At 68.3% G+C, this 57,671-nt stretch carries 46 protein-coding genes and 1 pseudogene (1 of these 47 only partly in view); 23 read left to right on the top strand and 24 right to left on the bottom strand.

The features are described 5' to 3' along the window. Positions 1–143: 143 nt before the first annotated feature. From IEJ02_RS06955 to IEJ02_RS06945, 3 genes are all read right to left on the bottom strand, one after another. Positions 144–725 (bottom strand): amidohydrolase family protein, encoded by a 582-nt coding sequence (locus IEJ02_RS06955; RefSeq protein WP_223863495.1) that lies wholly within the window; start codon positions 723–725, stop codon positions 144–146. Between the two features lie 128 nt (positions 726–853). Next, positions 854–1,630: an SDR family NAD(P)-dependent oxidoreductase gene (locus IEJ02_RS06950; RefSeq protein WP_191063906.1), complete on the bottom strand. Its 777-nt coding sequence runs from the start codon at positions 1,628–1,630 to the stop codon at positions 854–856. Between the two features lies 1 nt (position 1,631). After that, positions 1,632–2,477: an SDR family oxidoreductase gene (locus IEJ02_RS06945; protein WP_191063905.1), complete on the bottom strand. Its 846-nt coding sequence runs from the start codon at positions 2,475–2,477 to the stop codon at positions 1,632–1,634. A gap of 105 nt (positions 2,478–2,582) precedes the next feature. On the opposite strand from IEJ02_RS06945, the gene IEJ02_RS06940 reads away from it, so the two are divergent. Then, the gene (locus tag IEJ02_RS06940; protein ID WP_191063904.1) at positions 2,583–3,176 is read left to right on the top strand and encodes a TetR/AcrR family transcriptional regulator; all 594 of its coding nucleotides are present in this window, start codon (positions 2,583–2,585) and stop codon (positions 3,174–3,176) included. Positions 3,177–3,684: 508 nt separating this feature from the next. Here IEJ02_RS06940 and IEJ02_RS06935 read toward each other — a convergent pair. The 8 genes from IEJ02_RS06935 to IEJ02_RS06900 all read right to left on the bottom strand — a co-directional run bounded on the left by IEJ02_RS06935 (position 3,685) and on the right by IEJ02_RS06900 (position 12,536). After that, complete coding sequence (locus IEJ02_RS06935) at positions 3,685–4,401, bottom strand: transposase family protein (RefSeq protein WP_317985744.1); 717 nt, start codon at positions 4,399–4,401, stop codon at positions 3,685–3,687. Positions 4,402–4,586: 185 nt separating this feature from the next. After that, complete coding sequence (locus tag IEJ02_RS06930; protein WP_191063903.1) at positions 4,587–4,742, bottom strand: hypothetical protein; 156 nt, start codon at positions 4,740–4,742, stop codon at positions 4,587–4,589. A gap of 297 nt (positions 4,743–5,039) precedes the next feature. After that, on the bottom strand, positions 5,040–7,037 hold the full coding sequence (locus IEJ02_RS06925) for an acetoacetate--CoA ligase (RefSeq protein ID WP_191063902.1): 1,998 nt from the start codon (positions 7,035–7,037) through the stop codon (positions 5,040–5,042). After that, the gene (locus tag IEJ02_RS06920; protein WP_191063901.1) at positions 7,034–7,876 is read right to left on the bottom strand and encodes an SMP-30/gluconolactonase/LRE family protein; all 843 of its coding nucleotides are present in this window, start codon (positions 7,874–7,876) and stop codon (positions 7,034–7,036) included. Before IEJ02_RS06920 ends, IEJ02_RS06925 begins: the two co-directional genes overlap by 4 nt. Continuing rightward, positions 7,873–9,360, bottom strand: a complete 1,488-nt coding sequence (locus tag IEJ02_RS06915; protein WP_191063900.1) for a bifunctional 3-(3-hydroxy-phenyl)propionate/3-hydroxycinnamic acid hydroxylase — start codon at positions 9,358–9,360, stop codon at positions 7,873–7,875. Before IEJ02_RS06915 ends, IEJ02_RS06920 begins: the two co-directional genes overlap by 4 nt. Positions 9,361–9,371: 11 nt before the next feature. Next, entirely contained in the window at positions 9,372–10,457 is a 1,086-nt protein-coding gene (locus tag IEJ02_RS06910; protein ID WP_223863494.1) for an MFS transporter, read from the bottom strand. 301 nt (positions 10,458–10,758) lie between these two features. Further along, the gene (locus tag IEJ02_RS06905; RefSeq protein WP_191063899.1) at positions 10,759–11,685 is read right to left on the bottom strand and encodes a VOC family protein; all 927 of its coding nucleotides are present in this window, start codon (positions 11,683–11,685) and stop codon (positions 10,759–10,761) included. A gap of 14 nt (positions 11,686–11,699) precedes the next feature. Beyond that, positions 11,700–12,536, bottom strand: coding sequence for a fumarylacetoacetate hydrolase family protein (locus IEJ02_RS06900; RefSeq protein ID WP_191063898.1), 837 nt, complete (start codon positions 12,534–12,536; stop codon positions 11,700–11,702). A 119-nt stretch (positions 12,537–12,655) separates the two neighbouring features. Here IEJ02_RS06900 and IEJ02_RS06895 point away from each other — a divergent pair, with 119 nt between their 5' ends. From IEJ02_RS06895 to IEJ02_RS06885, 3 genes are all read left to right on the top strand, one after another. Continuing rightward, positions 12,656–13,363 (top strand): GntR family transcriptional regulator, encoded by a 708-nt coding sequence (locus tag IEJ02_RS06895; RefSeq protein WP_191063897.1) that lies wholly within the window; start codon positions 12,656–12,658, stop codon positions 13,361–13,363. Between the two features lie 695 nt (positions 13,364–14,058). Next, positions 14,059–14,985 (top strand): helix-turn-helix domain-containing protein, encoded by a 927-nt coding sequence (locus IEJ02_RS06890; protein ID WP_498067025.1) that lies wholly within the window; start codon positions 14,059–14,061, stop codon positions 14,983–14,985. Between the two features lie 434 nt (positions 14,986–15,419). Next, complete coding sequence (locus tag IEJ02_RS06885) at positions 15,420–15,992, top strand: hypothetical protein (RefSeq protein ID WP_191063895.1); 573 nt, start codon at positions 15,420–15,422, stop codon at positions 15,990–15,992. Positions 15,993–16,316: 324 nt separating this feature from the next. Here IEJ02_RS06885 and IEJ02_RS06880 read toward each other — a convergent pair whose 3' ends face one another. The 3 genes from IEJ02_RS06880 to IEJ02_RS06870 form a co-directional block, all read right to left on the bottom strand. Further along, on the bottom strand, positions 16,317–17,216 hold the full coding sequence (locus tag IEJ02_RS06880) for a dihydrodipicolinate synthase family protein (RefSeq protein WP_191063894.1): 900 nt from the start codon (positions 17,214–17,216) through the stop codon (positions 16,317–16,319). Positions 17,217–17,314: 98 nt separating this feature from the next. Continuing rightward, entirely contained in the window at positions 17,315–18,022 is a 708-nt protein-coding gene (locus IEJ02_RS06875) for a B3/B4 domain-containing protein (protein WP_191063893.1), read from the bottom strand. A 38-nt stretch (positions 18,023–18,060) separates the two neighbouring features. Then, positions 18,061–18,897 (bottom strand): EamA family transporter, encoded by an 837-nt coding sequence (locus IEJ02_RS06870; protein ID WP_191063892.1) that lies wholly within the window; start codon positions 18,895–18,897, stop codon positions 18,061–18,063. Positions 18,898–19,014: 117 nt separating this feature from the next. Between IEJ02_RS06870 and IEJ02_RS06865 the strand changes: the two genes are divergently transcribed. Then, positions 19,015–19,590 (top strand): helix-turn-helix domain-containing protein, encoded by a 576-nt coding sequence (locus tag IEJ02_RS06865; RefSeq protein ID WP_191063891.1) that lies wholly within the window; start codon positions 19,015–19,017, stop codon positions 19,588–19,590. A gap of 925 nt (positions 19,591–20,515) precedes the next feature. Continuing rightward, entirely contained in the window at positions 20,516–21,001 is a 486-nt protein-coding gene (locus IEJ02_RS06860; RefSeq protein ID WP_191063890.1) for a GVDTG sorting domain-containing protein, read from the top strand. A gap of 130 nt (positions 21,002–21,131) precedes the next feature. Here the strand turns inward: IEJ02_RS06860 and IEJ02_RS06855 are convergent, their stop codons facing one another. Further along, positions 21,132–22,382 (bottom strand): FAD-dependent monooxygenase, encoded by a 1,251-nt coding sequence (locus IEJ02_RS06855; protein WP_191063889.1) that lies wholly within the window; start codon positions 22,380–22,382, stop codon positions 21,132–21,134. Between the two features lie 80 nt (positions 22,383–22,462). Between IEJ02_RS06855 and IEJ02_RS06850 the strand changes: the two genes are divergently transcribed. Further along, the gene (locus IEJ02_RS06850) at positions 22,463–23,047 is read left to right on the top strand and encodes a TetR/AcrR family transcriptional regulator C-terminal domain-containing protein (RefSeq protein WP_223863493.1); all 585 of its coding nucleotides are present in this window, start codon (positions 22,463–22,465) and stop codon (positions 23,045–23,047) included. Continuing rightward, positions 22,966–23,271, top strand: a pseudogene (locus IEJ02_RS50310) (response regulator); the annotation flags it as partial. The gene IEJ02_RS06850 and the pseudogene IEJ02_RS50310, both read left to right, overlap by 82 nt. A gap of 41 nt (positions 23,272–23,312) precedes the next feature. Here the strand turns inward: IEJ02_RS50310 and IEJ02_RS48335 are convergent. The 5 genes from IEJ02_RS48335 to IEJ02_RS06815 form a co-directional block, all read right to left on the bottom strand. Beyond that, positions 23,313–23,906 carry an HAD family hydrolase gene (locus IEJ02_RS48335; RefSeq protein WP_223863492.1) on the bottom strand — a complete coding sequence of 198 codons (594 nt, stop codon included), beginning with the start codon at positions 23,904–23,906 and terminating at the stop codon, positions 23,313–23,315. A 261-nt stretch (positions 23,907–24,167) separates the two neighbouring features. After that, positions 24,168–24,875, bottom strand: coding sequence for a hypothetical protein (locus IEJ02_RS06830; protein ID WP_191063887.1), 708 nt, complete (start codon positions 24,873–24,875; stop codon positions 24,168–24,170). Positions 24,876–25,514: 639 nt separating this feature from the next. Beyond that, a complete protein-coding gene (locus IEJ02_RS06825; RefSeq protein ID WP_191063886.1) occupies positions 25,515–26,156 on the bottom strand; it encodes a Rid family hydrolase in 642 nt (213 codons plus the stop codon). Further along, positions 26,153–27,763: a flavin monoamine oxidase family protein gene (locus IEJ02_RS06820; protein ID WP_191063885.1), complete on the bottom strand. Its 1,611-nt coding sequence runs from the start codon at positions 27,761–27,763 to the stop codon at positions 26,153–26,155. The genes IEJ02_RS06825 and IEJ02_RS06820 overlap by 4 nt, the downstream gene beginning before the upstream one ends. Positions 27,764–28,060: 297 nt before the next feature. After that, a complete protein-coding gene (locus IEJ02_RS06815; RefSeq protein ID WP_191063884.1) occupies positions 28,061–30,100 on the bottom strand; it encodes a penicillin acylase family protein in 2,040 nt (679 codons plus the stop codon). A gap of 623 nt (positions 30,101–30,723) precedes the next feature. On the opposite strand from IEJ02_RS06815, the gene IEJ02_RS06810 reads away from it, so the two are divergent. The 3 genes from IEJ02_RS06810 to IEJ02_RS06800 are packed head-to-tail and all read left to right on the top strand — an operon-like array spanning position 30,724 to position 34,402. Then, a complete protein-coding gene (locus IEJ02_RS06810; protein WP_191064040.1) occupies positions 30,724–32,052 on the top strand; it encodes a lysine N(6)-hydroxylase/L-ornithine N(5)-oxygenase family protein in 1,329 nt (442 codons plus the stop codon). After that, complete coding sequence (locus tag IEJ02_RS06805) at positions 32,049–32,630, top strand: GNAT family N-acetyltransferase (RefSeq protein ID WP_191063883.1); 582 nt, start codon at positions 32,049–32,051, stop codon at positions 32,628–32,630. The genes IEJ02_RS06810 and IEJ02_RS06805 overlap by 4 nt, the downstream gene beginning before the upstream one ends. Further along, on the top strand, positions 32,627–34,402 hold the full coding sequence (locus IEJ02_RS06800; RefSeq protein ID WP_191063882.1) for an IucA/IucC family protein: 1,776 nt from the start codon (positions 32,627–32,629) through the stop codon (positions 34,400–34,402). Before IEJ02_RS06805 ends, IEJ02_RS06800 begins: the two co-directional genes overlap by 4 nt. Positions 34,403–34,442: 40 nt before the next feature. Here IEJ02_RS06800 and IEJ02_RS06795 read toward each other — a convergent pair whose 3' ends face one another. Then, positions 34,443–35,834 carry a lysine N(6)-hydroxylase/L-ornithine N(5)-oxygenase family protein gene (locus IEJ02_RS06795; RefSeq protein WP_191063881.1) on the bottom strand — a complete coding sequence of 464 codons (1,392 nt, stop codon included), beginning with the start codon at positions 35,832–35,834 and terminating at the stop codon, positions 34,443–34,445. Between the two features lie 332 nt (positions 35,835–36,166). On the opposite strand from IEJ02_RS06795, the gene IEJ02_RS06790 reads away from it, so the two are divergent. The 8 genes from IEJ02_RS06790 to IEJ02_RS06755 all read left to right on the top strand — a co-directional run bounded on the left by IEJ02_RS06790 (position 36,167) and on the right by IEJ02_RS06755 (position 47,986). After that, positions 36,167–37,537, top strand: coding sequence for a condensation domain-containing protein (locus tag IEJ02_RS06790; RefSeq protein WP_191063880.1), 1,371 nt, complete (start codon positions 36,167–36,169; stop codon positions 37,535–37,537). 203 nt (positions 37,538–37,740) lie between these two features. After that, positions 37,741–38,310 carry a GTP cyclohydrolase I FolE gene (gene folE / locus IEJ02_RS06785; protein WP_275560093.1) on the top strand — a complete coding sequence of 190 codons (570 nt, stop codon included), beginning with the start codon at positions 37,741–37,743 and terminating at the stop codon, positions 38,308–38,310. Next, on the top strand, positions 38,310–40,148 hold the full coding sequence (locus tag IEJ02_RS06780; protein WP_223863533.1) for a non-ribosomal peptide synthetase: 1,839 nt from the start codon (positions 38,310–38,312) through the stop codon (positions 40,146–40,148). Before folE ends, IEJ02_RS06780 begins: the two co-directional genes overlap by 1 nt. Continuing rightward, a complete protein-coding gene (locus IEJ02_RS06775) occupies positions 40,145–44,608 on the top strand; it encodes a type I polyketide synthase (RefSeq protein ID WP_191063877.1) in 4,464 nt (1,487 codons plus the stop codon). The genes IEJ02_RS06780 and IEJ02_RS06775 overlap by 4 nt, the downstream gene beginning before the upstream one ends. Next, the gene (locus IEJ02_RS06770; RefSeq protein ID WP_191063876.1) at positions 44,605–45,147 is read left to right on the top strand and encodes a 6-pyruvoyl trahydropterin synthase family protein; all 543 of its coding nucleotides are present in this window, start codon (positions 44,605–44,607) and stop codon (positions 45,145–45,147) included. The genes IEJ02_RS06775 and IEJ02_RS06770 overlap by 4 nt, the downstream gene beginning before the upstream one ends. Before the next feature lie 50 nt (positions 45,148–45,197). Continuing rightward, entirely contained in the window at positions 45,198–45,992 is a 795-nt protein-coding gene (locus IEJ02_RS06765) for an alpha/beta fold hydrolase (RefSeq protein ID WP_317985743.1), read from the top strand. Then, on the top strand, positions 45,947–47,269 hold the full coding sequence (locus tag IEJ02_RS06760) for an MFS transporter (protein WP_317985742.1): 1,323 nt from the start codon (positions 45,947–45,949) through the stop codon (positions 47,267–47,269). Before IEJ02_RS06765 ends, IEJ02_RS06760 begins: the two co-directional genes overlap by 46 nt. A gap of 63 nt (positions 47,270–47,332) precedes the next feature. After that, positions 47,333–47,986 (top strand): NADPH-dependent F420 reductase, encoded by a 654-nt coding sequence (locus IEJ02_RS06755; protein WP_191063873.1) that lies wholly within the window; start codon positions 47,333–47,335, stop codon positions 47,984–47,986. Positions 47,987–48,002: 16 nt separating this feature from the next. Here IEJ02_RS06755 and IEJ02_RS06750 read toward each other — a convergent pair whose 3' ends face one another. Together IEJ02_RS06750 and IEJ02_RS06745 are read right to left on the bottom strand one after the other, a co-directional pair. Beyond that, positions 48,003–49,523: a pyridoxal phosphate-dependent decarboxylase family protein gene (locus IEJ02_RS06750; RefSeq protein ID WP_191063872.1), complete on the bottom strand. Its 1,521-nt coding sequence runs from the start codon at positions 49,521–49,523 to the stop codon at positions 48,003–48,005. Positions 49,524–49,591: 68 nt separating this feature from the next. Then, complete coding sequence (locus IEJ02_RS06745; protein WP_317985741.1) at positions 49,592–51,550, bottom strand: primary-amine oxidase; 1,959 nt, start codon at positions 51,548–51,550, stop codon at positions 49,592–49,594. A 164-nt stretch (positions 51,551–51,714) separates the two neighbouring features. On the opposite strand from IEJ02_RS06745, the gene solA reads away from it, so the two are divergent. Beyond that, positions 51,715–53,031, top strand: coding sequence for an N-methyl-L-tryptophan oxidase (gene solA / locus IEJ02_RS06740; RefSeq protein WP_223863491.1), 1,317 nt, complete (start codon positions 51,715–51,717; stop codon positions 53,029–53,031). A gap of 106 nt (positions 53,032–53,137) precedes the next feature. Next, positions 53,138–54,418: an MFS transporter gene (locus IEJ02_RS06735; protein ID WP_191063870.1), complete on the top strand. Its 1,281-nt coding sequence runs from the start codon at positions 53,138–53,140 to the stop codon at positions 54,416–54,418. On the opposite strand, the gene IEJ02_RS06730 is transcribed toward IEJ02_RS06735, so the two are convergent. Continuing rightward, positions 54,374–55,009, bottom strand: coding sequence for a TetR/AcrR family transcriptional regulator (locus IEJ02_RS06730; RefSeq protein ID WP_191063869.1), 636 nt, complete (start codon positions 55,007–55,009; stop codon positions 54,374–54,376). The genes IEJ02_RS06735 and IEJ02_RS06730 overlap by 45 nt on opposite strands. 203 nt (positions 55,010–55,212) lie before the next feature. Here IEJ02_RS06730 and IEJ02_RS06725 point away from each other — a divergent pair, with 203 nt between their 5' ends. Together IEJ02_RS06725 and IEJ02_RS06720 are read left to right on the top strand one after the other, a co-directional pair. Next, entirely contained in the window at positions 55,213–56,607 is a 1,395-nt protein-coding gene (locus IEJ02_RS06725) for an MFS transporter (RefSeq protein WP_191063868.1), read from the top strand. A gap of 366 nt (positions 56,608–56,973) precedes the next feature. Beyond that, positions 56,974–57,671, top strand: the beginning of a protein-coding gene (locus IEJ02_RS06720; protein ID WP_191063867.1) for a non-ribosomal peptide synthetase. It continues 3,973 nt past the right edge of the window; only the first 698 of its 4,671 coding nucleotides appear in the window; it begins with the start codon at positions 56,974–56,976; the stop codon falls past the right edge of the window.

Genomic DNA, 57,671 nt, shown 5'->3' with positions numbered 1-57,671 from the left:
GCCCCAGGGCGAGGGGGCGTCCAGGCCTGCCGGTCTCCGAGGCACGTAAGGGCCGTGGCATCGGCGTGGGCGGTCTGCTTCTGCCTCCTGTGAGCGGACGGGGCACCGCGCCGTGACCGGTGGGGCGACCATGTGCCGCCCCGTCAGATGCCCCGCACGCGCCGGGCGTTCAGATGGGCGATCTTCTCCTTCACCTCGGGTGAGACGTCGCACTTCTCGATCGAGTCCACCGCTTCGGCGGTGGACTCGTACGGGTAGTCGATCGCGAACATGACCGCTTCGGCCCCGATGCTCAGCACGGCGGCCTGCACGGCCTCCGGGGCCAATACCCCGCTTGTGGTGATCAGGATGTTGCTCCCGAAGTACTGCGACGGCATCCGCTCGAGCGGCGCGTCGAGCTGGAGCGAGCGGTAGCGCTGGAACGGCAGGAACTCGCCGAGGTGCCCGAGGATCAGGGTCGCACCGGGGTGCCGGTCGAACACTCCGGCATATATCAGCCGCATGGCGTGGCCGCCTGTCTCGGCCTGCCAACTCCAGCTGGCCCCGTACATCTCCGGGCGTCCGCGCATCACGTGCCAGTCATCGCGGGGCAGTGAGCCGGGGTGGAGGTACAACGGCACCCGGAGCTCTTCTCCCCGGTACACCTTCGGGCAGAACCCGACGTCACCGCGCGCGGTCGACCGCAGCGGTCTGACGCAGGTGGCAAGGGTCAAGTGGTGGGCCATGCGCTGGAAGGCTCCACTGAACGCGTTCCAGGTCGCCTTCGGGGATCGCCTGACCCCGAGCAACAACTGAACACTCAACAAATAAGACCGGCCGTCAGATTGACGCAGCCTCAGGGACCTTGCAGAAGTCAGCGGATGGTGAGGCCGCCGTCGACGGCGAGGATGGTGCCGGTGGTCCACTGGGCCGAGGCCAGGTAGGCGGCCGCGGTGGCGACGTCATCGGCAGTGCCCAGACGTCCCAGGGGGTAGGAGTGCTCGATCTGCTCGTCGTGTGCGGTGCGTTCCTCTGCGGTCATGGGGGCGAGATAGGAGCGTTCGTACTTGGGAGTGCGGACGGCGCCGGGAGCGATGGCATTGACACGGACTCCTTGGGGGCCGAGTTCACTGGCCAGCGCCCGGGTCATGGAGTTGAGCGCTCCGCGGGTGGCGGAGTAGGCGGCCGAATGACGGCCGGCGACCATTTTGCGGGCCCAGTAGCTGCTGATGTTGATGATGCTTCCCCGAGCGTTCACGAGGGCGGGCAGGAGTTGCTGGCTCAGCAGCAGCGGCACCTGGACGTTGAGGTGCCACATGGTGTTCATCTCGTCGACCGTGGTGTCGGCAAGGGAGGCGAAGTGTGCGGTGCCGACGTTGTTGACGAGGGTGTCGACCCGGTCGGTCAGGTTTCCGACGTGCCCGGCGATCAGGGCGGGGGCATCGGGCGCGGAGAGATCCGCGGGCACGGTGTGCACGACGGTGCCGTGCCGGCCGAGTTCCTTCGCGGCGGTCTCGAGTTTGTCGCGGTTGCGGGCGACAAGAATAAGGTCCGCTCCGTCGCGGGCGAGGGCACCGGCGATGGCCAGGCCCAGGCCCTCGCTGCCGCCTGTGACGACGGCGAAACGGCTGGTGGTGCGGTGCTCGGACATGTCAGATTGCCTTTGTGTGGTCGGTGGAAGCACTCAGCGTCGCGAATCGGCGTAGCTCTTCGAGTTGGTCACTGCGGGCGTTCTCGATGCCGGCGAGGGCGTCGCTGCCGAGAGGAAGGCGCAGCGGGGGGCTCGGCATATCGGCGAGGGTGACGAGGGCCTGGGCCATACGGGCGGGGTCTCCGACCTGCCTTCCCGCGGCGCCGGCGGAGCGCGCCAGCGCTTCGTGAACGGGGAGGTAGTCGGGGAGGGCGGCGCTGCCGGGCAGCCGGCTCGCCCAGTTGGCGCGGAAGTCGGTGCGGGCGGCTCCGGGCTCCACGATCGTCGTCCGGATGCCCAGCGGGGTGAGCTCGGCGGCCAGTGAGACGCTCAGACCTTCGAGGGCGTGCTTGCTGGCCGTGTAGGCGCTCATCCCCGGGGCGCCGATCTGCCCTGCCAGCGAGCTGATCTGCAGCACACGGCCCGCTTTCGCCGCACGCAGGTAGGGCAGAGCGGCGCGCAGGACATTGGCGGCGGCGAAGAAATTCACTTCGAACTGGGCGCGCAGCTCCAAGTCGTCCAGTTCCTCGAAGGGGCCCGCCAGCGCGTAGCCGGCATTGTTGACGACGACGTCGAGGCAGCCGAACCCGGTGATCGCGTCATCCAGTACCGGACGCAGCGCACCGGCGTCGGTGGTGTCCACGCTCACGGTGCGCAGACGCCCGGGAAAGGCGGCGGTCAGCGGTCGCAGCGGCTCGTCGTCGCGCGTGACCGCGATCACTCGCTCACCTGAACTCAGAACCTCACTGACCAGGGCCTGGCCCAACCCGCCGGACGCGCCGGTGACCAGCCACACGCGGGACCCCATGCTTCGCACCTCTCGCACGAGCCAAACAAACGGACCGATCTTGTCCGTTTCCGCGAGAGTAGAGGAGGCGGACAGAGGCTGTCCACTTATGGATAAGATGGGGTGATGAACACGGAGCGGCCTGCGGCGACCCAGGGGACGGCGATGCCCGTGCGCGCCGACGCCCAGCACAATGCCGCGCGGGTTCTCGCGGCCGCGCGTCGTGCCGTCGCCTCTACCGGGCTGGACGTGAGCTACCACGAGATCGCTCGGGAGGCCGGCGTCGGCGTGGGCACCGTCTACCGGCGCTACCCCGAACGCGACCAGCTCATGGCGGCGGTGCTGAGCGACATCCTCACCGAACTGATCGACACCGCACACCAGGCTCTGGACTGCGATGACGCCTGGGAGGGCTTCTCGTTGCTGTTCACCGGCCTGGCCCTGCGCACCGCTCAGAACGCGGGACTGTCCGGCTCCCTGGACCAGCACGGCGGGCCCGCTGTCGCCCAGCAGCGCCACGAGCTCCTCGACCTCACCCGGAGGGTCATCGAACGCGCTCAGGACCAGGGACGTCTTCGCCGGGATCTGGCCTGGCAGGAAGTGCTGCGGCTGACCGGCGCCCCAGCGGTACAGGGATGCGTGCTGGGACTCGAGCCTGACCCTGCACACGGTCACCACTTGGTGCTGACCGTTCTTCTCGACGGTCTGCAAACCGGCTGACACCGGCGACGTGCCGAAGCTCCCAGGAGCGGATGACATCGTCCGGGAGTGGACGACACCACCGGGACGATGCCGTGCAACGTCGTCGCGGTCGTCAGCGAAGGTGTCTGGGAGGCCAGCGAGTAGTTCGAAGTCTTGCTTGCCGGTCGCCGCGTCGGCCACGACGCTGAGGGGCAGGGTCTCGAACTCTGAAGCGGACAAGGAAGCGTCCACCGCGACAGCGTGAGCGGCCAAGGACGCGAAGACCTCCATGAGCCGTTCCCCCACCGCCACGTCAATGCCCCGGGAGTGCAGCCGCTCTCGGCGGCGATTCTGACGCCATGGCTCCTGGTCCAGCAGTGGCAGCAGGACGCGGCCCAGGTACACGCAGCGACTCCACAGCATGTCGTGGTCCGAGGTCCTGATCAATCCTTTCTGCAGCAGTTGGAGGGCTTGCCGCCCGAGCGGCGCAGGCCCTCCAACCTCCCAATACACGCAGGCTGGGTACAGGACGGGGCCGGACGTTGTCTCAGCGGTTGACTTCGAGGTTCGTCAGGACGAGCAGGGCGCGCAGGAGGTGGGTAGCGCGGGCGGGGTCGGTGCGGAGCTTGGTCAGGATCCGCCAGTTCTTGAGGTGGGCGAAGCCGTGCTCGACCGGTGCGCGTCCGACGGCGAGGACGTGGTTGGCGGTCTTCTGGCCGACGGTGAGCTTGTGCGTGCGGGTGGCGTGGAAGCCGGTGACGATCACAGGGTCGAGTACGTCGTTGTCCAGGCCGCGAAAGCCCAGGTCCGCCAGGGCCCCGAGGCCGGCGGCGCGCAGGTGGGCCAGGATGTGATCGTGGCGGGCGGCGGTGTTGTCGTGGGTGCGGCCGGCCCGGGCGGCGGATATCCAGATCAGCCGGCCCCGCTCGTCGGTCAGGGCGAGGAAGTGCAGGCCGTGCCGGTGGTGTTTGCCTGAGTAGTTGCGCCGGTTGGCCTTCCCGGTGCGGCGCTGGGTGGCAATGAGGGTGCCGTCGATCAAGACCACCTCCCCGCCCTGCCTGGCGATCTTCTTCAGAGCGCGGTCCAGGCGCGGGGCCTGCGCGGCGAGCAAGGTGATCAGCTCGTCGCGCCAGCGGCGGACGGTGGACTCGGACACGTTGTTGCCGCCGGCCATGTCGGCCAGGCGCTGGTCGTGGCGCAGCACGGCGAGGACGATCACCGCGATCTTGCCGGGCGGCAGGATCCGCCACCTGGACCGGATCACTTTCAGGTGGCGTCGCAGCAGATCGGCGAGGTGGTTGACGGTGCGCGTGGACAGCGGCAGGCGGACTGGTAGACAAGCGGACAGGTGTCCTCGGCGTGCTTTTTGGTTTTCGTCACACAATTCCACCTGCCGCCGGGGGCACCGTGGTTATGCCCGCGCCGCGCGGTCGCAGGCGGCGGGGCAGGTCACAAGCGGGTGGTGAAGCGGCCGTCGGGCAGTTTGCGCAGCCAGCCGCGGTCGACGAGTCTGACCAGCTTCCCGCGCAGCGGCTCCAGCTTGGACCGCACGCGGTCCAACTCCGCACGCCGCGCGGTGATCCGTTTCAGCAGCTCGGGATCCATGCCTCGGAGGGTAGAAGGACGCCTGACCCCAGCGAGTAGGAATCAGCGAACCGTCCAGCTCTGGCAAACGATCTACTGCGCAGACTGCCGCCGACGACCAGCACGAGCACCCCGAGAGCCGGTCACACCAGCCCTTTGACTTGTGATTTCAAGTTGGCGGAGGCTCATGGCAGGACTCCTTCGTCACATGTCCTTGTGGTGGTGTGCCGGCGGATTCCGGACGGCCCGGCCCGCTGCCGGGGGCGATGCCGCCGGCCGCGCCGCCGCACGGCCGGGGCGGCGGTCGACGCCGCGCGGTCAGCCGTTCGGTGACCGGGACGCGACGGAGCCGGCAGCGGTGCCGTTGCGCGTACGGTGGGCGGCGCCGATGTGGGCGTACCAGTCGATGAGTTCGGGTCTGTCGACGCTGCCGGGGTCGACCACGGAGCGCTGGGCGTCTCCGCGCAGCAGACGTTTCACGGGGACTTCGAGTTTCTTGCCGGTGCGGGTGTGCGGTATGCCGGGGGCTTGGATGATCTCGTCGGGGACGTGGCGGGGGGAGGCGCCATGGCGTATGGCGTCGCGGATCTTCTCGCTCAGCACGTCATCGACGTCGATGCCGTCGGTGGTGGTGACGAACAGCGGCATCCAGTAGCCGCCGCCGTCCTGCTCGACCCCGACGACGAGGGCTTCCGCGATCTCCTCGAGTTGCTCCACCGGACCGTAGATGTCGCTGCTTCCCATGCGTATGCCGTGGCGGTTCAGCGTCGCGTCGGACCGGCCGTGCAGGATCACCGAGCCGTGGTCGGTGATGGTGATCCAGTCGCCGTGCCGCCATACCCCCGGGTAGACGTCGAAGTAGGCACCGCGGTAGCGCGAGCCGTCCGGGTCGTCCCAGAAGTACAGCGGCATCGACGGCATCGGCCGGAGCACCACCAGCTCCCCCACCTCGCCCCGCACCGGCCCGCCGTCCGGGCCGAAGGCTTCCACGGCCACGCCCAGGCAGGGGGCGGACAGCTCACCGGCCCAGACCGGCGTGGTGGGTGCGGCGCCGAGGAACGCGGTGACCACGTCGGTGCCACCACTGGTGCACACCACCTGTGTCCGGGGCCCGAGCTCGCCGGCGACCCAGTGTTGCAGGTCGGCGGGGAACGCCGAGCCGGTGACCCCCAGGCGCTCGAGCGAGGCCGGACGGTGGTCGGCGAGCCGCACACCGGCCTTGCGGCACGCCGCCAGGTAGCCGGGGCTGGTGCCCAGGACGTTCACCTCCAGTCGGGCCGCGAGCCGCCAGAACGCATCGGTGCCGGGATGGGTCGGGCTGCCCTCGTAACAGATGGCCGTGGCTCCCAGTAGCAGGCCGGCCACCAGAACGTTCCACATCATCCAGCTCGGTGTGGTGTGCCAGAGGAAACGGTCCCCGGGGCGCAGGCCCAGGTGCAGGCCCAGGTTCTTGAGCTGCTCGAGCACGACCCCGCCGTGCCCGTGCACGATGCCCTTCGGCCGACCCGTCGTGCCCGAGGAGAACACGACCCACAGCGGGTGGTCGAACGGGACTGGTACGGGGGCCAGTTCGGCGTCGCGCTCGGTGAGCGCGGACCACGGGAGGGCACCGGGCACCACCCCTGCCGCGTCCCCCACGGCGATGGTCGCCGTGAGGGTCGGCAGCGCGTCGCGCAGGGCTTGCACATCGGCGCGGCGGTCGATGTGCTTTCCGCCGTGGAGACAGCCGGTCGCGGCGATCAGCACGGTCGGCCGGAGCTGTGCGAACCGCGCTTCGGCCGCGGCGGCGGTGTAGTCCTGCCCGCACACCGCCCAGGTCGCGCCCAGGCCGGCGGTGGCGAGGAAGGCCACGACGGCCTGCACGCCGTTGGGGAGGTACCCCACCACCCGGTCGCCCGTGCGCACGCCGAGTTCGGTGAGTGCCTGCGCGAGTGAGGCGACCTGACGGCGCAGTTCGTGCCAGGTGATGGCCACCGGGCCGGTGTCCTCGGTCACCGCGATGACGGCGGTGTCGGTGCCGGTCCGGTCGCGGAAGACTTCGGCCGTGTAGTTCAGCGTGCTGCCGGGAAACCACACGCTTCCCGGCAGCGCCTCGGTCGCCAGCGCGGGGCCCGCCGGGCGCTCGGGCAGACCGAAGTAGTCCCACACCGCCGCCCAGAAGCCGTTCACGTCGTCGACCGACCATGCCCACAGCGCGTGGTAGTCACCGCCCAGGTCACGTCCGGCGCGCCGCGAGGCGAACCGCGCGAAGTCGGTGATCCGGGAGTGCTGGACGGCCTGTGGCGTCGGGGTCCAGTCCGGCTGCTTCGTGCTCATCCGGCGTCCCCCTCCTTCGTGGCCTCGAGCAGTGCGACCGACGTGTGCACGGCTTTCGCGGCCATGGCCTCGCCCAGGGGGAGGCCATGGGTGTCGGCGAGGGTGACGAACAGCCGGTTCCCGCCGTCGCTGCAGCACGCGATCGGCAGCAGCGTCCCGGTGTCCACCGAGGTGACCAGTTCGTTCTCCCGGACCAGGGCGACGGCGTGTCCGGTGGTGGTGGCCACCCAGACGCCGTCTTGTGTCGGCCAGATAACGTCCGGCCGGGCGTGGGTGCCGACCAGATGGGCGAGGTCGGCGTAGGTGCGCCGGTCCGTGAGCGCCCCGTCGTCCGCGACGGTGAAGGCGGTCAGCCGTTGCCGGGTGGTCTCGGCGACGAGCAGGGTGCGACCGCCGTCGACGAGGGCCAGGCCGTTGGGGAACTCGACGTCTTCGGTGGCCACGCATACCGACCCGTCCGCCGCGACGCGCACCAACCGGCCAGGCCGTGGCGGCTCACCGGCGTGCGCGGCGAAGCCGACATCGTCCACGTAGAGGTTGCCGTGCGGGTCGCCGACCATGTCGCCGAGCGGACCGGTGGCCACCGCGCTCAGGTCCGCGTAGGTGGCGAACCGCTCACCGGTCCACACTCCGATGCTCCGCTCATGCATCATGGCGCCGGCCAGCCGCCCGTCCGGCAGGAACCACAGGCCATTGGGTACCGCGTCCAGCGGGATGCCCCGCCAGGGACCGTCGTGGTCGGTCCACAGCTTCCCGCCCTGTGTGTCGGACAGCCATAGCGCACCGCCCTGCCAGCGGGGGCCCTCCCCCCACCTCATCCCGGCCGCGTATTCCTTCACGCCCCCGCCTCCTGTATCGATACCATCCGCGCCAGGTCGCGGGTGGCCTGCTCCAGTTCCGCCGTGTCGGTGGCCAGCGCGAAGGTGTAGCGGTCCGGACGGATGATCGCCGCGGCCGCCGAATAAGCGGCCAGCCAGCAGTCGACGGCCGGTCCGGTCTCCGGGACGACCACGGCGTCCAGCCGGTGCCACATCTGCCGCACCTCCGCGGACACGGCGGAGGTCACCCCCGGGTTCCCGACAACGGTGAAGCCGTATCCGCTCGTATCGTCCAGCCTCTCCCCCCTCGCGCCACGCGGCTGCGGGCTCAGCTGCCCGACGGCGCCGCCGGGCCGGGTGACCAGGCCCGGTCCAAGCAGCGGCCGGAACCTCTCGATCGTCTGCGTTCCGTTCGGCTCGGGAACCGCGCCCGTACCGAGCGCTTCGATCAGGTTGGACTGCCGGGCGGATTCCTCGATGTAGGGGCGCACATGCGGGGCGCGCTCACTTTCGTAGGTATCGAGCAGCGCCGAGGGGCTCTCGCCCTTCACGACGGCGGCGAGCTTCCATGCCAGGTTCGCGGCATCGCGCAGCCCGGAGCACATGCCCTGGCCGAGCATGGGCGGCATCTGGTGTGCGGCGTCCCCGGCGAGCAACAGGCGGTCGGACCGCCAGCCGCGCACGAGCCGGGCGTGCCACTGGTAGGTGTCGGTGCGCATGATCCGGTAGCTGCCCGGTTCCAGCCAGCGGCTCAGCAGGTCGTACACCGACTGCGGTCGTTCGAGTTCCGCGGCGTCGTCCTCGTCGAGCAGCATGAACTCGAAGCGGAGCATCGGCGGGAAGATCGGCAGATAGGTCACGGGCCGCTTCCCCCGGCACAGGATGAATCCGCTGTCCGCCGGGAGCTGTGCGGGGTGTTCGAAGGGGTGGATGTCGATGATGAGGGAGCGCTGAGTGCCGTGGAGGTCCTCGACTTCAGCGTTCATCGCCTGCCGGACGAAGGAGTTGGCGCCGTCCGAGCCGACGGCGTAGCCGGCCGTGAGCGTGGTTTCGGCTCCGGTCGACCGGTCGAGCAGCGTCAGCCGCACCGCTGTGTCATCTTGCTCCATCGCGCTGACCGTCCAGCCGAACCGGAGGTCCACGTTCGCGTCGGCCGCGAGCAGCCCCCGCAGCCGCGACTCGAAGTCCGGCTGGTGGAACTGGTAGTCGGTGCGCCAGCTCTGGTCCGACTCCTCCTCGGGCAGCATCTGCTGAAGGAAGGCCCGCCCGTCCTCCCGGTGCAGTGTCCAGGCGGTCTGGCGCAGGAACCGGTGTTCCATGTCCTGCGCGCCGAGGGTCTGCAGAAGGCGCATGGTCTCGTCGTCGAGATGGGTGGCGCGCGGGTGATAGCAGACGAGCCGGTTGGTGTCGATGGCGGCGACCCGCAGCCCCTTCATCGCCAGCAGCCGTGCGAGGGTCAGCCCCACCGGGCCGCAGCCGACGACGGCGACGTCGTAGGTGTCCATGGTGTGCTCTCTCATTGTGTGTGTCCGGCCGTCGGCTCCTCGGCGCGCGGCGAGGGAGCGGCACGGCTCTGATTCCGCGCTGTTCGTCCGCCGGCAGCCAGGGTGAGGGCCGCGCCGAGGACGGCGGGGACGGCGAAGAGGACGAAGTTCCCATGGGGTTGGAGGCCGGCCGCGAGAATCCAGCCGCCGAGCGTGGGGCCGGCGATGGCGCCGATGCGGCCCACTCCGAGCACGACGCCCACCGCACTGGCTCTCGCGGTCACCGGGTAGGAACGCGAGATGTACACGTTGATCAGCCCCTGGACCCCGACCGCGCCGCAGCCGCCGACGATGACGATGGCGTAGAGCACCGGCAGCGGGAGCCGGGTGCTCATGGCGACGATCGCCGCGGCTCCGAGGACGAAGCAGGCCGTGATCGGCCCCCGTGATCCGGCACGGTCGGCCAGGAGCGACATGGCGAGCCCGCCGACGGTGGCGCCGAGGTTCAGCAGGATGAGGAAGGTCTGGGAGTCCTGCAACGGATAGTCCGCCGTCTGCATCAGCTGCGGCAACCAGGTGTTCACCCCGAAGATGAGCAGGAACGACAGGGCCGCCATGGCGCAGAACACCGCCGTGGTGCCGAGGGAGGGCGGCTTCAGCACGAGCCACACACCTCGGCGGTCGGGGGCCGGGGCCGACGCGCTGACCGCCCGGTGGTACTCCGTGGACTCGGGCAGCCAGGCGAAGGCCATGGGCAGACGAAGCAGACCGGCCATGCCGCCGACCAGGTACTCCAGATGAAAGCTGTGCCCGGTCAGCAGGGTGTTGGCGACAAGGGCCGCGAAGGAACCGCCGACGGCGGTCCCGCACTGCACGATCCCGGAGAACAGGTTCTTCCGTCCGGCCGGGGCGAGTTCGAAGATCAGTGGGCCCATCGCCGGATAGATCGCGCCGACATCGAGCCCGACGACGCATCGGCCCGCGCCGAACAGCGGCGGAACGGGGGCCACCGCGCAGGCGAACATCCCGGCGCTGACGGCCCCGATACTGATCAGCGTCGTGCGGCGCCGGCCGAACCGGTCGGTGAACTGGCCGACCAGCAAGGAGCCGACGAGCATGCCGATGGGGTGAGGCTGCCGAGCAGGCCGACGAAGGCAACGGAGAGGTGCCAGGGACGGTAGTCCAGATGCAGCGGTGTCGTCGCGCCGAAGGCGACAAGGTCGAATCCCTCCAGTGTCATCGCTGCCATGCCGACGGCGAGTGCGGTGCCCGCCGGCGATGAAGGCCCCGGGGACGACCGGCCGCCCCGACGGGCGAACGCTGATGTGCTCAATGTTCCGACTCCGATTTCGGCGCTCTCACCCGTCGCGACCGCTGACCGCGGCGCTGCGGGAAAGGGCGGAGGTACCTCGGGGACACTCAGTCGTTGGCCGTGTGGGCGCCGGTCATCAGCGCGGCAAGGTCCTCGGGGGCGAGGAACGACGGCGGAGGCGGAGGTCCCCAGGCATAGAGCGCCTGCATGCCCTCGAAGGAGCGTGGCGTCCACAGCTGGTCGTCGACGATGCAGTCCATGTCGGCGTAGTACTCGCTGAAATTGCCGGCCGGGTCCTTGAGGTACCAGAAGAAGTTCGACCCGATGTGATGGCGGCCGAGCCCCCACACATGACGTTCCGGGTGCTCGGTGAGCATGCTCGTGGCGCCCCGGCCCACCTCGTCGACATCCGTCACCTGCCACGAGGTGTGGTGCAGGAAGTTCAGTGGCGCCTGCTGCACCAGGACGTTGTGGTGGTCGGTGGAGCAGCGCATGAACGCGGCCGTGCCGGGGACGACATCGCTGACCTTGAAACCGAGCCCTTCGGTGAAGAACCGCTGGGTCGACTCCTGGTCCACCGAACCGATGACGACGTGGCCCAGGGCCAGGGGCCGGACCGGGTCGGTGCGGGAGAGCACGGGTGCCCGGGTGCCGGCGCGGTCCAGGCGTCCGGGGCCGTTGTACGGGGTGGCCGCGACGGTGACCCGGGTCAGCCGGGGTGCGACACGGACCTCGACCGATACACCGGCGATGGGTTCCCTGGTGCGCAGGGAGCCGGTGTCGCGTTCGCACGGCAGCTGGAGCCGGTCCAGGTTCGCGGCGATCCGGTCCAGGTCGTCGCCGTCGTCGGCGGCGACCGCCATCCCCAGCAGCCGCCGGACGGGAGAGTACTCGAGGAAGAACTGCTCACCGCCCTCGACGGTGGCGAACCGTCCGGGTGCCACCTGCTCGAGTCCGAAGTCGACGTAGTAGTCGGCCGCCTCGGCCACGTCCGGCACTCCGACGGTGAGTGACTGAAGCCTGTGCAATGCCATGGGATTCCCTTCTCTCAGGCGGCGAGGCAGGTCTGCCGGAGCTGTCCGATGCCCTCGATGCGGGTGACGACCTCGTCTCCCGGCCGCAGGTAGCGCTGGGGGGTGCGGGCGTGTCCCACTCCTGAGGGGGTGCCGGTGAAGATCAGGTCGCCCGGCAGCAGTGGGCACACGGCGGACAGCCGTGCGATCAGTTCCGGGACCGGGAAGATCATCGAAGAGGTGCGTGACTTCTGGACGCTCTCCCCGTTGACGAGGCACTCGATCGCCAGGTCGTCCGGATCGGCGAACTCGTCGGCCGTGACCAGCACCGGGCCGGTCGGCGCGAATCCGGGGAAGGACTTGCCGAGAGAGAACTGCGGCACGGGGCCCACGGACTGCACATCGCGCTCGGAGTAGTCCTGCCCCACGGTCAGCCCGGCCACGTAGGACCAGGCGTCCCCCGCGGCAACGTGCTCCGCCCGGCGCCCCATCACCACCACCAGCTCGGCCTCCCAGTCAACGCGGCCGCCGGGCAGCCGCAGCTGTGTGTCGGGGCCGGTGAGGGACGTGGCGAACTTGGTGAAGACCGATGGGGACTCAGGCACCGCCAGGCCGGCCTCCTCGGCGTGGTCGCGGTAGTTCAGCCCGATCGCGAACACCTGCCGCGGTGTCGGCGAGACGCTGCCGTCCGGCCCCGCCGGCGCCTGGACACCCGCAGCCTCCAGCTCAGCGGCCCAGGACCGGAAGGCGTCCCACTCCTCGAACACTGTCAGCGGATCAGCCGGGAACCGGCCTGCACTGGCCTGCTCGACATCGATCACCGCCTCTCCGGTCACCAGGCACATCCGTCCTGCTCTGGTCGTCGTCCGCATAGCGCGCCGCCTCCGGTCTTCCTGCTTGTGGATGACTGGAGTCAACGCCCTCCCCAGTCGACACGTCAAGAAAATCTCGATATTTTTTTGGAATATCTAGATACACTAGAATCTGCGACATGGCGACTACCAGCTCCATGACCCGTGCCGAGGAGATCTACCAACGGCTGCGCGCGGACATCCTCAACGGACGACACGAACCCGGTTCACGTCTGCGGGTGGAGACGCTGAAGGAGAAGTACGGCGCCAGCAGCGGGGTACTGCGGGAGGCACTGCCCCGGCTGGTCGGCCAGGGGCTGGCGACCTTCGCGCCGCAGCAGGGGTTCCGGGTCGTCACCGTCTCACCCGAGCGCCTGGAGGAGCTGACCGAGGCCCGCGTGTTCATCGAGACCCACCTTGTCCGGGAGTCCGTCACCGCCGGCACCATCGAGTGGGAGTCCGAACTGCTCGCCGCGCACCACCATCTCGCCCGCGTTCCCCTTTTCGGCGACGCCGGCGAAATCAACGAAGGCTGGCTGACCGCCCACGCCCGCTTCCACCGCGTCCTGCTGGAGGGATGCTCCAACCGGCAGCTGCGGGACATCGCCACGCAGCTGCGCGAGGCAGCGGAGGTCTATCGCTGCTGGGCCCGCACACCGACCGAGCACAGCAACCGCGATATCGCGGCAGAGCACAAGACCATCTGCGAGCGCGCCATCGAACGGGACGTACCAGGCGTCGTCGAGGCGCTCAGTCGGCACATCAACACCACCACACACCTGCTGCTCAACGACTACGGGCGGCACGAGGAGGAAAACAAGCAGGACCGCGGCCCCTCCTCCCCGTGAGGGCCGGCCACGGAGTGCGGGAGCCCGGCACACCGGCCGGCTGACGGGGACTTCCCACGGAGAGACTCCCGGCGGACGGGGCCGGCTCCTCCACGGTGGCAAAGGTGCTCTGGGCATGAACGGTGACAAGCCTCTGCCCGGGCCTGCGAGTGGCGAGCCCGTCGCTTTCCGCTCGGGCGGCGCGCTGCGAGATGGCGCGCCAGCCGCAAGATCGGCGTGACGATCCCGATCGACGTAACGGGCGCGCCGGGGCCGCTCGCGCTCCCAGGCGGCAGCGATGTCCTGCACGGGGTGCGTGGAGGCGCCGTCCGTCGTCCCGGCCCCCTCGACGACCTCGCGACCGAAACCGGCGTCCGCCCCCCTGGTCCGCGACCACACCGACCGCAAGGCTCTCCTCCGGCTCGCGTCCGAACTCCCCTAGTGTGTCGACGCGTTGGTCAACGGGAGTCCGGGAGCCACCATCGCTGTCTCGAAGGCTCCCCGCCCCTCGCCCGCCGAATGACACGGCCTTTACTTCCTCTTGGGTTCGGCTCAGGGTGTACGTGGACGACAGCCGGACGGCACGACATGCCGTTGGTGAGGTGCGAGGGGGGAACCAAATGATCGAGGATGTGTTCCGCACGGAGGACTTACCGAGGGCCGACCGCTTCGACGCGTGGTGTGAGCGTGCGGCTCAGAGCCACGCGCCAGTGGAGATGAGCAGTGCCCATGTCGCGGACTTCCGCGGCTTCCAGCTGGCGGTGCAGCTGGGTGCTGTGCCCGTCTACGCGTCGGAGTGGCAGCCCGCGGTGGTGCGCCGGACGCCGAGGCTGGTTCGACGCTCCGACCCCGAGCGGTACCGCCTGTCGTTCGTCCGGAGCGGCACCGTCGGAACAGCTGTCAACGGCCGGCACCTCACCCACGGTCCGTGCGGGCTGTTCAGCCACACCACCTCGGCTCCCTTTGAACTGCGTATCGGCACCCGCGAGGACCGGGTCAAAGCCGTCAGCGTCGAGGTCCCCCGCACGCTGATGCCGCTGCCCGCGGCACAGGTCGACCACGTGATCGGTCGTCCTCTGAGCGGACGGGACGGCACCGGTGCTCTGCTTGCCGCCTTTCTCACCACGCTGACCGCCGACGCCAGGTCCTGTACCACCGCCGACGCCGCCCGTTTGGAGACGGTCCTACTCGACCTGGTCACCGCGGTCTTCGCCCACGAACTCGATGCCGTGGACCATCTGCCGCCTGAGGCCCACCGGCGCACCCTGACCTTAGGCATCCGTGCGTTCATCCGGCAGCACCTGCACGACCCCGCCCTGACACCGGCCGTGATCGCCGTAGCGCACCACATATCGGTCAGCCATCTGCACCGCCTGTTCCAGCCTGAGCGGGACACCGTCGCGGCGTACATCCGGCACCAGCGGCTGGAGCGCATCCGCCGCGATCTTTCCGATCCGGCCCAGCGCACGATTCCCGTCCACCGCATCGCCGCCCGCTGGGGCCTGACCCAGCACACCGCCTTCACCCGCGCCTTCCGCGCCCGGTATGGCATCTCTCCTCGGGACTACCGCGTCCAGACGCTGGGCAGCGGAACAACCTCGGCAGGACAGGCCGCTGCCTCTGACGGCGCGCCCGGGCAATAGCCAGGCAGCGGCGTGGTGAGGCCGGCACCGGTAGCTGCTGCTCGTGCGTCTGGCGGAAGTCCGGCGGCCGCGTCGTCCTGTATCCGGCAGCGGTGTCCGCCCGTCACGGACACGCCGTCCCTGGGCGGCCCGGGCGGCCGGCAGCCGCGCACTCCTGCCGGAAGTGGTCCCGGTCGACGGCGTCGCACAGCCGGGAACGCTTCAGCCCGGCCGACTGCGGCGACGCATCGTCAAAGACTCCGCGACTCCGGGTTAAGGACATGGTTCGCGGTCATACGCGAGGCTGACTGCCAGCATGAACCGGCTGAAAGGACGAAGGAGCGGCTCGCCATGAGACGGATCGTACGGCGGCCCGTCAGAACGGCCGGCGTGGCCGTGGACTGCCTGGTCGCCGTCGGGTGCACATCACAACGTCTTCTGAAGAAGAGGAATCCATGATGCTGAACAAGTGGGGTACATCGGCGAGCGCCTCTGCTGCCGCGCTTCTCGCGGCGTTGCTGACCGCTCCCTCGGCCCATGCCTCCGATGACGACATGGCGCGACGTAGCGATGCGGGTCGGCACTGTGTGATGAACGTGGCTGACGGTTCGGTGGCCTGCTACAACAGCTTCCGCGACGCGATCCGCGCTGCCACCGACGGGCGGATCGCCGATGCGCCTGAGGACGCACATCTGGCGGCCACCGAAGAGTACGGCATCCTGGCCGATCCCATCCTCTCCGTGTCGTACCAGCACCCGAACTACAACCGAGACAGAGACGGGGCCACCATGACACTCCGCGGCGCGGGAGGGTGCGACAGCGACGACGGGGTGGAGCACGCGCTGTACGACATCGACGACATCGACACCACGTGGGACGACACGGTCTCCTCCTTCATCAGCTCATCGAACTGCCAGGCGGAGTACTACGAGCATCCCGGATATGGGGGGTCACGTACCGGGTGGCGCAACAGCATGGCGGACATGGGTGCGATGGAGGATGAAGCCTCCTCGATCAGGTGGAGATGAGCGATTCTCAACGAGCCGGCAAAGAATCCAGTTGTTGCTCGGCGTGATCCGGCTCGTTGGTGTGACATGCGCGTCTCCGTGGCCGCAGGACCGAGCCCGGGCGCGGCCCTCACCACAGCGACACGACGCACCGCCGACCGCTTCGGCCTCACCGACCGCGGACGGATCCAGCCCGGCGCCACAGCAGACCTACTCTCCGTGGACGGCGAGGCCGACCTCACACCTCTCCTCGGGGCGCATAGCCGCGCGCTCCTGTATGGGTGTCGGGCAGAGGGGTGTCTCAGCGCCGCCCCCTTCCGTGCGCGTGAGGGGGGCGGCGGGCTGTCAGGCGTGGAGCTGGAGCTGCTCGATCACTGTGGCGAGGTGGGCGCGCTCCTTGGCGTCGAGGCCGCGCAGCGGCAGGGGGAGGTTGCGGTGGGCGGTCAGGCCCAGGTGCGCGGCGGCCGCGGCGACGACCCGCAGGGATCCTCCGTGCTGGGCGAACAGGTCCCACAGGGGCTGGAGCCGCTGGGACTCTTCAAGGGCTCGCTCGTGCCGGCCGGCCTGTGCTGCGCGGGTGAGGGCGAGGGCCGGCTCGGGGAAGGTGCCGCCGATCACCGAGTACCAGGCGTCGCATCCGGCGTTCAGGCCCCTGGCTGCGGCCGCGTCTCCGCTGATGCCCACCGTCACCGTGTCGGGCAGGAGCCGGCGCAGGTGCTCGACACGGACCCGGGCTTGCTCGGGGTCGGCCGGAAGCGCGGGGATCTTGATGGATGCCACCTGCGGCAGCCGGGCCAGGCGCGTGTACAGCTCGTCGGTGAAGGTGAAGTGTGTGGTGCCGGGGTTGTCGTAGATCACCAGAGGGATCGACAGGTTCGCGGTGACCTCTTCGAACAGCCCGAAGACGTCGTCGTCGGTCAGCGGCTGGTAGGACACCGGTGCCAGCAGCACGCCGGAGGCCCCAGCGTTCTGCGCGTCCTCGGCGGCCTGGAGCACCTGGCGGGTGCGCAGCGCCCCGATGCCGACGATGACCGGCACTCCGTCGGCGTGCTCGACCGCGATGCGGGCGACACGGGCGCGTTCCTCGCGGGTCAGGTAGGCGTAGGAGCCGGTGGAGCCCAGCGCCCCGATCGAGTCGACGCCGGCGGCGGCGAGCCGGTCGACCAGCGCGGCGAACGCCTTCTCGTCCACGCTGCCGTTGCCGGGGATGGGGGTGAGCGGGAAGGCGCTCAGACCGGTGAACAAGGCGAACCTCCAAGGGGTGCGGGTGGTCCTTCAGCGGCGGTGGGCCGCCGCCCGTCGCCGTGCCCCTGGTGCCGGGCAGGCGAGCCGAGGGGCGGTGGTCAGGCGGTGTGGTCGGGGTGTGCTGGGCTGAGGTAGTGCACGGTGATCTGCTCGCAGTGCGGCTGGAGCAGGGTCCGCAGGTCGTCGGCCGCGGCCTTGAGCAGGTGCCCGTCGTGGGTGGCGGCGACGGTCTCCAGGACGAAGGCGACGTGGGTGGAGTCTTCTGTGACGCGGGTGCGGTGGGCGTCACGGTGGTTCCAGTGCCGGGTGAGGACGTCGGTGGTGTCGGTGTAGATGATCTCGCCCGGCTTGGGGTTCTCGACGGTGCCGGGTTCGCCGAGCGGGGTGAAGGCTTCGCTGCCGTCGGCGTAGCGGATCTCGACGTCGCCGGTGACGTGGTCGAGATCGAAGGCGCCGGCGGGCAGGCCGTGGCGGACGGAGACGGCGTTGTAGGAGTCGACGGGCGGGTTGATCCGGGGCAGGGTGCCCTTCTTGGCCATGCGGCGGCCCAGGGCCTCGACGCTGGGCCGGACGCGGCGCGGGTTGGTGCCGAAGGAGCGGTAGGCGGCATGCCACGCCTCGATGCGCGGGTCGCTCTCGTCGGCCGGCCGCCAGACGCCGTCGGCCAGCTGGGCCTCCAGGTCCTCCAGGGTGGCGGTGGTGGCAGGCCAGGGCCGGCCACCACGCAGGCCGGTGGCGGTGACGACGGCGATGAGAGTGTCGGGGAAGGCATCGGCGACAGCGGGGCTGATGTGGAACGCGGTCATCAGGTGGTCCGTTCAAGGAAGGCGGCTGGGCGGGCAGATCAGGTGAGGGCGAGGAGGCTGACGGCGACGGCGGCGGTGCCCAGGCCGATCAGCTGGCCGCGGTGGATCCGTTCGGCCAGGACGCTGCGGGCGAGCAGGACGGTGCCGGCCGGATACAGGGCGGTGATCACGGCGACGACGGCCAGGTCGCCGCTGCGGGCGGCGAGCAGGAACAGCAGGTTGGCCACCGAGTCCAGCACGCCGGCCGTCGCCGACATCGCATACGCGGGCTTCTCCGAGCCGAGCCTGCGGTACATCAGACCGGCCGCGGTCAGGGTGACCGCGGAGGACACGGCGCGGCCGATGATCAGTGGGCCGACGCCGCTGCCGGAGGGCGCCTGGTGCAGGAAGATCAGCTGCAGGGCGATGGCGGCCCCGGCGCCGAAGGCCAGCAGCAGCGCGGTACGCGACGGGCGGGCGCTGCCGGCACCGTGCCCGGCGCTGACCAGCACCACCGCCGCCAGCGCCAGCGGCAGGCCGATCAGCCCGGCCAGCCCCAGGTGCTCGCCCTGCAGCAGGCCCACGCCCAGCGGCAGCATCGCCGAGACCAGCGCGGTGACCGGGGACAGGAGGTTCATCGGGCCGATCGCCAGCGTGCGATAGAGCAGGGCGAACGCGGCGGCCGACGCGACGCCGGAGGCGGCGCCCCAGGCGAGGGTGGCGGGGGCGAAGGAGGCGCCGAGGAAGGGCCACAGCAGCAACTCGACGGTGAGCGAGGCCGGGGCGGCGATCATCACGGTGCGCAGGACATGGGCCTTGCGGGCGCCGAGACCGCCGAGGAAGTCGGCGCAACCGTAGGCCAGGGAACTGCCCAGGGCCAGCAGCAGAGCGATCAACGGTGCATCCCTTACTATCAATGGAACGACCACACCGTACAACGCACCGACCGGAAGTCCGTCAACAGAGCAACCATGTGGTGCATTGCACTGACCCACCTACGGAGGGGTGAAGCGATGGCCGAGACCGAGGCGGCACTGCGGACGCTCGCGCACAACGTTCGCGCGGCCCGTACCCGCGCCGGACTGTCCCTGGACGAACTCGGCCGCCGCGCCAAGGTCAGCAAGGGCGCCCTGGTCGGACTGGAGAAGGCCCAGGGCAACCCGAACTTCGCGACACTGGTCCGCCTCGCCGACACCCTCGGGATTTCCGTCTCCGCCCTGATGGAAGGCCGCCGCGAAGAGCGCGTCCGAGTGGTGAGCGCCGACGCCGTCATGCCGCTGTGGAAGGGCGAGCGCGGCAGCGAGGCCCGGCTCATGCTGACCACCAGCGGCCCGGCGCCCACCGAGGTCTGGCGCTGGACGCTGGAGCCCGGCGAGGAGTACCCCAGCCACCCCCATCAGGGCGGCGTTACCGAAACCGTCAGCGTCACCGCCGGACAGATGGTGCTCGTGGTCGCCGGCGCCGAGTACCGGGTCAAGGCGGGGCAGACAGCCACTTTCGACGGCGACACCGCCCACACCTATCGCTGCTCGGGCACCGAGACCTGTCACCTGATCATGACCGTGCACCTGCCGCCCGGCCCCGCGTAACACCTCGAAAGGTCAAGGCGGCCAGCCCGAACCACGCCAGCTGGTCTCCCCGCCTGTCTTCGCGACCTTGCCGCGGACTCGGCTGGGAACGGGTACGGCTACTGCGCCGGGCGAGGGTGCCGGTCAGGCCTTTTCGCCACTGTGACGGGCATTGCAGGAAGCGGGCGTTCGCCGTCGGCGTCCACGCGGACGGACTGCCGGTGAGCGGCCTGATCAATGACGAAGGGGGCGCGCGGCGGCGAGCGCGCGCAGGACTCCAGGCCCCCGTCCCCCAACGAAGGACACCAGGAGCCATGTCGCTTGCCGCGCCCATCACCGGTGCGGCCACCGGCATCGCTTCCAGCCCGGCCGTCGGCTGCCACGTCCAGGCCATCCCCGCGATGATGTCGGTCAGGCCGGCCGCCCACCAAGGTGCCCAGGTTGAAGGCCGAACTCTGCACCATGAGGGCCAGGGTCCTGGCCCGTTGCGAGGCCACGTTCAGCATGCGGGTGTTCACGGCAGGGATGACGGCGCAGCAGGCGGCGCCGGGGAGGAAGACCGCGGTCAGCGGTTTGACGGCCGACGCCCTCGCCATGAGCAGCAGGGGCGCCGCAAGGGCCGCCACCCCGATGCACACCGCCGCCGTCACCGAGCGGTTCGCCACTTTCCCGCCGATGAGATTGCCGAGCGTGCCGCCGAGCGGCGCGTGTACGCCGGCGCACTGGCGCCACTGCGCGCATAGCCCATTCGCCCTCCTCGGCCCTTCCCGCTCCCTCTCGGCCGTCGCTCCGGTGACCTGCGCAGACCATCAAGTGGAGCGGTGGCCGCGGCGTTGCGGGGTGACGCCTCGTGTTGCGGCGGTGGCGGACTGTCGGTTGTCTCGTGAGTGGAACGCCTCACAGGTGCCGCGTGATCAGGCCGGCCACTGCTCCGTTGGAGGTTTTCATGCGGAACGTACCCGCCGTTGCAGGCATCGGCCTGGTTCTGAGCGCCCTCGTGCTGCAGGGCCCGGCCGCTGCCGCCGATGACTCGGAGCTCCGCATCAGCCCGAAGAACGGCGCCCCGGGGTCCACGGTCACCGTCAGTACGACCGCCTGCGGCTCGGACGTGACCTATGGCAAGGGCACCGTGGGCGGAGACGAGTTCCACCTGTTCGACGACGACCACAATGGCGTGCTCACCGGCCACTTCCGGGTGCCGGAGGAGGCCACCTCCGGCGGCCACGACGTCATCGTGAAGTGTCCGCCGAACGTCCAGCTCACGGATACGTTCAAGGTCAGGCGCAGCCACCCCAACGGCGGGGTCGACGCGGGCTTCGGGCCGGCCGCGGTCGGCGAGAACAAGCCCACCCTCCTCGGCGGGGCCGTCCTGGCCGTCGCGGCCGGAAGCGTGCTCATGATGCGGCGCCACAGGAGCGTACGGCGAGAGTAGGACTCCGTAAAGCCCGAGGCCAATGGCCTGGAGAAGATCAGCAGTGGACAGGAGCCTTCCTCCTGCCGCAGTCCGCACCGCCGGTCGGGCGTGGCCGTGGCGGCCGTCGGTGCGAACTGCGCGGTCGCTTTCAGACGGCGCTGGTCAGTGCCGGGTTCTCGGGGAGCTGCCAGTTGCCGCCGCGGTCCTGCGCCGAAAGGCGCGCGGCGAGGTCGGGGACGCGCAGGAGGCAGGCCAGCGCGGTGGTGGCCTGGAAGACATCGATCGCGCGCTGGGTCATCGGCAGGCCCAGCCGCAGCAGGCGCGGGTTGACTTCGCCCTGGATCTCGTTGACGAAGGGCCGCAGCACCCGGTCGTAGTTCGCCAGCGCGGTCGGCAGGTCGCCCGGGTGCCGGTTGATCTCTCCGGCCAGGACGTGGGCGCCGACCAGGCCGCCGGAGATTCCCATGCCACTGTAAGGGGAGGCGCAGTGCGCGGCGTCACCGGCCAGGACCACGCGGCCCTTCGACCAGGTGTCGGTGCGGACCTGGACGATCTCCTGGGAGTAGAAGAACGGGCTGGTCTTCATGCCCTCGATGAAGCGCTCGGTCTGCCATCCGGCATCGCGGAACCTGCTCGCCCAGAACTCCTGCTGGCGCTCGACGGGCGCGCGGTGGATTGCCGAGGCTTCCTCTGATTCTTCCCGTATGACGAAGTACACCTGGGTCTCGGTCGGGTTGTGGCTGCGGCGCATGATCTGACGGCCGCCCGGGACCATGTAGGTGTCCCGGATATTGCTGTCGGACGCGATGCGCGGAACGAACCAGTAGGCCATGTGGATGCCCACCCGCCAGTACGGGTCGAGACCCTCCGGGAGAATCGCTCGCCGGATGCGCGATCCCTGCCCGTCCGCGCCGACCAGGAGGTCGAATTCGCTGGAGGACCCGTCGGAGAAGTGCCCGACGACCTTGTGGGCGTCCTGCTCGAAGCCGTCCACGCACACGCCGAAGACGTACTCGGTGTCGTCCTTGGTGGCGTCGTGCAGGATGCGCACCAAGTCCCCGCGCATGATCTCGTACTCGGACGTGAGGGTCTGCCGGCCCTTCCCCGAGGTGTTGGCCATGATCGTCGCCTTGTGCTTGCCGCGTGCGTCGATGAAGGCGACGCCCGCCTCGTCCACAAGCTTGCCGCGGACGGCGTCGAGAAGGCCCATTCGCTTGACGGCCTCGATGCCCTGACCTCGCAGATCGACCTGGGCCCCGGTGGCCCGCAACGCCGGAGCGCGTTCGACAACGGTCACCTGATGGCCGCCCCGGGTGAGCCAGAGGGCCAGGGCCTGCCCCGCGATCCCACCACCGGCGACGAGGACCCTCAAAGCCTGCTTGTCCGATCCTCTCGCCATGCCCATCTCCCCAAAAATCTATCAGTGAAAGATTCCTTTCCAGGGTCATCTATCGTCGATAGATTGTCAACATGACAAAGATGAACCGCGAGGCCGTCATCGCTGAGGCACTCGACCTGCTCGACGAGGTCGGGCTGGACGCCGTCAGCACGAGAAAGCTGGCGAAGCGACTGAATGTCGAGCAGCCGTCGCTCTACTGGTACTTCCGCACCAAGAAGGACCTCCTCGCCGCCATGGCGGAGGCGGCGATGGCACCCCATGCGACCGCGCCCCTGCCGACGCCCGACGACGACTGGCGCGCCTGGTTCGCGGACAACACACGCAGCTTCAGGCGCACCCTGCTGATGCGCCGGGACGGCGCACGGCTCCACGCCGGCAGCACCCCCACCGGCGACCTCGACCGGATCCGCCGCAAGATGGACTTCCTCGTGGCCTCCGGCGTCCCTGAGCGGGATGCGCAGACGGCGATGCTGGCCGCAAGCCGCTTCGTAGTCGGCAGCGTCCTGGAAGAGCAGGCAGAAACCGACCCCGGTGCCAGCGCGGATCTACCGGCCGACCTGCCGGTGATCGATCACGAGTCGGCATTCGAGGCAGGCCTCGCCCTCATCCTGAACGGCCTGGCGCACCGTGTCTCGCCGGCGGCCGTACCCGTGTGCTCATCGTGACCACCTTCGACCTGGACGAGTACGCGCATGAAGGCCTGCGCGCAGGAGCCAGCGGCTTCCTGCTCAAGGAGCTCAAGGACGCCCGCCCCGAGGAACTCGTGGCAGGCATTCACGCGGTCGCGACCGGCGACGCCGTCGTGGCACCCCGTCCGACCCGGCGCCTGCTGGACGCCTACGCCCGCCAGGTCCTCGCACCAGCCGACACCCCCGCCCCGGAGGATCCCTGACCGCGGCCCCTCAGCGACCGCGAACGCGAGGGTCCTGGCTAATGCCCGGACCATCGCTCCAGATCGCCGGCGGTCAACGACCACCGCGAACGCAGGGCCCGATCCGGCAGGAATCGGACGCAGGTCCCCGTGGTCCCGTCGGCCTCGACAGGCTCCAGATCGGTCACCGGAACGCCGTGCTCATAGCGTTGGGTCCAGGATCCGTTGAGGCAGCGGTTGGTACGAATCAGCCACTCGCTAAGCGCTGCGACGACGGACATGCCGCGACGCGGATGTCCGTCTGGAAGCCGTTCCCACTCCGGGAGGTCGAAGAACCGAAGGTCCTTCGTGGCCATGAGCCGCAGGATCGCCGTCAGCCCCCGGGACACGCGCACGTCACGCTCGCTCGGCAGCAGGTACACCGGCAACCCAGCCCGCGCCGCCGCGCCGTCCTTGACCGGATCGTCGCCAACGAACAGCACCCGCCCGGCCGAAAGGCTCAGACGCTCGCAGGCGACGCCGAAGATGGCAGGGTCGGGCTTCGCCAGCCCGACCTCGCAAGACAGCACCACCGCGTTGAGCTGATCCAGCACACCGGTGCGGCGATCAGCCCGGTCCAGATCCGCCGGTGCGCGTCGGGTGACAGGTCGCATCCTTCCTTCGCCGCGCTGCGCTCCGGCGCATCCACGTGTGCCCGCGAAGTCGAAGAGGACCCCATGAACTCCTCCTTCGCCAGGTTCGCTCACTGGCGCACCATCCTTTTGTGTCGGTGATCCTGAGTGGGTCACTGATGCGCCTGAGGCGCCGCTGGGCTACCGTCTGGTTCGCTTGACGGCAGGTCCATCATGGATTCTGCGGAACGCGATGGCATGAACCTGCGCGTCTGGGCGCCACCAGCCCAACCTCGTGCTGTGTCAGGTGCGGATCTGGCGGGGCAGTGTGCCCGCCCGGGACTGCTTCAGGTACCAGCTGATCTCGTTGGGGAACTGCTCGGCGAAGGGCAGGAGCCGTCCCAGGACGCCCTCGTACAGAGGGTCCGTGCCCAGGCGGTCGAACGCGGTGAGCCGCCCGGCCCACAAGCCAGCCGCGTCCTCCGGCACGCCGTCGCCGAGCTCGGCAGCACACTCGATGATGCCCTCCACCGCATGAAGCAGTGCTTGGCGCTCTTCTTCGTGCCGGTCCCGGAACACGGGCTCGCGCGCGATCAGCAGGTCAGTGCACGGGATCGACAAGGCATCCCGCAGCTGGCCGAGGGTCGGCTCCTCGCACAGTGCCGTCACGACAGATGCCGTCAGCGCGGGCCGGCCGCCCGTGACGCGGTCCAGGATGCTGGTGCCGAGCACCGTGGCCGCGCTGGCGTAGCGCCAGGTGAGCAGCCCGACGCCGCGCTCGTAGTGGTCGGCCAGACGGCTGAGCTCGTGCAAGGCGTCGGGGTGGTGGGTCAGGGCCCGGCCGTGGGTGTACACCTCCGCGTTCTCCTCCAGCCGGTAGGAGCGGTGGGTCACGGCGAGCGCGGATTCGTATTCGTGCCGCAGGTCCTGCAGCGTGACGTGCAGGGCGCGCAGCGCCTCGATCTCGAGCGCGGTCAGCGGCGCGGCCTCGGTGAATGCCGGGAATTCCATGGGGTGTTCTCTCCTCACGACGCATCCTGCCTCGCTGGCCATGGCGTCGGCCTGCTCTCCCGGCGCTCGTGCTCCGGCTTTTGGCCGGTGGCCCGTCTCGACGCACCATCCAAGCCGAGCAAGCCGTCTGGCGTGGCCGGATCCAGCCGAATGCTGCTCTTCTCCTGTGCCCTCCGCCGGCTCGGTCCGGCTCTCCCGCTCCCGCCCGGCCTGCGCCGATCAGCGCTTTCCCGCGCGCCGCCGCGGGGCGCAAGGCCACGGTCGAACACGTCAACATGCACCTGACCCGCATGCGCACAGGCGGCGGACCGCGTGGCGAGGCGTGGTGTGTCTGCCGCGCCGCCGACCGCGCGTGGCATGTGTGCCCGGTACGCGGCCGTCACTACCGGCTGCCGTGTCCTGGACAACGCCCCGCCCCCGGCCCGTCTGTCCCGGCCCGTCCTGTCCCGGCCCGGGTCAGCAGGTCCTCGATCGCCGCCGCGATGGCGCCCTCGTCGGCGTTGTCCGCGCCCCCGCGGGGCCGGCAGCGCCCTCGACGACTGGCTGGGGGCGCCGCCCGGCTGGGGCAGCGTCGCTTCGGGGCCGGGCCCGGTTACGGGCCCAGCCCCTCGCTGCGGTTGCCCCGCGGGTCTGTGCCCGTCAGCGCGCCTTGTACGCGGCGGTGACCTCGACCTCCACCATCCAGCCCTTGACGGCCAGCGACGCCACCTCCATCGTGGCACGCGCGGGCCGGGCCTTGTTGGCGACCAGCGGTGCCTTGGGGGCGGAGGTGCCCATCGGGACCGGGACGACCTCCTTCGAGGTGAGGTCGATGTTGGCGAAGTACTGGCGGTACGCGCGGTTCCATCCCGCGTAGTCGGCGGTCTCGAGACCGGGCGGTTTCATCAGGTAGCACTTCATGGTGATGACGTCGGCCAGGGTCAGGCCCGCCGCTTCGAGGTTGGTCTTGATGTTGCGCAGGACGACCAGTGCCTGGGCCTCGGTGACCGTGACTCCCGTGGCGCCCTGAGTGAGGGCCGGGTCGGTGTAGAACTCGGGTGAGCCGGCCGGAGCGGACGGGTTGAGCGCGGTCGGGCCGAGGCCGCTGCTCTGGTAGATCGCCACCTCACCGCCGGTCGCCACTCCGGTGGCGATGGCCGGGTTGGACTGCCCCTCGGGCAGGCTGACGCGTACCACTTTGGGACCGGGCCACCAGCCTCTGCCCTCGGCGAGCGCGGTGCCGCCGGTGAGGAGCGAGGCGGTCAGGGCCGTACCGATCACAGCTTTCGTGCGTCGCTTCATGCGGCCATCACCCTTTCGTGGATGTCGGTCACGACCTTGCGGGCCGAGGAGAACGCGCCGTGCTGCCAGGCGATGACATGGCTGAGCCAGTCGCCGGCGAAGTAGACGTGCCCGGCGGGCCGGTTGAGCAGCTTGTACTCGGGACCGGTCTGCGAGGGCCAGTCCACCCAGCCGGCCTCGATATGAGGCGTGCGGTGCCAGGCCACGCTGAAGGAGTGATCGAGTTCGGTGCGGTACTTGTCGCCGTGTATCTTCACGCCCCGGCTCACCGCCCGCGCAAGGCGCTGGGCGTGCGGCAGGTCGCTGTACGCGACGGCGTCGGCACCGAAGTGGTAGTAGCCGATGAGCGTGCCGCGGCGGCCCTGGTGGCCGTAGGAGGGGTACCAGATGGTGGCCAGGTCGGTGTCGGTCGGCGTGATGCCACCGTAGATGTGCTCGTCCGTCTCCCACCATCGGCTGCGGTACTCGAGCCCGATCTTGCCGACGGGGGTCGGGACGGCGTACTTCAGCGCCGCGGTGATGTCGGTGCCCAGGTTGTGCTTGAGGCGGGCCATGACCATCGGCGGCATGGCCGCGACAACGAAGTCGGCGCGCTGGGTGCGGGTACGGCCGCCGGCGTCCTTGTACGTGACCTCGGCACCGTCCGGCAGGTCCTTGACCTCCAGCGCCTTGGCGCCATAGGTGATGCGGTTCTGGCCGATCGCCTTGGCCAGGGCGTACGGGATCGCGTCCATGCCGCCCACCGGCTGGAACATCAGCATGGCCTGGTCGTAGCCGAATTCGAAGGCGAAGCGCTGCCCGACGCCGCTGGCGATGACGTCCGACAGCGTCGGCACCGGGCCGAGGACCGTGCCGTCGTCGAAGGCCGCGCCCGGCTCGGCGGAGTAGCCTCGCCGGTCGGTGCCGGTGTAGGCGTAGCCGTCGGCTTTGCCCTTGATGGCGCCGAAGCTCTGCAGGAACGCGATCAGTCGTTCCTTGTCCTGCGCGGTGAGCCGTGCGTCCAGGGCGCCCTGGTCGGTCGCCTTGGCGAGCAGTTCGGAGATGTAGCCGTAGACGTCGGCCTTCGCCGTGCGCCAGCGCATGGGCTTTCCCGCGAGGGCGGCACTGTTCTCGTGGTAGATGTACGCGTTGGCGTTCTGGTTGGTGAACACCTGTAGTTCGACGCCGAGTTCGCGGCAGTACTCGAGAGTGACGTGGGACTGCGGCAGCCGGGCCGGGCCCGCGTTCATGTACTGGCCCTTGGTGAACGACGCCGTCTGCGTACGCCCGTCGAGGTCGGTCAGCGTCGTGCCGCCGCGGACCGTCCAGTTGCGGCCCCCGGGGCGGTCCTTCGCCTCCAGGATCTGGCAGTCGTAACCAGCTTTGCCCAGCTCGTACGCCGTCGCCAGGCCGGCTATGCCGCCGCCGAGCACGAGCACCTTCTTGCCGCCGCGTCCGGTGAGCGCGAAGTCGCTCCGCTGGGGCGCCCGATACTCATCCGCCCGCACGTCCGGCACCGGGGCGAGCCCGAGTGCGCCCATCGCCGAGTACAGCACTCCGGCGCCCCCCGCGACGCCGACGGATCTCAGGAAGGCACGGCGGGACCCTGGGGACTGCTCTGCAGCCATCAATTCCTCCTCATCCGCACCCCGGGGCGCGCGCCGGCCGGGGAGCGGTCGTTCGATCAACCCGGTCACGTGGGGGGTGCGAGTTACTGAGGAGACCGGAGGTGCGCCATGAGCCTCCGCCGAGACTGTTACAACGCGATACCACTGACGTAACCGGTTTCGAGCCGTGCGCCGCGAAGGAGGAAGGAGCGGGCGCGATCCCGTCTTGGGTCGGGGCCAGGGTCTTTGCGTGTAGTTGATTCGTCCGGTTGGTCAGGTGATCCCGGATAGGTCCGCGGACAAGGCCACCCGGGGGCGTCAGGTCTCCTTACGCAGTCGGCCCCAGTCCGTGATCACCGGGACCAGTTCGCCCCGCTCCCACAGTGGCAGCTGGTCGTGATGGTGAGGGCCCGGGACGCCCGACGCGCCGAGCGGGACGATCCACAGGCTGTTCTGGCGGTCCGCCAGATCCCAGACGTAGCGCGCGGCGGGGCCGCGCGTGAGGTGACCGTCGATATCCTGGATGCGTGTGGTGGACAGGACACACTCGGAATCTCCTGACAGATCCGGCCACGGTAACGCATCGCGCGCCTGCGGCAGTGCCGTCCAAGGGGATAACTTGTGCAGAGTTCCCCAGGGAACCGTCCCGGGGCCGGCTGCGACATCTTCAAGGGCGGCCCGCAGCAGCTCCGTCCGGTCCATGCCGAGCGGCGCCTCGTCGGCAAGGAGATTGTCCAGACCGGCGGCGACCCGGGGCGTAAGGAAGAGCCACGGCAAGAAGATGTCCGGGTAAGGGGCGGGCTCGGCAAGCGGGGCCAGGGCTGGATGCTCCGCGAGACGTCGCACCACCGCGGCCCTGACACGCGCGTACTCGGTCGCGTCGGTGCTGTCGGCCTGCATGCGGCGATCCCAGTTCAGCAGTCGGTCCCGCAGATCCACGGCCTCCGCACTGAGTCCCGTCACATCTCTAAGGAGCCTCAGCAGAGGGGCCGCCGCGCCCGCGTACGTGTCCATGTGGATGGACGCCATGTCGGCGGCGCTCCATTTCCGTTCGCCCAGCAGATGACGGATGCGGTCCGCCCTGTAAGCCGGGGCGAAATCAACCCCCAACGGCATCGCCAGGCCGGCGTGGTTGGCCATCACCGCCACACTCTCGACGGTCTCACGAGGCATCGGTTGGTACCAGCCCTGCCAAGCGTGGCCTTCTTCCCAGGCCGGCACCGGGTGGAGTTGGTTCTTCCGGGCTCGCACCGGCACCCGGCCGGCAACCCGGTACAGCACGTCTCCCGCACTGTCGGCGGCCAGGACAACATTGACCGGATCGACCCACTTGTCCAAAGCGGCATCCACCTCGGCCACACAGGAGGCACGCATAAGAGGGAGGAGCGCGTCGAAACCGAGGTCACCGCACACGCGCGGCGGATACCGCAGGCTCAGCGCCTCGGTGTCGTCAGGTCCGCCCACCACCAAGGGGCCACGAGCTGTCTCCACCACCTCGACTTCGACGGGCTCGCCACCTGCCACTGTTACGGTCTCGACGTGCACGTCAGCCGGCTCCCAGCCGTCCGGCCCAAGCGCCTCCACGGCCGAGCCACGGCGGCGGAGCCGTTCTCGGTATACGTCCTGACAGTCAGCCATGGCATGGGTGATCGACCAGGCCACCCGTCCGGTGTGGCCGAAGTGCGGTACACCCGGTACACCCGGTACAGCAAAGCCAACCACGTCGAACTCTGCACACGAGAGACGTATTTGCTGGTAGACGCCGGGATCCTCGATGACGCGATGCGGGTCGCCGGCCAGAATCGGCTTCCCAAGGAGCGTCCGGTCGCCGACAAGCAGCCAACCATTGCTGCCCGCCACGCCGCGGCCACCCATGGCGAAGGAACCGATTGCCTCGCTACCGAGTGCGCGTGCGACCTCTCCCCTCCACAATTTGTTGGGAAATCCCGCCAAAAGAATGTGCGTGGAAAGCCAAATACCCAGCGGCGTCCAGGGCTGCCACTCGCCCGGGCGTAATCCGACGACTGCGAACTGGGGGGCATTGCGCGCCCCTGCCTGCAGGCCGGAGTTGACGCCGTCCACGTAAGCCGCAAACCAAGTTTTTGTCTCTTGCCGCAGGGCGGAAAAACAACCTCGAGCGGTGCCGGCAAGGCGTACCTGCCGCGCAAACTTATCCCAGCTCATCGCCTCGGCACCGAAGACAGCGGCACTTGTTCCCTCAAAACGGTGCCGTTCGACCTCGATCTGCCACGCTCGGTCGATCGCTGCGTTTCGCCCCTGCATGAAGGCGAGTTCAAGAACACTGCCAGCTCGCAGATGGGGGATCCCCCAGGGGTCCCGATAGGTTTCTCCGCTCACCTCGAAAGCGTCTCCCTCAACTTGTCCCATAAGGCTGGGCAGCGCCAAGGCTTGGCAGTCCTCCCGGTCTCTCTCACTGCCCATGCTCAAAGCGCCGCACAGTCCCTGAGGGTCTGTCGGGCAATGGGGAACTCGCAGATGCCCCTGGATTTTGGCCAACCTAGCTCAGCGACTCCCCCACCGCCAGCCGACCTTTCAGGCCGCTTGGCCTGGTTCTGCGCCAATCTGGCACGGACCTATTGCAACCTCGGGGTTGAGCGGGTAGGCAAAGGACCCGCCAGACCTTTCTCGTCATCTCGGACGCCGTGTGGTGTCGATCTGGTCCCGGCGAGCCCACTCACGCGGCGCCTAGCATGAGCTGCCTGGCCAGAGGGGCGACGCTTCGAGGATCCCTGCGCGCGCTACCTGGTGCGACGCCTGCATGGTGCTGCTGCGCCCCGCCATGATCGACAATTGTGCCTTGGCAGGCCGGATCACGGCGAAGAGGCACCATGCACTACGAAACTCGACAACACGGGGTTAAGCTGACGCTCGCCGCATGACAGGCACGGGTGTCCATCATCAAGGGAAACCCGGATTCGCTGCCACTTCACGTACGGCAGTGGACCCGTCGGCGCAAGGCGATGGAGCACGGTGCAGAGAAGCCGTACCTAGGAGAGGCATTGACCGCCCCTGATGAGGTATACGACGTCATCGGAATCGGACTGGGTCCCTTCAATCTGGGTCTGGCCTGCCTGATCGAGCCGATCAATGAACTGAACGCGGTCTTCCTGGACGCCAAGCCCGACTTCGCGTGGCACCCGGGCATGTTCCTAGACGGTGTCCATCTCCAGACCCCTTTCATGGCTGACCTGGTCAGCCTTGCCGATCCAACATCTCGATACTCCTTCCTCAACTACCTCAAGGACATTGGCCGACTGTACTCGTTCTACATACGTGAGAACTTCTATCCGTTACGCACCGAGTACAACAACTACTGCCGTTGGGCAGCCTCCAAGCTGAGCAACGTGCGCTTTCACACCACCGTTGAGGCCGTGACACACGGGGACGGCCACTACACCCTCGCCACCACTCAGGGGCACCTCTACCATGCCCGCCGTCTCGTCCTGGGCACAGGTACACCACCCCACATTCCGGGGGCCTGCCGGAACCTCGGTGGTGACTTCATCCACAATTCCCGCTACCTGTGCACCAGACAGGAACTCCAGAAAAAGAAGTCGATCACCCTTGTGGGCAGTGGGCAGAGCGCGGCGGAGATCTACCTCGACCTGCTATCCGAGATCGAGGTTCACAACTACCAGCTGAACTGGGTTACCCGCTCTTCCCGCTTCTACCCGCTCGAATACACCAAGCTCACACTGGAGATGACCTCGCCCGAATATATCGACTATTTTCACGCCCTTCCCGAGGATACTCGTTACCGGCTCGCAGCCTCCCAGAAGGGACTTTTCAAAGGAATCGACGCCGACCTCATCAACAAAATATTCGACCTCCTCTACGAGAAGAGCGTTCAAGGCCCTGTGCCCACTCGCCTGTTCACCAACACTGAGCTGAACAGCGCAACCCACGACGTGACCAGCGGTATGTACACGCTTGGCCTGCGACAGCGGGAACAGCGGACGGAATTCGAGATCCGCACTGAGGGCCTGGTCCTGGCAACAGGTTACCGATACGTTCCCCCAGACTTTCTGGATCCCCTGCGGGACAGGATCAACTGGGACCGCCACGGAAACTTCGACGTGGCCCGCAACTACTCCATCGACATCACTGGCCGGGAAATCTTCCTGCAGAACGCGAGCGTCCATACGCACAGTATCACGAGCCCAGATCTCGGCATGGGACCGTACCGGAATTCATACATCATCAGCGAACTGCTGGGCTACGAATACTACCCCATCGAAAAGCGGATCGCTTTCCAGGAGTTCTCAGCACCGGAAGCAACCGTCAGATGACCTCAAGAGTCCCAGACATCCTCTTCTCCGCTACCGACCCGCTTCTGGGCGAGTTTTCTCTGCGCACCCTCGATCCCGTGGCCGACGGCTCTCTGCTGCACCGTTGGCTGACACATCCCAAGGCGGAGTTCTGGATGAGACAGGATGCCAGACCGCATGACATCGTAAGGGAGTACTCGGCGATCGCGGCAGCGGACGACCATGATGCCTTCCTCGGCCTGCACCGTGGGACACCCACGTTCCTCGTCGAGCGTTACGATCCGGCCGAGGTGGAGCTCAAAGGATTGTACGAGGCCGTGCCCGGAGACGTCGGCATGCATTTCCTCACTGCCCCGACCGAGACCCGCATATCCGGGTTCACTCGCGCTGTGATCCGCACAGTGATGGAATTCCTGTTCGCCGACCCGGCGGTGCGCCGCGTCGTCGTCGAACCGGACGTACGCAACACGGCCGTACACGCGCTCAACGCGATGGTCGGCTTCGTGCCGGAGCGCGAGATCGACAAGCCCGAGAAGAAAGCGCTGCTGAGCTTCTGTACGCGTGATCAGTTCATAGCCGCCGGAGGAACAAAAGCATGAGCGTGGACGCCCCCATGGCCCATCTGAACCCCGATGCCTGGGTCGTGGCCGGCCGCTCTCTCGTGCGCAAGGCACTCTCCGAGTTCGCCCACGAGCGCCTCCTCATCCCGGAGGACCTCGGGGACGGCCGGTACCGCGTGCTCAGCGACGACGCGAGTGTCGCGTACGTTTACAAAGCCCGCGTACTCGCCCTTGACCACTGGCATATCGACGACGCCTCGATCACTCGTCGGCACACGCGGGACGATGGTGAACTCCCCCTGGAGCCCATGAAGTTCTTCGTTGAACTCCGTGGCACGCTAGGTCTCAGCGACGAGGTGCTGCCTGCCTACCTCGAAGAGATCTCCTCCACCCTTGCGAGCATCTGCTACAAGACCACCAAGCCCGCTCTCACTGCCGGCGAACTGGCCCAGGCCGACTTCCAGGCCATCGAGACCAGCATGAGCGAGGGGCATCCCTGCTTCGTCGCCAACAACGGCCGCCTCGGCTTCAGCGGGATCGAGTACCTGGCCCACGCCCCCGAAGCCGCCGCGCCCGTCCGCCTGGTCTGGGTTGCGGCTCACCTCGAACGCGCCGTCTTCACCGCCGGCGCCGGGGTCGACTACGAAACGCTGCTGTGTGCCGAACTGGGCAGCGCCACCCTCGACCGGTTCCACGCCATTCTGCGGCACCGCGGGCTGAATATCGACGATTACCTGCTCATGCCGGTCCACCCGTGGCAGTGGTGGAACAAGGTGGCCGTCACCTTCGCGGCGGAGGTCGCCCAGGAGCGCATCGTCTACCTGGGCGAGGGCGACGACGAGTACCTCGCCCAGCAGTCCATCCGCACCTTCTTCAACATCTCCAACCCAGCCAAGCACTACGTCAAGACGGCCCTCTCCGTCATCAACATGGGCTTCATGCGTGGGCTCTCAGCCGCCTACATGGCGGCCACGCCCGCCATCAACGACTGGCTCGCCGACCTGATCGAAAAGGACGAGTTTCTCCGCTCGACCGGCCTCACCATCATCCGGGAGCTGGCGACCACCGGCTATCGGCACTTGGAATATGAAGCCGCTACGGACCGCAACTCTCCGTACCGCAAAATGCTCGCGGCGCTGTGGCGTGAGAGCCCCGTGCCGTCCCTGGGCGATGGCCAACGTCTCGCCACCATGGCCTCACTCCTCCATATTGACCACCAGGGACACTCAGTCGTGGGCGCTCTCATCTCGGCGTCGAGCCTCGGCCCCACCGAGTGGTTACGCCGCTATCTGCGCGCCTACCTCGCACCGCTGCTGCACAGTTACTACGCCTACTCACTGGCTTTCATGCCGCACGGCGAGAACGTCATCCTCGTCATCGACCGGCAGCACGCGGTGTCCAGAGTGATCTTCAAGGACATCGCGGAGGAAATCATCGTGATGGACCAGGACACCGTGCTTCCGCCGGAAGTCGAACGTATCCGAGTGAAGCTACCCGAGGAACAGAAGATCTTGCCGATCTTCACTGATGTCTTCGATGGATTCTTCCGGTTCCTCTCCGCGATCCTGGACACCGAGAGCGTACTGGCGGAGGCGGATTTCTGGCGCGTCGTCGCCGAGTCCGTCACGGAGTACCAGAAGTCCAGGCCGGAGCTCCGGCACAAATTCCAGCAGTACGACATGTTCGCGTCCGACTTCCCGCTCTCCTGCCACAACCGGCTGCAGCTCCGCGACAACAAGCAGATGGTGGACCTGACGAACCCCGCGAGTAGCGTGCAGATCGCCGGTACCTTGCGCAACCCCATTGCCTGAGCACCGCCGCCGTCTGGGAACGGTTCGTGCACGCCCGGCGTCACCGCGTGTGCACGCCCGCGGATGGCACAGCACTCTGACACCGGGATCGCCGCATTCCCTCCAGCCCGAAAGTGGTGAAGGCAGTGCGCCTCGGCAGCGGATACACGCACTCCCCGGTCAGCGCATTGAGAATCACAGCACTCCGCCACGCGGCAAGCCCGAGGTCGGGCGAGCCAACCCCGTGGGTATGGAGCCCAGCGCTCTGCACGAAGACGGAGCCGCCGATCTCCTCGTCCATGACGAGGCGATATTCCTCGTCTATCTCCAGGCGTCCTGCGACGTCCCTGACCAGGTGCGGTGTCAGAGGCTCGATCAGGGCCTCGATGGAGCGCTCGGCATAACCGGTGGCCAACACCACGGCGTCCGTGGCCAGATTCGCGTCGGCGGACTGCTGAGTATGCTCGACGCGAAGCTCCAGCCGCCCGGCCATGCGGCGTACCGATCGCACCTCGATGCCGGGCGTCAGTGTGACATCCGGCCAACTCCCGTCGAGCGAGTGCCGGTACAACTCGTCCTGGATATCGCCGAGCGTGTCGGCGCTGATGCCCTTGTAGAGCTGCCACTGGCGCGGCACGAGCTGGTCACGTACGGGCTCGGCCAAGCCGTAGAAGTAGTGGGTGTAGTCAGGCGTGAACTGCTCCAGGCCCAGCTTGCTGTACTCCATGGGCGCGAACGCCGCGGTACGCGCCACCCAGGTCAGCCGTTCGCGGCCCACAGGGCGATTGCGGAGTAGATCGAGAAAGACCTCCGCACCGGACTGGCCGGAGCCGACGACCGTGACATGGCCCGCGGCCAGTAGGTCTTCGCGGTGTGGGAGGTAGTCGGCGGAGTGCCAGACCGGCACCGCTGCGTCCTCCGCGAGCGGGCGCAGAGAGTCCGGGACGTGGGGGGCGGTGCCGACTCCAAGAGCGAGATGCCGGGCGAAGAGCCGGCCCGCCCTCTCGACGCCGCCGTCGACGCGGACCCGGGAAAGGTCTGCCTCGAACGCGCCGCGGGCGTGGTTCCAGCGCACCGTGTCCACCACGTGGCCGAAGCGGCATGACGGCAGTTGCTCGCTGACCCAGCGGCAGTACGCGTCGTACTCGGCCCGATGTATGTGGAACCGCTCAGCGAAGTAGAAGGGAAACAACCGCTCGCGTGCGTGCATGTAGTTGAGGAAGGACCAAGGGCTTGTCGGATCGACCAGCGTGACCAGGTCCGCCAGGAAAGGCACCTGTAAGGTCGACGCCTCTATCATCATGCCCGGGTGCCACTGGAAGCTCGTCCCCCGCTCCACGAAGGCGGTCCGCAGCCGCGGAAGGCGATCAGCGAGCGCGGCGAGGGAAAGGTTGAACGGGCCGATGCCCACCCCCAGGAGATCGAGGGTTTGATCCTCATCGTGCGTGGTCATCGCTGTCCTCCAACGGTAGACGGTGGTACGCGCTCTCGGCGACGAACCGCAGCGGCGGCACCGGATGGGTGGAGCGGTCCGCGGGTTGGGCGAGGTGGCTCGGAGCCGCGGTCGACGGCTGTTTCTCCCCATCTTCAGCACTGGTCCAGTTCAGTACCAGGTGGCGAGTTCCGCAATGGCGAATTGGGCCGGTTTGATCTCCTTCCGCGCCATAGGGGTAACGGGTATGGTCGCGGGAGAACCGGCTAGATCTGGGAGGGACACAAGGGCACCAGCGTGTCTGACGGGCACGAAAGAGGATCACTGAACCAGACCGGAGTACAGGGGGGTACGTGAGCCGGCAAGAAGCGCTGGATACGGCGAGGACGCGGTCGACGGGCCATCAGGCGAACGCCCCGGACCAGCAGACGTACCCCTTGACTTCGCTCCAGGAAGACCTGCTGCCTCTCATGCGGGAGTACGCCACCGCGGCCAGGGCATACAACATTGAGAGCGTGTACGTCATTCGCGGCCCCCTCGATGTGCGCTCTTTCTCCGAAGCGGTCGACGCGGTCATCGAGCGCCATCACGCCTTGCGGACGGTTTTCATCGAAACGCCCGACGGTGCGAGGCAGAAGGTCCTGCCTCCCGTGCGAGGCGCGCTGGTCGTGCGGGATCTGTCCGACATCGCTCCAGAGGCGAAGGCGGTGGCCCTTGACAACGCGGTGACCGCCGATTGCACGCGGCTCTTCTCCTTCACAGAGGAACCTCCAATCCGATTATCGCTCTACCGGACAGGGTCCGAGGAGCATGTATTCGTGGTGGTGGTCCACCACCTCGTCTTCGACGGCTGGTCAATGGGCGTTCTCCTACGTGACCTCTCAAACGCCTACAGCCTCCTGCGCGGCCGCCCCGTCTCCCCCGTCGTCGTGGCGTGCCAACTCACCGACTTCGCAAGCCGCCAGAGAGATTGGCTCGCCTCTCCAGAGGCGAGCCGCATGACCGACTACTGGGTCCGGAGTCTGCGGTATTGCCCCGAGGGCACCACCGTTCCCTACGACCGTGTTGCGCCCGAGGCCCTGTCTTTCGCCGGCGACCGGTACACCTTTGACCTGCCCGGATCACTGGCGCGGCACGTGATGGACCTGGCCCGTCGCGAGAAGGTCACTCCCACCGCCGTAGCCCTGCTCGGCTTCCAATTGCTGCTGCGTGAGTTATCCGGGCAGGAGGACATCGTCGTGGGACTGCCACTGGCGAACCGTATCTGGCCGGGTACGCAGAACTGCATCGGATTTCTGATCAACACACACGCGCTGCGTCAGTACCTGCCGCTGAACGCGCCTTTGCGTGACTTGCTCCACACAACGGCGGGGCGTCTGGCGGGAGCGGTTCAGAACCAGGCGATTCCGCTGCGGAACATCTACACGGCACTTCGCTCCCGGTACGGCGAGGAATCACTTCCCACCTTTCTCTACCAGGTCATGTTCATCTGCCACAGTCATCCGCATGCCGCGCTCCAACTCGGCGAAACCACCGTGGAGCGACAACGGTTCGACCAACGCGCCAGCAAAACCGATATGACGCTCAACCTCTGGGTGCGGGACGAGAGCATAACCGGTCAGCTTGAGTACAACACCGACCTGTACGCATCACGTACCGCCCATCGTGTAGTACAGCGCTACAAGGAGATTCTGGCCGATCTGGCCGAAGAGCTCGTCTGGTGATGTGCGAGCAGGGCCGCCCTCGCCCTGTCGGGATTCACCGCCATCGTCGTCCCGCGCGAGAGAGGGACGACATCGTCCCCATGTCGTCTACCAAGAAACTCACTATGAGCACCGCTGTGGGCAAGTCAGGTATACCTCCTCTTTCCGCTCCGCCACCGAACGGCGGCTCTGTCGACAGTAACGACACAGCCGCCTCGGCAGTCGTGGCAGACCCCACCGAACGGGCAGTGGCCGCTCTTTTGACCAGCCTGGGAATCGACCTGGCCAATGAGTCTCTGGCGGATACGCCTCGCCGTGTCGCCGCTGCCTACCGTGAATTACTGTCTCCGCACGAGTTCAAGGCCACCTCATTTCCCAACGAGGATGGCTCTGATGAGCTGGTGCTGGTGCGCTCCATTCCCTTCCATTCACTCTGCGAACACCACCTTCTTCCGTTTTTCGGGGTGGCGCACGTCGGCTACGTACCCGGCGACCGGGTGCTGGGCCTGTCCAAACTCGCCCGTGTCGTTCAGGCGTGCGCGCGGGGGCTCCAGATCCAAGAACGTCTGACGAGCAGCGTCGCCGACTGGTTCGTCGACGAACTGGCGCCGCTGGGCGCGGGCGTCGTCGTTCAGGCACAACACACCTGTATGTCCATACGCGGAGTGAAGGCCATCGGGTCATCGACGACGACCTCGGCGACGCGCGGGGTACTGCGTGACGATCCGGCGCGTCGGGCGGAGTTCATGCAGCGCGCCGAGGGATTTGGCCACACCGCGGCGGGGTGGCGGTGATGGGGCCCGGCGGCGAGCCGGTGGACATTCTGGCGCTCTGCCTGGGCATGCCACCCGCCGCATACGCGCCCGGGACCACCCGAACGGCGCTACGGCAGGCCACCGAGTACCTGACGTACGGCGACCTCGCGGCGCGCGTACAAGACCGCTCCGCGTCATTGCGGGCACAAGGGCTGGGGCCGGGCGCCCTCGTGCCGCTCAGCACGACGCGCTCCGTGGAGACCATCGTGGAGCTCCTCTCGTTGCTGGCCGTTGAAGCTGCTTTCGTGCCGTTGGAGGACGGCGCCGAGGGCGGCCCCGGCACACGTCAGGTACGAAACGGAGCACGCACGCTGCCGTCCGACGCCGCGTATGTGATGACCACCTCCGGCAGCGCGGGGGAGCCGAAGGAGACCGTGGTCACACGGACTGGTCTGCGGCACGTCTTCGGCTCACTGCGCACCGTGCTGGGCCCGCACATCCCGCCAGGACTGCGCTGGAGCCAATTCCATCCCTTGACCTTCGGCTATTCCATGTGTGAAATCCTCGGATCGCTGGCAATGGGCGGTGAGTTGGCCGTCATCGCGCGAGAGAGGCCCCTGACGTGCGCGGGACTGCGGGACAGCCTCGAGGACCATGGCGCGCACCAGGTGCTCTGTCTGACTCCCTCGGAGCTGACCCTGCTCACCCACAGACTGCGAGAGTCGGGTGCCGACGCGCCGGGCTATGTCGTACTCAGTGGCGAGCCGGCGCACCGCACGCAGTTGGCCGACTTCTTCGCCCTGCCCGGAGCAGGGCGCACCTACATGGTCAACACCTACGCGGCCACCGAGACAGCTGGGCAAGTGACGATCAGCCGGATCACCGCCGAGAATGTCGAGGCGACCATGAACGGCTACGTCGGACGCCCGCTGCCCGGGGTGCGGGTGACGTTGCATGACCCCGCCGGGGTGGCCATCCCCCGGACAGACACCAAGGCCACCGGGGAGATCTGGGTGTCGGGACCGACCGTCGCCGCGGGTTACCTCCACGAAGAGCAGACGGCGGCCCGGTTCACCCCTCCTGGCCCGGTCGGCGGCGTCTTCCGCACCGGCGATGTCGGTCGCTGGGCGGACGACGGGGGGCTGTACGTGGTGGGGCGCGGCGGGCGCCGGGTGAAAGTGGCCGGGCGCTGGGTGGCGCTTGACGCCGTCGAGCGAGAACTGCTCGCCGCCGGAGACGTGGCGGAGGTCGCAGCGGTACCCGGCACACTCGCGCTGGACGGCATCGCACCACAGGAGTGTTTGACCGTGGTGGCCGTACCCGCCGGCCGCGATTCACGCGTCGCGGAGCGCGTTCGCCTCCGGACCGTCGCCACGCTGGGTGCTCCGATCACGCTGCGGCTCCACCTCTGCGAGGAACTGCCGCGCCTGCCCAACGGCAAGGTCGATATGGGGCGGTTGCCGCGGCCGGGCACCGTCCGCCCCGCACCCGGACGGGATGTCGCGGCTCTGGTGCGGTCGGTGTGGGAGGAAATTCTCGGAGAGGGGATACACCCGACCACCAACCTCTTCGAGGCGGGTGTCGACTCGCTCGGAGTGGTGACAGCCGCCGCGCGGCTCTCGCAGGTGCTCAAGCGCACCGTGACGGTGGCCGAACTGCTCGACGCACCACGTATCCAGGCGCAGACCACGCGCCTGTCGCACGAACGGTGGGAAGGAGCGCACACCCGCCCCGCAGCCCCTCGAACCGCCCCCGCTTCGGCCGCCACGGACCCTCCGCCGGACAAACGTGAGCGCCGCCGGGTCGCGAGAGCAGCCCAACGAGGACGTCAACAGGGCCGACAGGGCCCCACTAGTGGGCAAGGAGGAAACCAGTGAGTGGTCGGGCAATCGCTGTCATCGGCTATGCCTGCAGGTTACCCGGCGGCCGCCGGGTGGAAGACCTGTGGAACGTCGTGGTCTCGGGGCGGGACGCTGTCACCCGGGCGGTGTCCAACGTGGGTGCCACTACCGGCGGACGCGTGCACGCTTACGGTGTGCTGGAGGACTTCGGGGCCTTCGACGCGGGACACTTCGGCTACTCACCCCGCGAAGCGGCCGAGATAGACCCGCAACAGCGGCTGCTGCTGGAATGCGCCGTCGAAGCGCTGGAGTCGGCCGGTGTCCGGGTCGCCGGGCTCCCCCACGACATCGGTGTCTACGCCGCGACCGGACTCAGCGGCTACTTGCTCGGTACGCGCCCGGCCGTGGCCGGCAACACCGGCGACCTGGCCACTTTAATGGGTGGTGATGGCCACTACGCGGCGACCCGGATCGCCTACAAGCTGGGGCTGACCGGTCCGGCCCTTTCCGTGGGATCGGCCTGCTCCTCCTCGCTCCTGGCCATCCACGTCGCCGCCCAGGCCATCGAGGCCGGTGAGTGCGACCTCGCTGTTGCCGGCGGTATGGACGTAGAGTTCCCGCAGCCCACGAGCTACCTCCACCAGGAGGGCGGCATCATGTCCAAGGACGGTGTGTGCCGGCCTTTCGACGCCCGGGCCAACGGGACGGTGTTCGGTTCCGGTGGCGGCCTGGTCGTTCTCTGCGACTTCGACGTCGCCCACGAATGTGGGTGGCCGATTCGGGCGGTGCTCGCTGGTTCGGCGGCCAACAATGACGGCTCCGAGAAAGCCTCCTTCACGGCTCCACGGTCCTCCCGGCAGGCCGACGTGATTCTGCAGGCCCTGGCCGCGGCCGATGTGGACCCCGGCGAGATCAGCTACCTGGAATGCCACGGCACCGGCACTCAGCTCGGTGACCGCAGCGAACTTCACGCCCTGGCACAGGTGTTCTCCTCGACGGCCATGCCACCCCTGGGGTCGGCCAAGGCCAACTTCGGCCACCTGCGCGTCGGCGCGGGCGTCATCGGTTTCGTCAAAGCGTGCGAGGTCGTGGCCCGGGGCGTGGTTCCGCCGCTGGCCAACCTCCGTGAGCCGATGGACACCGCCCGGGACCTGGGCGTACGACTTCCGCGAGAGGCCCAGGACCTGGCCGAGCCGCCCGCCGCCCGGGTGGTGGGTGTCAGCTCCTTCGGCTTCGGCGGCACCAACGTGCACGCGCTGGTGCGCGGTTACGAGCCCACGCCGCGGCCGTCCGCCATCCACCCCGGCCCGTATGTGATGAAGGTCTCCGCCGCCGACCCCGACTCCTGTCTGGCCACGGCCGGCCTGGTCGCCGACCAGCTGCGCGCGGACGACACACTGTGTCCGGCTGATGTCGCCCACACCCTCGACCGCGGGCGTGACGACCACGCGTACCGAATCTCCGTGGTGGGCAGCGACCGCCATACGCTCATCTGGGGTCTGCAGGGCGACCAGGACCACCTCGTCGAGGGCTGGGAGCGTCCTGGCTCCCGCGTGCTGCTCCTGCTGCCCGGCCAGGGCAGCGATCTGCTGGCGCCGGCCCGTGCCTTGTACGGCTGGGAACCGGCGTTCACCGCCGCCCTGGACGAGATGTGGCAGTTGGTGCGGGAGGTCGAGCCAAGCGCGGAGACGATCGCCGCTGTCCTGGCCGACGGCGCGGACCTGTCTCCGGCCGTCGCGCACGCGCTGCAGGTGGCCATCGAGCTGGCACTGCACGAGCAGTTACGGGTCCGGGGCCTGGTGGTTGACCGGGTGGCCGGATACTCGCTCGGTGAGTACGCTGCCGCGGTTGTCGGCGGGGCCCTCGCCGCCGCTGACGCACTGCGGCTGGTCGTCGAACGGGCGCAGGTGCTGGCCGAGGCACCGCCGGGCGGCATGCTCGTCGTACGCATGACGCGCCAGGAGATTGCCGAGAACCTGCCTGGTCTCGTTCCCGCGGTGACCCTCGCTGCCGACCGGCACATACTGTCCGTTGCCGTCGACGACCTCCCAGGTGTGCGCGACCGCCTGACCGCCGCGGGGCACCTCCACCGGGTCCTCGACCAGAGGGTGCCCTATCACTCCCCCCTGCTGGCCCCGGCCGCTGAACGGTTCGCGCCGCTGGCCGACGCGGTCACCGTACGGCCCAGCGAACGCCTGGTCACCACAGTGCCGGGACACCCTCGGATGGGTGCCGGGTACTGGTCTGCTCACCTGGCCGAACCCCTCGACCTGACGCCGGTGGCTCAGGAGGCCGCCGCCCTGGCCGCGGCCGGCGGCTGTACCGTGGTCGACCTGAGCCCCGATGGGTTCCTCGGGCGCTGTGTGCGAGCGGCCGCCCAGGGCGCTGCTCACATCGTGCGGCTGCTGCCGGCCGGCGCCGAGGTCCGCACCGCCTACCTCAAGGCCGTGGCGGCGCTGTGGGTCGGCGGCCTGCCCGTGGATACCGCACCGCCGGGCGCCGGACCTGTCCGCATGGTCCGGCTGCCCGCTCGGGAGTTCACCCGCCGGACACATCTGAAGGACGCGGCGGCCGTGCCCGCAGAGGCGGAGGGCGCGGGCCGGCACATGGTGCGCCGCGAGAAGTCGATCGACCGCTGGGTGTACTACCCGAGCTGGCATCACAAACGCCGTAGCGCGAGGACTGAAACGGTCACCGGCCAACGCTGGTTGCTCTTCACCGACGGTGACCGGCCCGGCGCCGAACTGGTCGAGCGGCTCACCGACCTGGGCGTGGAATGCCTGTGTGTCCTGCCCGAGGATGCCGCCGCACCGGCCGGCGCGGCCGGCGCGATCACCGTCCGGCCGGGTGACGAAGACGCGGTCAAGCGCATGATCCGCGGCCTCGGGGTGGATCGGCGCCCGGTGGACCGCGTGGTGCATTTGTGGGGACGCGGCGCGGTCATCGACAGCGGAACGCTGCAGGGCCGTCTGGCGACGCTGGGCGACGAGTACGAGAACGGCTTCTACACCCTTTTGCACACGGTGCAGGAGCTGGGTCTGCTCCAGGGTTCTCACCACGTGCACCTGGACATCGTCGCTTCCGGCATGAGCCCGGTGTCGGCCGCGGACATCGTTCCAGAGCGCGCCCTGCTGGCCGGTCCCGGTCTGGTCATTCCGCAGGACTTCCCCGCCATGTCCGCCCGTACGGTCGATATCACGGACGTCCCTGACCAAGCCTTTGTGACCGAGGTCCTGCCGGAGCTGCTCGCCGTGGCCACTGACCCCACCGTCGCACTGGGTCGCGGTATGCGTTGGGTGCGTAATTACGAGAGAGACGAGCTACCGGGTGTGCCCGACGGCGAACTCCCGCTGCGTCTGCGCGAGGACGGTGTGTACCTGATCACCGGCGGCCTCGGGGGCATCGGCATGACCCTGGCCGAGTACCTGGTGACCACCTGCCGGGCACGTCTGGTGCTGACCGGTATGGAGGCCGTGCCGGACGCCGCGCTGTGGGAAGAGAACACGGACCAACCGGTGGACGATCCGGCACTGGCGGAGCGGGTGACCCGTATCCGCAAGCTGGTGCGGCTGGGCGGCGAGGTCATGGTCGCAAGGTGCGATGCCGCCGATCCGCGGGAAACGGCCGCGCTGTTCGCCGCGATCGACGCACGCTTCGGGCGGCTGGACGGTGTGGTGCACGCCGCTGGTGTGTTCGAGACTCAGCGGGCCTTCCGCGGCCTGGACGATACCGGTCGTGAGGACTGCGTGCGCAGACTTCGCCCGAAGGTCGAGGGCACTTTGGTACTCGCGGAGTTCCTGCGGGGGCGCAGACTCGACTTCGTCCTGATGCAGTCCTCGCTCTCCTCCCATCTGGGCGGGTTGGGGTTCTACGCCTATACGGCCGGCAACGCCTTCATGGACGCCTTCGCCGAGCGGCACCGTGACGCGGACATCCCATGGATGACGGTCAACTGGGACGGCTGGATCTTCCGCGAGCGCGACGACGACACCCGGCACCAGTCCGTGGTGTCCCCGTCCTTCGCCTCTCCCGATTTCGGCGTGGTGGCGGAGATCGCCATCCGGCCGAGCGAGGGTCAGGAGGTCTACAGCCGGCTGATGAACATGCGTCAGCCGCACCAGGTGCTGATCTCCACGGCGGACTTCGAGCGCCGTATCGACCAGTGGGTGCGACGGCGGGTCGAACACGAGCCCGCGCCCGATCCGGCCGGCGCCTCGTCGCTCCGCACCGGGGCGAGCGATCAGCCCGATGACATCGAGCAGGGCATCGCCGAGATCTGGCAGAACGTACTCGGCGTCACAGACCTCAAGCCCACCAGCGATTTTTTCGCGCTGGGCGGGGATTCCCTGCTCGGCGTGACGGTCACGCATCAGCTCAGCCTGCGGTTCGGGGTTGCCCTGTCCGTCATCGCCATGTTCGACAACCCCACGATCGCCGAATCCGCAGCGGAAATCCGCCGCCTCCAGAGCCGTACCACCCCGGAAGGAACACCATGACCACGCAGCGTCTCACCGACCCCGAGTGCCGGTGCCCGAGCAGCGCGGACGGCCGTGCGAGGCCACCTGTCCCCCACCCGGCCTCGGCCTTCACGGTGACCAAGCTCTTCGATGACTTCCCATGCTGCCACCGGGCTTGGGCTCACGACGGCAAGTGCGCCTTTCTGCACGGCTACGAGCGCACCTTCGAGATCGAGTTCGCCTGTGCCGAACTCGACCCCGTCACCGGGTTCGTCGTGGACTTCGGCGCGCTGAAGGGTGTTCGTTCCCTGCTGGCGGCCCAGTTCGACCACACCACCCTGGTCGCCGAGGACGATCCGGAGCGAACCCTGTTCGAGGAACTGGCCGCACGCGGCGTGGTGGACATGCGCGTGATGCGGCACACGGGTATGGAGGGGGCCGCCGCCTGGGTACTCGACCAGGCCGGTCGACTGATCCGGGAGAGCACCAACGGCCGTGTGTGGATATCCCGCGTCGAGGCACGTGAGTGCCGCAAGAACGCCGTGGTGCTCACTTCCGCCGGGACGGGCCCGGCTTGATGGAGGACAAGGCACATCGCGCTGCCGCCTTCACCATGCTCCGCCCTGTGGTGTCCGACCTGTCGTTCCCCACTGAGCAGCGCTGGCTGCTGCTGCCGGGGCTCGGGCAGACCGGTGCCTACTGGGCACCGGTCGCCCGCTGGCTGGCCGCTGACGGCATCGCCCTGCTCGCCGCCGACATGCCGGCCCTGGCCGCGGCATGCACGGCTCCACGCGGCTCCTACGACCGGCTCACCGAGATGGCACACCGGTTGGCCGACGCCGCGGCCGAACGGGGGATATCGGCGGTGGTGGGACACTCCGCCGGGGCTCCGGCGGCGTTGCTCACCACCGGCCGCCGCGGCATCCGGGCCACCATGTTGGTCGAGCCGGTACCGGAGCACTTCGGCATGTCCCTCTCCGTGCCCCGTGCGGGCGTGCCGGACCTGATGAGGGGGGACAGCGAGCCGGCGGAGTCTGTGCAGGCGCTGCGCCGCCTCCACCCGCTCGCCGCCGAGACCACACTGCGTGCCATCGCGGCCGCGACCACCGCGGGGTGGGGCCGCCCGCGCTCCGTGCCCGCCAGTTCCGCCGGAGCGGGGCGTCTCCCCGCGGCGCGTGCACGTGCCGTCGGCGACCGCCTTGGTGCGACTGCGACCCCTGTCCTGGTGCTCAGCGGAGCATTGTCGGCGATGCTGCCCGGCGACCTGGCACGGGTACTCGCCGGGCAGGCCACCGCGGGCACTCACCGCACCGTGGCCCGGGCCGGCCACTCACCGCACGTGGACCGTCCGCGTGAGACGGCCGCCGCGCTCACCGCATGGCACGACGAGGTGTTCACTTCCCCATCGGGCCAGGTCTCATGACCGCACGGTCGGCCGGACCAGGGTCGGGAACGCGAAAGGAAGCACACCTTCCGCATGGTCGACCCCGCTCCTTCGCAGCTCTGGAAGTTCCCGTCTTCCGGCTGCTGCTGGCCGGACAGAGTCTGTCCATGCTGAGCTACGGCGCCTACCTCACCATGCTGTCTTGGTATGCCTACCATCTGGGGGGCGACGCGGGGGCATCCGGACTCGTACTCGGCGCGGTCGCGATATCGACCGTCGCCACCTTACTGATGGGCGGTGCGCTCGCCGACCGGTGGGACCGGAGACGCATCATGATCGTCTCTGACAGCGGACGGTTCCTCACCACCGGGACCCTGGCCCTGCTGGCTCTCACCGACCACGCGAACATGGTGCTGCTCACCGCGTTCGCCGGCGTGACCGGCCTGTTCGACGGATTCTTCGCCCCGGCGTTCAGCGGTCTCGTGCCCCTGACCGTGTCATCGGAGCTCATCGGTTCGGCCAACGCCGCGCTGGGCTTCGTCCGCGCGGTGTGTGGCGTGTGCGGTCCGCTGCTCGGCGGCACCCTGTACTCCTGGGCCGGCGCCAGCGCCGTACTGGCGCTGACGGCGGCGTCATTCCTAGTGGCGACGGTAACCGCGATGGCCCTGAAGCTCCCCGAAAAGTTACGGACCGCGGGCGGCGGGTCGACCGCGGGCGGGCCGTTTCGGGACATCGCGGAGGGGGCACGGTACGTCTTCTCCGTGCCGTTGCTGATCTCCATCCCTGTGGCCGCCGTGGCGTTGCTGCTGTCGGAAGGGCCGACTCAGACGTTGTTGCCTCAGTTGGTGGAGGAGCGGTTGGGGCAGGGATCGTCTGGTCTGGCCGCGCTGAACACCGCGGTCGGCGCGGGCACCGCCCTGGGCGCTTTCCTGTACGCCAGGCTGTTGCCGCAGCGACGCCGGGCTGTGCTCATCTACACCGCATGGGCCACCGCTCATGCGTTGTGCGCCGCCATGGCGCTGTCCACCTCTCTGTGCGTCGCGGTGGCCATCAGCAGCGTGCGCGGGGTGCTCAGCGGCTTCGGCTATGCGATGTGGGAGACCCTGCTCATGCACGTCGTGGCGAGGGACAAACTGTCCCGGGTGTTCGCCATCAACATGTTCGGTACCAAGACGCTGATGCCGATCGGATATGGTCTGTCCGGCTGGCTGGCCCAGTACTCCTCGGCTTCGACGCTCATCGTCATCGGCCAGCTCACCGCGGCCGTCCTCATGGCCTCTCTGCTCGGCTCCCGCTCCATCCGAAATGTGCACTGAACGTCGGCGGGTACGGGCGCCGGGCCCATCCGCCTCCCATGACCGTTCGAAGGGATCGAACCAGTGAAGATCTCGTTGCTGGGGACGGGCGCGGTGTGTCATGTCCTCGCTCCCGCGTTCCTGGCCCTGGACCACGAGGTGACCGTGGGAACCCGTAACCCTCGCTCAACACTGTCCGCCAATCATGCCTACCGACGGCTGGCGGACCGCCACCCCTCATTGGAGCTGCGTACGTTCGAGGACGCGGTCCCGGGAGCCGAGCTGGTGGTGAACGCGATCGACGGGCCTTCCTGTGTCGCGGCGCTCACCCCGTTGGCCCCGCTCCTGACCGGGCGCGTCGTCATGGACGTCTCCAGCCCCTATGACTGGTCCGACCCCGACGCCGTCCTGGACCCCGTCAACACGGACAGCCTCGGCGAGCGTCTCCAGCGAGCGCTGCCGGACGCCAAGGTGGTCAAAACCCTTAACACCCTGGCGGCCGAGGCCATGACGGCGCCGGCATCGATCGGTGACGGCGACCACACGGTGTTCGTCAGCGGGGACGACACCGCTGCCAAGGCCCTGGTGAGTGACCTGCTGCGGGCCCTGGGCTGGCGGGACGTCCTCGACCTCGGCGGCATCCGCACCGCCCGGGCGACGGAGATGATGCTGCGCATGTGGATCGATACCTCCGCCGCCGTGCGCACACACATGTTCGGCTTCAAGATCGTCCGCTAGCGGACGCGGGACCGCCTCAGCTCGCCGGCGCCCTGCCCGATCCAATCGCCTGTCCTTGGCCGGCGATCCGGTCCATGTACCGCTGGGCGTGCGTGGCCACCAGATGCAGCACGGTGGCGATGTCGTTCAGCGAGGTTGCTGGGTTGAGCAGCGTGAACTTCAGGAAGTGTCGGCCGTCGACTACGGTGGCGGCCACCACGGCGTCACCGTCAGAGGCCAGAGTCTTGCGGGCGTAGAGGTTCGCCTCGTCCGTGACAGCCTGCGTGACGTTCGTGTCCGGTCCAGGGACGTAGCGGAACACCAGTGTGCTGAGCTGCGGTGTGGTGACGACTTCGAACCGCGGATCGCTGTCGAGCAGGCGCCATGCGTCTCCTGCCCGTTCGACCACCTCATCGAAGAGCTCTCCAACGGCGTCCGCGCCAATGATGCGCAGCGTCATCCACAGCTTCAGGGCGTCGAACCGGCGGGTGGTCTGGATGCTCTTGTCCACCTGGTTCGGAACGTGCTCGTGCACGCTCCGCGGGTTGAGATAGTCGGCGTGGTACGTGGCATGCCGCAGTGTGGTGTGGTCACGGACCAGGAGAGCGCTGGAACTGATCGGTTGAAAGAACGACTTGTGGAAATCCATCGTCACGGAGTCGGCCCGCTCGACACCCCGGAGCAAAGCCCGGTGTCGCCGGGATGCGAGCACGCCGCATCCGTAGGCGGCGTCCACGTGCATCCAGATCCTCTCCCGCGCACACAGGTCGGCTATGTCGTGCAGCGGGTCGATGCTGCCGAAGTCAGTGGTTCCGGCCGTGGCTACGACGGCCATGGGCAGCAGGCCTTCACTGCGACAGCGGGCGATCTGCGCCGCGAGCGCCTCCATGGTCATCCGGCGGCTCCCGTCGCACGCCACGGTGATGGTCGCGTCCTCGGCGAGTCCCAACAGCGTGGCCGACTTCACGATGCTGAAGTGGCTGCACTGCGATGTCAGGACACGCAGACGTGGCAGCATCTCGGCCCTGCTGAGGCGAGGGTCACCGGACCTGGCCGCGAGATGGCAGGTCTCCTCCCGTGCCAGCAGCATGGCTTGCAGGTTGGATTGCGTTCCCCCACTGGTGAATACCCCGTCCGCGGCCGGCCCCAGTCCGGCCCGCTGGGCGGCCCAGTCGATGAGCCGCCGCTCGATCAGGGTGCCTGCGCCGCTCTGGTCCCAGGTGTCGAGTGACGAGTTGACCGCCGACAGAACAGCCTCGCCGACCACGGCCGGTATGACCACGGGGCAGTTGAGGTGAGCGAGATAGCGAGGGTGGTGGAAGTACACGGTATCGCGCAGATAGACCCGCTCCAGTTCATCGAGAGCGGCTTGGACGTCTCCTAACGGTGTGTCCAGGTCGATGGCACCGACGACGGAAGATAACTCGTCGGGTGATATCCCGCTGAACGGGTGCTTCGCCGCGGCAATGGAGCGCGCGACACGTTCGGCTCCCGCGGAGATCGAACTCTGGTAATGGTCAAGCGTGCGTTCATTGAGCAGATTTGCCCTGCCGTCCATGGAGAACGTCCTTAAGGATTGAGAGCGTCGGTTGGCAGAGTTCCAGAGAGGCAAGGGACACAGGGCAGTCACACGACCGGCGGGCCGGCCTTGCTGTCACAGTGTTTGCCGCCGCCGCTGGGTGGCACGTCGAGAGTCGGGTTGCGGTCGAAGAAACCGATCGGTTTCAGTGTGAAACCGGTGCTGTCCACCGGCATGATCGGCCAGTCCTCCGGGCGCGGCCAGTGGGTGAGACCGAAGGTGTGCCAGAGCACGATGTCCTCACCGTCAATATCGCGGTCGGCCGTCGTCCAGGCCGGCAGCCCCGCTCCACCGGGATGCTGATTCACCAGATGGCCGGCCGGGTAGCGCTCGTCGTCCGCGTACCGGGTCACCCACAGGTGGTGCCGGGCGAAGGCCGCGCGGGCCGAGATGGACGACTGCTCGTCGGCGAGCAGGGTGGGCAGGCCTTCGGGAACGAGCGCGTAGCCGACGGGCCGTCCGAGACGGTTGGTGGACTCGGGGTTGACGACATGCCATTCCCGATTGCGGGCGGGGTTCGCATCACGCTTGGCTGCCCGCTCGGAAGTCAGTCGGGTCGCCCGACGGCTGAAAGCGTTCCCGTGCGGGTTCTTCCGGCTCACCGGGAGTCGCACGGCCTCCACTTCATCGACAGCGTTACGGTGCCCGTCCACCGCCATGTCGAGCCGGGCGCAGAAGAGGTGCTGGTGAAAGGGCGCCCCCAGGCCCGGGGCGATTTCGTTCGTGTAAGCCGCTCGCTCCTCCTGGTAGCCAGAGGTGAACACCACGCCGGTCGCCTTTGCTTCGAACCTGATCGTGCCGTCGAGGTACAGATACCAGTAGAATCCGTAGTCATAGTTGCCCACCGTGGTGAAAAAGGAGATCACCAGGCGCCGCTGACGGCGGGTCTCCTGAATCCCGAGGACAAGATCGGTGTGCTTCCACAGCACACCGGAGTCCTCTTCGTGTATGCAGATCGCGTTGCGGATGGTCCACGGGCTGCCGTCCTCGTTGACGATCACCGCATCGGTGTAGTGGATCTCGCCCAGGCAGTCGCATCCCAGCTCCAGGGAGTTGGCGTATCTGCCGAAGAGATATTCGCCCTGGTCGAAGTAGTTCTGCCAGTAGCGGGCAGGAGAGGGATCGGCGTAAGGGACGACCATCTCGGCTATCGACGCGCGGTGGATCACTGAACGGCGCCGGCCCTGCTCTTTGTCGTAGAATGAGATGTCGTGCAGCGTCAGCCCCTCGCGCACATTGAAGCCGAACCGCAGCGTCCAGTTCTGCCAGCGGACGAGATTGTCCTCCACCGAAAAGCTGACCCCTTCGGGCTGCCTGATCTCGATCGGCTTCAGCGAGGTGCGGGGCGGCCCGGTGTACTCGCGGTCCTGGAAGTTTCCGGATTCCTGGGGGACCTGGACCACCACGTCGTCGATGACCTCGCGCACCCGGCGGTCGGTTAAGTCGATGTATGCGACCAGGCCGTCGACGGGATGCGCCCAGGGCTGATCGCCTTTACGCGGCTGGTGGAAGCCGAAAGCCCTGACAATACGGTGCCCCACCTCGTCCGGGTTGCCGTAGTGCCCCGCCGAAAGTGACGTCGCCAGCACGGTCCGCGTCGTCAGTCCACGCCGCGATAGGGCTGCCTGCCACCGGGGGTCGGCGTTCAGTATCTCCTGTACCGTCTCGAACTCCTGGTTGAGAATGGGGAGATGGCCCTGGTTCCGAGTGTCTATCCGCTCGAAGGAGACCACGGCGCCGCGCGTAACCGAAAGAACGGCCTCGAACGATGCGCTGTCCGACCGGTCCAGCAGTTGTACGCGCAGCAACCGGTCAACCGCATCACCGGGGGCGAACGCGCGCAGCTCCGCCTTGTTCGGCTCCTCCGGCACGACGGAGACAAATCGCACCGAGGGCCCGAGCCGCCTGGACGTCTCCAGGATGGCGCATGCGGCGTGCACTTCCTCGGTGGTCAGCATGGCAATCGGGTGGGTGGGGGGCGCTGCGGTCGGGGTGCGGTGGGTCACGGAGGAGGTGCACCTTTCAGACGCGGGCACAGGGTTCGCCCGCGGGTATCCGCTCAGCAAGTCCTGCGCCCTGAACCGGTGGGTTTCCGGAGCCGGTGGGGTGTCAAGCCACATCCGGAGCATCATCTCGGTGGTGCGCAGTGCGGATTCTACCCAGGCCGATCATGCCGGACCAGGTAAGAGGCCACGGCTACCGCCCTCACACGTGGGGAGGCCGCCGTCATACTGGCCTGATTGCACTGTCCCGAGGTCATCCTGCTGACGAGCATGGCTACGGTATCCCGGTCTTCATAGCCTTCGCGGAGGTGATCGGTGACGTGACGGTGACTGGTTGGGACGCCGAGGTGGCTGTGGTCGGCTTGGGAGCCTGGGGGTCTGCCGCACTCTGGCAACTCGCGTTGCGCGGAGTGGATGTGGTCGGTATCGAGCGGTTCGTGCCGGGGCATGCGTGGGGGTCATCGCACGGCGGTTCGCGGATGTTCCGGATCACCTGTCTGGAACATCCGGGCCTGGTGCCTCTCGCTCGGCGCTCCCGTGAGCTGTGGCGGCATCTGGAGAAGGAGTGGGGCGAGGAACTGTTCGTCTCCTCAGGCGGGCTGCTGATAGGGCCACGAGGCGGAACGATCGTGGGTGGCACTCTGCGTGCGGCCGACCAGCATGGAATCGAGGTGGAGACCCTGTCCTCCGCCGAGTTGCGGATGCGGTATCCCTCTCATGCGGCGGTACCGGAGGAGCACATCGGTGTGTGGGAACCAAGTGCGGGCATTGTCCGGCCAGAGGCGTCGGTGCGGGCAGCCGTCGGTCTGGCCAGCAGGAATGCGAATGCCCGGGTGCTGACGGGGAGTCAGGTGAGCCGCGTCGAGGTGTGCAGTGACGGTGTGGAGCTGGTGACCGGCCCCCGGACACTGCGCGTGCGGCAGGCTGTGATCACTGTGGGCGCGTGGCTGACGACGCTGCTGCCAGGACTGCCGCTGGAGACGATACGTATGCCGATCTCCTGGTTCCGGCCCAGCGCGGCAGGAGGGGAGGCGAAGGCGGACTTCGACCTGGACCGGTTCCCTGTGTTCATGCGGGAGTTGGATCACGGCCCGGTCCTGTGGGGGAACGGCAGGGAGAACGGACACGATGTCAAGCTGGGGCTGGAATACGGCGGTGGCGGTTTCCGGCCCATGGACCCGGAGGACACCGACCGGTCCGTCGCGGCCGAGGACTGGTCGGATCTCGCACGCCTCCTGTCCGTCTACGCGCCCGGGCTGGAACCCATCCCGGCGCGGGCGGCGGTGTGCATGTACGCCCGCACCCCGGATGACCAGTTCATCATCGGCCGCCCCGGTGGCGATGCCCGGCTCGTCATCGCAGGGGGGTGTAACGCGCATGGCGGAAAACACGCGCTAGGGGTCGGCGAAGCCCTGGCCGACCTGGTGACCGAGGGAGAGACCCGAGTCCCGTTGGAGTTCACCGATCCTGACCGCTTCTCCTGACGGGCGGGCCGAGAGCCGGTCCGTCGCCCAAGCATGCTTTCCGGCCAAAGTAGCGACCGCTGTTCGCAAACGAGTTAGGCTAGGCTCACCTGACTCGGGAGGTCGCATGGCCAGGCGTGCGCGGTTGGCAACACTCATAGCGCTCTATGCGGGGCAGTACCTGGCCATGGGCCTGTTGGTGGCCCTGCCCTCCATCCTTCGGGAGCAGGGTGCGTCCCTTCGCCAGGTCGGTGTCGTCTCGCTGGTGAATCTCGCCGTCATCGCCAAGGTGTCGTGGGCTCCGCTCGTGGACCGGTACGGTCGCCACCGCGGCTCCGGCCATTACCGCACATGGCTACTGATCATTCAGCCTTTGATCGTGGTGACGCTGGTTGCGCTGGCGACGGTGGACATCGGGGGCGGTTTCACCGCGCTATTGACCGGAGCATGTGTCCTGGCCGTGCTCGTCGGAACCCAGGACATCGCGACTGACGCCCTTGCCGTCCGGCTGATCGACCCGGCCGACCGGGGGTGGGCCAACGCCGTACAGGTCGGCGCGGGCTTCGCCGGAGCCGCCGTGGGCACCACTGGTATGTTCATCGCCTATCAGCACCTGGGCTGGTCCGGATCGGTCGCCGTGTTGGCGGGACTGTGCCTGTTGCCTATGGCTGCCGTATACGCGATCACCGAACCGGCAGCCGGGCTTGAGACCCGCGCCACCGGTCGCGCCGGCGGGTCGGGGCTGCGGGCGATGCTATCGCTGCGCCGGGTGCCGGGCGTAGCCGCTTGGGCGGGCCTCCTCGTCCCTCTTATCTGGGGCGGCGTCATGCTGCCGCAGTCCCTCATGGGCCCCCTGTTGGTGGATCACGGCTGGCATCTCGGTTCATTGGGGTTGCTCACCTCCGTGTTGGGTGGCGGTTGCGGGATCGCCGGCGCGTCGGCTGCCGGGCGGCTGGTCGGCAGGCTCGGACGTGGCCGAGTACTGCTGGGTGCGTGCGCGGTACAACTGGCCGCAACGGCGGCACTGATGGCGGTCGCGGCCGGGGCTTCCGGTCCCGCCGCCGTGACAGTGGTCGCGGCTCTGGGCCTGGCACGCGGCGCGGTCAACACCGTCATCTTCACCGCGTTCATGGATTTCTGCCGACCGGAGACCGCGGGCAGTGACTTCACTCTGCTCTCGGCCTGGGGGTACGCGGTGGCCGCCGTCGTCCAGGCAGCGGGGCCGACACTCGCGGGGGCCGCCGGATATCCGACGGCCATCGCAGTGGCCGCGGTGATGACCGGCGTCGCACTGGTGTACCTGCGGATGCCTCGCACCTATGGCGCGCTGGCCGCGGTCCAAGCGGCGCCTGTGCCGAAATCCTCAGGAGGCGTGCGTCCCGAGCAGCCCCTCCAGGACGCGCGGTAGCGCCCAGGCGAAGTCATCTCGGAACGTCTCGGCCGCCTTCGCGGGACCTTCTCCCCCATTCTCAGCGGCGATGTCGTGAACGGGATGGGCGTGGCCCACCGGATGCGCGTTGAGCAGATGGCCGAGCAGCAGATGCCACAGAACGCGGTAGGTTCGGGTTATCCCGGCCTGATCCGGCCCGCCCTCGCCCGAGCCGACCCGAGCGAGGGCGGCCAACGCATCGACTGCGCTCCGGGTGAAAGCCGCGGCGCTGTCCGCCGCATGCTCGCCCTCGGCGATGATCCGCGCCGCCCAGAGGTGTTGGGACAGATAGTCGTAGGCGTTCAGCCACTGGCCGATGACCCGCTCGCGGGGATCCGGGCCGTCCTTCGGAGGCGGGAGGTGGACGGCGACGTCGTCCGCCAGGAGCGTCAGCAGTTCATTGCGGTCGGCGATGTGGCGGTAGAGGGAGGCCTGCCCGGTGCCCAGCTCCTGCGCGACGCGACGCACCGTCAGCGCCTCCAGGCCCTCATTGTCGGCGATATGCCTCGCCGACGCGACGATGCGTGCGCGAGAAAGGATGCGCGGTCTGCCGGGTGCACGTGCGTTCACGCAGCAACCCTACCCGGACGGGCGTGGCCGGGGCTTGTGTTCGGCTGGTACAGGGTTCTATGCTCAATTAGCGACCGCCGTTCGCAAACTATGAACCCCGTCGGACTCCGAGGAGACCGTTGACTGCGCCCGCCTCTCGATCAGGTGCGAAACCTCTGGTTGCCCTGATCCTGGCCGTTCTGTCGTACTCTCTGGTGCAGACCATGCTGGTACCCACCCTCGGGAGCCTGCAGCGAGAACTCCGCACCACCCCCGCGGCCGCCTCTTGGGCGGTGCTCAGCGCCACTCTGCTGACCAGCGCGATCCTCACTCCGCTCATCAGCCGTCTCGGTGACAGCCACGGCAAGCGCCGCGTGCTGGTGACCACCCTCCTGATCCATCTGCTCGGCATCCTCGGCGCCGCCCTCGCCTGGAACATCGCCTCACTCATCGCGTTCCGGGCCGTCCAGGGCGTCAGCCTCGCGCTACTGCCGCTCGCCCTCGGGCTGATCCGCGAGGTGCTGCCCCCACAGCGCGTGGCATTCGGACTCGGGCTCACCTCGGGCCTGGTGGCCGGCGCCGCCGGCGCCGGGCTGCTCTGCGGCGGCCTGATCATCGACCATGCCTCATGGCGCTGGCTGTTCGCTGCCAGCGCCATCTTGGTCTCGGTAGCACTGGCAGCGGTGTTGCGGTATGTCCCCGAAAGCCGGAAGGCCGCCCCGGCGCCCCTGGATGTCACCGGGGCCGTGCTGCTCGGCCTCGGTCTGCTCTGTGTCCTGCTGGCCCTGACCGAGGGGCCTGCCTGGGGCTGGTCGTCCGGGCGGGTACTCGGCCTGTTCGCCGGCGGTGCAGTGGTCTCTGGTGTGTTTCTGTGGTGGGAACGCCGTGTGCGAAACCCGCTGATCGACCCCGACCTGCTATTGGGGCGCACGATCGCCCGCATCCATCTGGGCGCCTTCCTGCTGGGCGCGACCCAGTTCGTCTTCTACGTCCTCATTCCCAAGCTCGCCGAACTGCCCGTCGGGCTGCCACCGCACTCGGCCCGCCTGGTGGATTACGGTTTCGGCGCCTCGGTCACCGTTGCCGGGCTCATCCTGCTGCCGGGCACACTGCTCGGCCTCCCGGCCAGTTCCACGATCGGGCGCGTCGAGACCCGGCTGGGGCCGCGCGCTCCCCTCGCGCTCGGACTCGGGATCAGCGCGGTCGGCGGGGCGCTCCTGGCACTATTCCATGCGCACGAATGGCAGGCCGTGGTGTGCTATGCCGTCATTGGAACCGGATTCGGTTTCGCCATGGCAGCCCTACCTAAACTCATTCACGATGTGACACCGCCGACGGCGACAGCCACGGCAAACGGCATCAACACCGTGGCTCGTACCGTCGGTGGCGCCGTCGGCAGCCAGCTCGCCACCGCCATCCTCGCTTCTCGCACCATTTCCGGCACAAAACTTCCACAGCCTTCGGGGTTCACATCCGCCTTTTGGTCCGCCACAGCCATAGCGATGATCGGCACGCTCATCACGTTCATCGATAAAAATCATTCCGGCGGCAGTGCGAGCAAGGGCAGAAAGACGCCCCCCGAGCTGAAAGAGACACCCGAGGAGGCGGCTCGCCACTGACCCAGACTTGCTGAAGCGGACCACAAAGCTGCAGTTCAGGCGGGAGAGAAAGAGGATCCGACCACTTGGCTGACGACCACGGTTAAAGCATCTCTACATTATCCGACCAAGAGCGTCAACCAGGCAAACCCGCCTCACAGGAAGACACTTGCGAACGCCGGTCGCAAATGATCTTCTATAACCTCTTGCTAACCGACAGACGTCCTAGTAATACTTGCTGGGCGCAAAGATCAGCACGCCCTTGCAAGCACACGTCACGGAAGTGGTCGGTCTGGAGGGGTCTTGCCTCGTTCCGCCAACGCGTCTACCGTTCCTTTACGGTCCCAGCATTCGCCGAAGTCGCATCCCGGCGATCTGCCCTCCAGCATGGAGGAGTTACGCCTCTGGATTGCCCGGAAGCTCGATCTGGAACCGCACGAGCTAGCCGACGTCGATGACCTCGTGGGCCTCGGCATGGATTCCGTCACCACGATGACGATGGTTGGGAGCTGGCGCCGGGCGGGCGCGTCAGTAACTTATCGCGACCTCGCCGTCAACCCGACCCTGTCCGGCTGGTGGGCAGCATTGTCCACCCACACCGGGCCGCCGCCGGAGCCACAATCCGAGACGGCAACGCCCATCGACCCAGAAGCCCCGTTCCCCCTGACACCCGTACAACATGCCTACTGGATGGGCCGGAAGGACGGACAAGTCCTCGGCGGAGTGGGCTGTCACGGGTACTTCGAGTTCGATGGCCCCGGCGCCGACTGCGACCGTCTCGACAGGGCGGTACGGGCCCTGGTGGCGCGCCACGGAATGTTGCGCGTGGTCGTTCTCGACGACGGACGCCAGCAGATCACGTCCGATTCCCCCTGGCCCGGGCTCACCTGCCACGACCTGCGGGTGTTGAGCCCCGACGCGGCCGAGGAACGACTGGCCGCCATTCGGGAAGAGCTGTCCCACCGGCTACTGGACATCCGCGCCGGCGAGGTCTTCGACGTACAGCTTTCGCTGCTGCCCGGCGGCGGCGCCCGGCTGCACCTCAACGTGGACCTGATCGTCGCGGATGTGATGAGCATCCAGGT

The sequence above is a fragment of the Streptomyces sp. 5-10 genome (assembly GCF_014712245.1).
Lineage (GTDB): Bacteria > Actinomycetota > Actinomycetes > Streptomycetales > Streptomycetaceae > Streptomyces > Streptomyces violaceusniger.
Note: the sequence above shows the minus strand (reverse complement) of the source record. Positions and strands in the feature narration are given on the sequence as shown.

Coding starts and splice junctions, on each gene's coding strand:
- IEJ02_RS06955 (WP_223863495.1), bottom strand. CDS start 725: ATGGCCCACCACTTGACCCTTGCCACCTGCGTCAGACCGCTGCGGTCG.
- IEJ02_RS06950 (WP_191063906.1), bottom strand. CDS start 1,630: ATGTCCGAGCACCGCACCACCAGCCGTTTCGCCGTCGTCACAGGCGGC.
- IEJ02_RS06945 (WP_191063905.1), bottom strand. CDS start 2,477: ATGGGGTCCCGCGTGTGGCTGGTCACCGGCGCGTCCGGCGGGTTGGGC.
- IEJ02_RS06940 (WP_191063904.1), top strand. CDS start 2,583: ATGAACACGGAGCGGCCTGCGGCGACCCAGGGGACGGCGATGCCCGTG.
- IEJ02_RS06930 (WP_191063903.1), bottom strand. CDS start 4,742: ATGGATCCCGAGCTGCTGAAACGGATCACCGCGCGGCGTGCGGAGTTG.
- IEJ02_RS06925 (WP_191063902.1), bottom strand. CDS start 7,037: ATGAGCACGAAGCAGCCGGACTGGACCCCGACGCCACAGGCCGTCCAG.
- IEJ02_RS06915 (WP_191063900.1), bottom strand. CDS start 9,360: ATGGACACCTACGACGTCGCCGTCGTCGGCTGCGGCCCGGTGGGGCTG.
- IEJ02_RS06910 (WP_223863494.1), bottom strand. CDS start 10,457: ATGCTCGTCGGCTCCTTGCTGGTCGGCCAGTTCACCGACCGGTTCGGC.
- IEJ02_RS06905 (WP_191063899.1), bottom strand. CDS start 11,685: ATGGCATTGCACAGGCTTCAGTCACTCACCGTCGGAGTGCCGGACGTG.
- IEJ02_RS06900 (WP_191063898.1), bottom strand. CDS start 12,536: ATGCGGACGACGACCAGAGCAGGACGGATGTGCCTGGTGACCGGAGAG.
- IEJ02_RS06895 (WP_191063897.1), top strand. CDS start 12,656: ATGGCGACTACCAGCTCCATGACCCGTGCCGAGGAGATCTACCAACGG.
- IEJ02_RS06890 (WP_498067025.1), top strand. CDS start 14,059: ATGAGCAGTGCCCATGTCGCGGACTTCCGCGGCTTCCAGCTGGCGGTG.
- IEJ02_RS06885 (WP_191063895.1), top strand. CDS start 15,420: ATGATGCTGAACAAGTGGGGTACATCGGCGAGCGCCTCTGCTGCCGCG.
- IEJ02_RS06875 (WP_191063893.1), bottom strand. CDS start 18,022: ATGACCGCGTTCCACATCAGCCCCGCTGTCGCCGATGCCTTCCCCGAC.
- IEJ02_RS06865 (WP_191063891.1), top strand. CDS start 19,015: ATGGCCGAGACCGAGGCGGCACTGCGGACGCTCGCGCACAACGTTCGC.
- IEJ02_RS06860 (WP_191063890.1), top strand. CDS start 20,516: ATGCGGAACGTACCCGCCGTTGCAGGCATCGGCCTGGTTCTGAGCGCC.
- IEJ02_RS06855 (WP_191063889.1), bottom strand. CDS start 22,382: ATGGCGAGAGGATCGGACAAGCAGGCTTTGAGGGTCCTCGTCGCCGGT.
- IEJ02_RS06850 (WP_223863493.1), top strand. CDS start 22,463: ATGAACCGCGAGGCCGTCATCGCTGAGGCACTCGACCTGCTCGACGAG.
- IEJ02_RS48335 (WP_223863492.1), bottom strand. CDS start 23,906: ATGCGACCTGTCACCCGACGCGCACCGGCGGATCTGGACCGGGCTGAT.
- IEJ02_RS06830 (WP_191063887.1), bottom strand. CDS start 24,875: ATGGAATTCCCGGCATTCACCGAGGCCGCGCCGCTGACCGCGCTCGAG.
- IEJ02_RS06825 (WP_191063886.1), bottom strand. CDS start 26,156: ATGAAGCGACGCACGAAAGCTGTGATCGGTACGGCCCTGACCGCCTCG.
- IEJ02_RS06820 (WP_191063885.1), bottom strand. CDS start 27,763: ATGGCTGCAGAGCAGTCCCCAGGGTCCCGCCGTGCCTTCCTGAGATCC.
- IEJ02_RS06810 (WP_191064040.1), top strand. CDS start 30,724: ATGGAGCACGGTGCAGAGAAGCCGTACCTAGGAGAGGCATTGACCGCC.
- IEJ02_RS06805 (WP_191063883.1), top strand. CDS start 32,049: ATGACCTCAAGAGTCCCAGACATCCTCTTCTCCGCTACCGACCCGCTT.
- IEJ02_RS06800 (WP_191063882.1), top strand. CDS start 32,627: ATGAGCGTGGACGCCCCCATGGCCCATCTGAACCCCGATGCCTGGGTC.
- IEJ02_RS06795 (WP_191063881.1), bottom strand. CDS start 35,834: ATGACCACGCACGATGAGGATCAAACCCTCGATCTCCTGGGGGTGGGC.
- IEJ02_RS06780 (WP_223863533.1), top strand. CDS start 38,310: ATGGGGCCCGGCGGCGAGCCGGTGGACATTCTGGCGCTCTGCCTGGGC.
- IEJ02_RS06770 (WP_191063876.1), top strand. CDS start 44,605: ATGACCACGCAGCGTCTCACCGACCCCGAGTGCCGGTGCCCGAGCAGC.
- IEJ02_RS06760 (WP_317985742.1), top strand. CDS start 45,947: ATGGCACGACGAGGTGTTCACTTCCCCATCGGGCCAGGTCTCATGACC.
- IEJ02_RS06750 (WP_191063872.1), bottom strand. CDS start 49,523: ATGGACGGCAGGGCAAATCTGCTCAATGAACGCACGCTTGACCATTAC.
- solA (WP_223863491.1), top strand. CDS start 51,715: ATGCCGGACCAGGTAAGAGGCCACGGCTACCGCCCTCACACGTGGGGA.
- IEJ02_RS06735 (WP_191063870.1), top strand. CDS start 53,138: ATGGCCAGGCGTGCGCGGTTGGCAACACTCATAGCGCTCTATGCGGGG.
- IEJ02_RS06725 (WP_191063868.1), top strand. CDS start 55,213: ATGCTGGTACCCACCCTCGGGAGCCTGCAGCGAGAACTCCGCACCACC.